The organism is Candidatus Nitrospira bockiana (assembly GCF_965152565.1).
In genome coordinates, this window is record NZ_OZ224215.1 from 603,494 (window position 1) to 661,164 (window position 57,671).

46 protein-coding genes and 2 tRNA genes (2 of these 48 running past the window's edge) are annotated in these 57,671 nt (G+C 63.9%); 41 read left to right on the plus strand and 7 right to left on the minus strand.

What is annotated here, in order from left to right; genetic code table 11:
- The 3 genes in view from ACWHYV_RS03280 to ACWHYV_RS03290 are tightly spaced (at most 4 nt apart) and all read left to right on the plus strand, a layout consistent with a single transcriptional unit that may run on beyond the window.
- Positions 1 to 2,483, plus strand: partial view of a proton-conducting transporter transmembrane domain-containing protein gene (locus tag ACWHYV_RS03280; RefSeq protein ID WP_447979230.1) — the 3' portion only. The gene continues 94 nt to the left of window position 1, outside the view; only the last 2,483 of its 2,577 coding nucleotides appear in the window; the start codon falls outside the window, past its left edge; it ends in the stop codon at positions 2,481 to 2,483.
- Positions 2,483 to 5,731 (plus strand): DUF2309 domain-containing protein, encoded by a 3,249-nt coding sequence (locus ACWHYV_RS03285; RefSeq protein ID WP_447979231.1) that lies wholly within the window; start codon positions 2,483 to 2,485, stop codon positions 5,729 to 5,731. The genes ACWHYV_RS03280 and ACWHYV_RS03285 overlap by 1 nt, the downstream gene beginning before the upstream one ends.
- A 4-nt stretch (positions 5,732 to 5,735) precedes the next feature.
- Positions 5,736 to 6,056: a P-II family nitrogen regulator gene (locus ACWHYV_RS03290; RefSeq protein WP_447979232.1), complete on the plus strand. Its 321-nt coding sequence runs from the start codon at positions 5,736 to 5,738 to the stop codon at positions 6,054 to 6,056.
- A gap of 21 nt (positions 6,057 to 6,077) precedes the next feature.
- Here ACWHYV_RS03290 and nhaR read toward each other — a convergent pair whose 3' ends face one another.
- Positions 6,078 to 6,977: a transcriptional activator NhaR gene (gene nhaR / locus ACWHYV_RS03295; protein ID WP_447979233.1), complete on the minus strand. Its 900-nt coding sequence runs from the start codon at positions 6,975 to 6,977 to the stop codon at positions 6,078 to 6,080.
- 182 nt (positions 6,978 to 7,159) lie between these two features.
- On the opposite strand from nhaR, the gene ACWHYV_RS03300 reads away from it, so the two are divergent.
- The 7 genes from ACWHYV_RS03300 to folE all read left to right on the plus strand — a co-directional run bounded on the left by ACWHYV_RS03300 (position 7,160) and on the right by folE (position 11,919).
- A complete protein-coding gene (locus ACWHYV_RS03300; RefSeq protein ID WP_447979234.1) occupies positions 7,160 to 8,173 on the plus strand; it encodes an isocitrate/isopropylmalate dehydrogenase family protein in 1,014 nt (337 codons plus the stop codon).
- A gap of 11 nt (positions 8,174 to 8,184) precedes the next feature.
- The gene (locus ACWHYV_RS03305) at positions 8,185 to 8,532 is read left to right on the plus strand and encodes an isocitrate dehydrogenase (RefSeq protein WP_447979235.1); all 348 of its coding nucleotides are present in this window, start codon (positions 8,185 to 8,187) and stop codon (positions 8,530 to 8,532) included.
- Positions 8,533 to 8,747: 215 nt separating this feature from the next.
- Positions 8,748 to 10,040 carry an NADH-quinone oxidoreductase subunit NuoF gene (nuoF, locus tag ACWHYV_RS03310; RefSeq protein ID WP_447979236.1) on the plus strand — a complete coding sequence of 431 codons (1,293 nt, stop codon included), beginning with the start codon at positions 8,748 to 8,750 and terminating at the stop codon, positions 10,038 to 10,040.
- A 38-nt stretch (positions 10,041 to 10,078) separates the two neighbouring features.
- Positions 10,079 to 10,456 carry a 2Fe-2S iron-sulfur cluster-binding protein gene (locus ACWHYV_RS03315; protein ID WP_447979237.1) on the plus strand — a complete coding sequence of 126 codons (378 nt, stop codon included), beginning with the start codon at positions 10,079 to 10,081 and terminating at the stop codon, positions 10,454 to 10,456.
- Positions 10,457 to 10,467: 11 nt separating this feature from the next.
- The gene (gene erpA / locus ACWHYV_RS03320) at positions 10,468 to 10,788 is read left to right on the plus strand and encodes an iron-sulfur cluster insertion protein ErpA (protein ID WP_447979238.1); all 321 of its coding nucleotides are present in this window, start codon (positions 10,468 to 10,470) and stop codon (positions 10,786 to 10,788) included.
- A gap of 73 nt (positions 10,789 to 10,861) precedes the next feature.
- Positions 10,862 to 11,299, plus strand: a complete 438-nt coding sequence (locus ACWHYV_RS03325; protein ID WP_447979239.1) for a 6-carboxytetrahydropterin synthase — start codon at positions 10,862 to 10,864, stop codon at positions 11,297 to 11,299.
- A gap of 77 nt (positions 11,300 to 11,376) precedes the next feature.
- The gene (gene folE, locus ACWHYV_RS03330; protein ID WP_447980680.1) at positions 11,377 to 11,919 is read left to right on the plus strand and encodes a GTP cyclohydrolase I FolE; all 543 of its coding nucleotides are present in this window, start codon (positions 11,377 to 11,379) and stop codon (positions 11,917 to 11,919) included.
- Positions 11,920 to 11,937: 18 nt separating this feature from the next.
- On the opposite strand, the gene ACWHYV_RS03335 is transcribed toward folE, so the two are convergent.
- Positions 11,938 to 12,729 (minus strand): alpha/beta fold hydrolase, encoded by a 792-nt coding sequence (locus ACWHYV_RS03335; protein WP_447979240.1) that lies wholly within the window; start codon positions 12,727 to 12,729, stop codon positions 11,938 to 11,940.
- A gap of 137 nt (positions 12,730 to 12,866) precedes the next feature.
- Here ACWHYV_RS03335 and ACWHYV_RS03340 point away from each other — a divergent pair, with 137 nt between their 5' ends.
- Both ACWHYV_RS03340 and ACWHYV_RS03345 read left to right on the plus strand, forming a co-directional pair.
- Complete coding sequence (locus tag ACWHYV_RS03340; protein ID WP_447979241.1) at positions 12,867 to 14,162, plus strand: replication-associated recombination protein A; 1,296 nt, start codon at positions 12,867 to 12,869, stop codon at positions 14,160 to 14,162.
- A gap of 295 nt (positions 14,163 to 14,457) precedes the next feature.
- Positions 14,458 to 14,826, plus strand: a complete 369-nt coding sequence (locus ACWHYV_RS03345) for a PilZ domain-containing protein (protein WP_447979242.1) — start codon at positions 14,458 to 14,460, stop codon at positions 14,824 to 14,826.
- 37 nt (positions 14,827 to 14,863) lie between these two features.
- On the opposite strand, the gene ACWHYV_RS03350 is transcribed toward ACWHYV_RS03345, so the two are convergent.
- Together ACWHYV_RS03350 and ACWHYV_RS03355 are read right to left on the minus strand one after the other, a co-directional pair.
- Entirely contained in the window at positions 14,864 to 16,720 is a 1,857-nt protein-coding gene (locus ACWHYV_RS03350; protein WP_447979243.1) for an ABC-F family ATP-binding cassette domain-containing protein, read from the minus strand.
- A gap of 166 nt (positions 16,721 to 16,886) precedes the next feature.
- Positions 16,887 to 16,962: transfer RNA gene (locus ACWHYV_RS03355), tRNA-Ala, on the minus strand.
- Positions 16,963 to 17,546: 584 nt separating this feature from the next.
- Here ACWHYV_RS03355 and ACWHYV_RS03360 point away from each other — a divergent pair.
- The 10 genes from ACWHYV_RS03360 (at position 17,547) to ACWHYV_RS03405 (ending at position 28,174) form a co-directional block, all read left to right on the plus strand.
- The gene (locus ACWHYV_RS03360) at positions 17,547 to 18,875 is read left to right on the plus strand and encodes an adenylosuccinate synthase (protein WP_447979244.1); all 1,329 of its coding nucleotides are present in this window, start codon (positions 17,547 to 17,549) and stop codon (positions 18,873 to 18,875) included.
- A 179-nt stretch (positions 18,876 to 19,054) separates the two neighbouring features.
- Positions 19,055 to 19,130: transfer RNA gene (locus ACWHYV_RS03365), tRNA-Lys, on the plus strand.
- A 294-nt stretch (positions 19,131 to 19,424) separates the two neighbouring features.
- On the plus strand, positions 19,425 to 22,250 hold the full coding sequence (locus ACWHYV_RS03370) for a type I restriction endonuclease subunit R (protein WP_447979245.1): 2,826 nt from the start codon (positions 19,425 to 19,427) through the stop codon (positions 22,248 to 22,250).
- A 14-nt stretch (positions 22,251 to 22,264) separates the two neighbouring features.
- A complete protein-coding gene (locus ACWHYV_RS03375; RefSeq protein ID WP_447979246.1) occupies positions 22,265 to 22,465 on the plus strand; it encodes a DUF2281 domain-containing protein in 201 nt (66 codons plus the stop codon).
- Positions 22,455 to 22,793: a type II toxin-antitoxin system PemK/MazF family toxin gene (locus ACWHYV_RS03380; RefSeq protein ID WP_447979247.1), complete on the plus strand. Its 339-nt coding sequence runs from the start codon at positions 22,455 to 22,457 to the stop codon at positions 22,791 to 22,793. Before ACWHYV_RS03375 ends, ACWHYV_RS03380 begins: the two co-directional genes overlap by 11 nt.
- Positions 22,794 to 22,844: 51 nt before the next feature.
- A complete protein-coding gene (locus ACWHYV_RS03385; protein ID WP_447980681.1) occupies positions 22,845 to 22,949 on the plus strand; it encodes a hypothetical protein in 105 nt (34 codons plus the stop codon).
- A 2-nt stretch (positions 22,950 to 22,951) separates the two neighbouring features.
- Complete coding sequence (locus ACWHYV_RS03390; protein ID WP_447979248.1) at positions 22,952 to 24,322, plus strand: restriction endonuclease subunit S; 1,371 nt, start codon at positions 22,952 to 22,954, stop codon at positions 24,320 to 24,322.
- A complete protein-coding gene (locus tag ACWHYV_RS03395; RefSeq protein ID WP_447979249.1) occupies positions 24,322 to 25,755 on the plus strand; it encodes a hypothetical protein in 1,434 nt (477 codons plus the stop codon). Before ACWHYV_RS03390 ends, ACWHYV_RS03395 begins: the two co-directional genes overlap by 1 nt.
- A gap of 12 nt (positions 25,756 to 25,767) precedes the next feature.
- Positions 25,768 to 27,273, plus strand: coding sequence for a type I restriction-modification system subunit M (locus ACWHYV_RS03400; RefSeq protein WP_447979250.1), 1,506 nt, complete (start codon positions 25,768 to 25,770; stop codon positions 27,271 to 27,273).
- Positions 27,274 to 27,568: 295 nt separating this feature from the next.
- Positions 27,569 to 28,174: a 2OG-Fe(II) oxygenase gene (locus tag ACWHYV_RS03405; protein WP_447979251.1), complete on the plus strand. Its 606-nt coding sequence runs from the start codon at positions 27,569 to 27,571 to the stop codon at positions 28,172 to 28,174.
- A 1,231-nt stretch (positions 28,175 to 29,405) separates the two neighbouring features.
- On the opposite strand, the gene ACWHYV_RS03410 is transcribed toward ACWHYV_RS03405, so the two are convergent.
- The 3 genes from ACWHYV_RS03410 to ACWHYV_RS03420 form a co-directional block, all read right to left on the minus strand.
- On the minus strand, positions 29,406 to 30,143 hold the full coding sequence (locus ACWHYV_RS03410; RefSeq protein ID WP_447979252.1) for a Tll0287-like domain-containing protein: 738 nt from the start codon (positions 30,141 to 30,143) through the stop codon (positions 29,406 to 29,408).
- A 229-nt stretch (positions 30,144 to 30,372) separates the two neighbouring features.
- Positions 30,373 to 31,131 (minus strand): CHRD domain-containing protein, encoded by a 759-nt coding sequence (locus ACWHYV_RS03415; RefSeq protein ID WP_447979253.1) that lies wholly within the window; start codon positions 31,129 to 31,131, stop codon positions 30,373 to 30,375.
- Between the two features lie 148 nt (positions 31,132 to 31,279).
- A complete protein-coding gene (locus tag ACWHYV_RS03420; RefSeq protein WP_447979254.1) occupies positions 31,280 to 32,998 on the minus strand; it encodes a PHP domain-containing protein in 1,719 nt (572 codons plus the stop codon).
- Between the two features lie 245 nt (positions 32,999 to 33,243).
- On the opposite strand from ACWHYV_RS03420, the gene ACWHYV_RS03425 reads away from it, so the two are divergent.
- From ACWHYV_RS03425 to ACWHYV_RS03515, 19 genes are all read left to right on the plus strand, one after another.
- Positions 33,244 to 34,641 (plus strand): sigma 54-interacting transcriptional regulator, encoded by a 1,398-nt coding sequence (locus ACWHYV_RS03425; protein ID WP_447979255.1) that lies wholly within the window; start codon positions 33,244 to 33,246, stop codon positions 34,639 to 34,641.
- Between the two features lie 297 nt (positions 34,642 to 34,938).
- Entirely contained in the window at positions 34,939 to 35,238 is a 300-nt protein-coding gene (locus ACWHYV_RS03430) for a hypothetical protein (RefSeq protein WP_447979256.1), read from the plus strand.
- Positions 35,239 to 35,273: 35 nt separating this feature from the next.
- Positions 35,274 to 36,884 (plus strand): phage tail sheath family protein, encoded by a 1,611-nt coding sequence (locus ACWHYV_RS03435; protein WP_447979257.1) that lies wholly within the window; start codon positions 35,274 to 35,276, stop codon positions 36,882 to 36,884.
- Between the two features lie 193 nt (positions 36,885 to 37,077).
- Positions 37,078 to 37,599, plus strand: coding sequence for a phage tail protein (locus tag ACWHYV_RS03440; protein WP_447979258.1), 522 nt, complete (start codon positions 37,078 to 37,080; stop codon positions 37,597 to 37,599).
- Between the two features lie 19 nt (positions 37,600 to 37,618).
- Entirely contained in the window at positions 37,619 to 38,371 is a 753-nt protein-coding gene (locus tag ACWHYV_RS03445) for a phage baseplate protein (RefSeq protein WP_447979259.1), read from the plus strand.
- A gap of 5 nt (positions 38,372 to 38,376) precedes the next feature.
- The gene (locus tag ACWHYV_RS03450) at positions 38,377 to 39,057 is read left to right on the plus strand and encodes a hypothetical protein (RefSeq protein WP_447979260.1); all 681 of its coding nucleotides are present in this window, start codon (positions 38,377 to 38,379) and stop codon (positions 39,055 to 39,057) included.
- Positions 39,054 to 40,418, plus strand: coding sequence for a DUF4255 domain-containing protein (locus tag ACWHYV_RS03455; protein ID WP_447979261.1), 1,365 nt, complete (start codon positions 39,054 to 39,056; stop codon positions 40,416 to 40,418). Before ACWHYV_RS03450 ends, ACWHYV_RS03455 begins: the two co-directional genes overlap by 4 nt.
- Positions 40,419 to 40,477: 59 nt before the next feature.
- Complete coding sequence (locus ACWHYV_RS03460) at positions 40,478 to 42,331, plus strand: ATP-binding protein (RefSeq protein ID WP_447979262.1); 1,854 nt, start codon at positions 40,478 to 40,480, stop codon at positions 42,329 to 42,331.
- Positions 42,331 to 42,594 (plus strand): hypothetical protein, encoded by a 264-nt coding sequence (locus tag ACWHYV_RS03465; protein ID WP_447979263.1) that lies wholly within the window; start codon positions 42,331 to 42,333, stop codon positions 42,592 to 42,594. Before ACWHYV_RS03460 ends, ACWHYV_RS03465 begins: the two co-directional genes overlap by 1 nt.
- Entirely contained in the window at positions 42,579 to 48,299 is a 5,721-nt protein-coding gene (locus tag ACWHYV_RS03470) for an eCIS core domain-containing protein (RefSeq protein ID WP_447979264.1), read from the plus strand. Before ACWHYV_RS03465 ends, ACWHYV_RS03470 begins: the two co-directional genes overlap by 16 nt.
- Positions 48,296 to 48,955, plus strand: a complete 660-nt coding sequence (locus tag ACWHYV_RS03475; protein ID WP_447979265.1) for a CIS tube protein — start codon at positions 48,296 to 48,298, stop codon at positions 48,953 to 48,955. The genes ACWHYV_RS03470 and ACWHYV_RS03475 overlap by 4 nt, the downstream gene beginning before the upstream one ends.
- Positions 48,952 to 49,308 carry a LysM domain-containing protein gene (locus ACWHYV_RS03480; protein WP_447979266.1) on the plus strand — a complete coding sequence of 119 codons (357 nt, stop codon included), beginning with the start codon at positions 48,952 to 48,954 and terminating at the stop codon, positions 49,306 to 49,308. Before ACWHYV_RS03475 ends, ACWHYV_RS03480 begins: the two co-directional genes overlap by 4 nt.
- A 42-nt stretch (positions 49,309 to 49,350) precedes the next feature.
- Complete coding sequence (locus tag ACWHYV_RS03485) at positions 49,351 to 50,481, plus strand: hypothetical protein (RefSeq protein WP_447979267.1); 1,131 nt, start codon at positions 49,351 to 49,353, stop codon at positions 50,479 to 50,481.
- The gene (locus ACWHYV_RS03490; protein WP_447979268.1) at positions 50,478 to 50,993 is read left to right on the plus strand and encodes a phage baseplate assembly protein V; all 516 of its coding nucleotides are present in this window, start codon (positions 50,478 to 50,480) and stop codon (positions 50,991 to 50,993) included. Before ACWHYV_RS03485 ends, ACWHYV_RS03490 begins: the two co-directional genes overlap by 4 nt.
- Before the next feature lie 15 nt (positions 50,994 to 51,008).
- Complete coding sequence (locus ACWHYV_RS03495; protein WP_447979269.1) at positions 51,009 to 51,329, plus strand: hypothetical protein; 321 nt, start codon at positions 51,009 to 51,011, stop codon at positions 51,327 to 51,329.
- Positions 51,330 to 51,346: 17 nt separating this feature from the next.
- Entirely contained in the window at positions 51,347 to 51,706 is a 360-nt protein-coding gene (locus ACWHYV_RS03500; RefSeq protein WP_447979270.1) for a GPW/gp25 family protein, read from the plus strand.
- The gene (locus ACWHYV_RS03505; RefSeq protein ID WP_447979271.1) at positions 51,703 to 54,111 is read left to right on the plus strand and encodes a putative baseplate assembly protein; all 2,409 of its coding nucleotides are present in this window, start codon (positions 51,703 to 51,705) and stop codon (positions 54,109 to 54,111) included. Before ACWHYV_RS03500 ends, ACWHYV_RS03505 begins: the two co-directional genes overlap by 4 nt.
- Positions 54,112 to 54,137: 26 nt before the next feature.
- Positions 54,138 to 57,107 (plus strand): putative baseplate assembly protein, encoded by a 2,970-nt coding sequence (locus ACWHYV_RS03510; RefSeq protein ID WP_447979272.1) that lies wholly within the window; start codon positions 54,138 to 54,140, stop codon positions 57,105 to 57,107.
- Positions 57,104 to 57,671, plus strand: the start of a protein-coding gene (locus tag ACWHYV_RS03515; RefSeq protein WP_447979273.1) for a hypothetical protein. The gene runs 1,487 nt beyond the window's last position; 568 of the gene's 2,055 nt are visible here — the first part of the coding sequence; its start codon is at positions 57,104 to 57,106; the stop codon falls past the right edge of the window. Before ACWHYV_RS03510 ends, ACWHYV_RS03515 begins: the two co-directional genes overlap by 4 nt.

The following is a 57,671-nucleotide window of genomic DNA, read 5'->3' on the forward strand; positions in this document are numbered from 1 at the left end:
AGATCGGCACCGTTGCCGTCGGGCTCGCCGGGGCCCTGTCGGTTTGGGCGCTTCAGCGGGTCATCGAGCAGGGGCCCGCCGAGCTCGTGGTCTGGCAATCGACCGGCTACGGACCCTGGGCCTTCTATCTGGACCGGCTGAGCGGCGTGATGCTGGTCCTGATCACGGCGGTCAGCGCCGTCGTCCATCTCTACTCCCGGCGATACCTGCAGGGCGATCCCGGGTATGCCCGCTTCTACGCGTTGCTTGCGCTGATGACGGTGGTGCTGATCTGTTTGGTGACCAGCGTCAACCTGCTCGTGCTGTTCGTGTTCTGGCAGCTTCTGAGCTGGCTCCTCTATCTGCTGCTCGTCTACAACTACGAACGCCGGGCCGCCTGCGACGCCGCGCTCAAGACGTTCCTGGTGCACCGCTTCGGCGACCTGGCGTTTCTCGCCGGCGTCGTGCTCGCGTACCGCGCGTACGGCACGCTGGACCTCCGTGAGCTGTTCACCCGGGCGTCGGACCTATCCCTGACGTGGACGCTGTGGCCGACGGATCTCGAGATGACGGCGGCGACCGCCGTCGCGCTGCTCGTCTTCGTGGGCGCGATGGCCAAGTCGGCTCAGTTCCCGCTGCATGTCTGGCTGCCCGATACCATGGACACTCCCACGCCGGTCTCGGCGCTCATGCACGCCGGCATCGTCAATGCCGGCGGCTTTCTCCTGAACCGGCTCGCCCCCCTCTATGCAGAGAGCCCGGTCGCCTTGCACGTCATTTTTGTGATCGGCGGGGTCACCGCCATCCTGGGCGCCAGCATGATGCTGACGCAGAACGACGTCAAGAAGACCCTGGGCTTTTCGACGATGGGGCAGATGGGCTACATGATCATGGAATGCGGCCTGGGCGCCTTTGCGCTCGCGATCTTCCATCTGATTGCGCACGGGCTGTTCAAGGCCACCTTGTTCTTGGGATCGGGCCGCGGCATTCAGGCGGTCCGCCGTGAAGGCCGGACCCCGTCGCACGGACCGGTGCCGGGACGGCGTTTCTCGCGGCTGACCTGGCTCACCGGCTTCAGCCTGACCCTGATCCTGCCGCTCCTGATCGTGCTCTTGGCGCACAACATGCTCGAAGTCCCGCTGCTCGAAGCGCACGGGAGCGTCATCTTCCTGTTCTTCAGTTGGGTGACCGCGTCGCAGGCGATCTTCAGCCTGTACAAGCTCGAGACGATCGCGTCGTGGAAGGTGGCGTCCGCGATGGTGGCCGTGCTGCTGCTGTTGGCCGTGACCTATCTCTGGGCGGGCGAGGCGTTCAGCCGCTTCCTCTACCCGGGCCCGGGCGAGGTCGCCGGGTATTTCGCCGCCGCCGCCTTGCCGGGATGGATTTTCGATGCGATCGTCGTCGGCGCCACGGTCCTGATCATCGGCGTCTGGGTCTTGCTCTATGCCGATGCGCGCGGGCAGCACCTCGTCGCTCCGGCCTGGGTGACGCACCTTCGCCGTCGCCTGTACGTGTGGCTGACGAGCCGGCTCTTCGTGGATCTCGTGTATCAGCGAGGCGCGCGCGCGATCCGCGGCGCCGGTCAGCGGTTGCTCGTCCGTGTGGGGGATCAGCGCCGTCTGCCCGACGCCGTCGTCTACGGAGTGATCGGGATCGGCCTCGCTGCGATCGGCCTGGCGGTTGTCTTGGACGATCCGCTTCGGGGGGCGCTGCTCATGCTCGGCTCGCTGATCGTCCTGCCGCTCGTGCCGTTTCACGTCGGCGTCGTCGAAGGCGCCGGTCGCCTCTCGGGGCTCGGGTCGGCGCTCGTCGCGATCCTGCTTCCGATCATCGGGTTCACGGCCGTGTCCCTCATGCCCGAGCCGTTTCCACGTGAGTTTCAGATCGTGGCCCAAGGTCTCAGCGCCGTCACGGCGGCGTACGGCTCGCTCGCGGCCGTGGCCGAGCGCCATGTCGCGCGGCGCCTCATGTACGGCTATCTCGCGCAGATTGCGCTCGTCTGGTGGTTTCTCGCCGGCCCCGATAGGCCGGTGGCTTCGCTGGGCGCCTATGTCGCCTCCCTTGCCTCGATCATGGGCGGGCTGCTCGCCGTCTGGGGGCTTGTTGAAAAGCGCGTGGGCGTGCAGCGGCTGGAGCAACTCGGGGGCCTCGCGGGCTCCATGCCCGGCTTGGCCGTCGCCTTCACGCTCTTCCTGGTGGCCGCGATGGGGCTGCCGCTCTTCGGGCCCTTTTACCCGCTATTGGATCTTGCGCTGACCATGCCCACCGGGATCCCGACCATCCTGCTCGTCGCCTCCGTCTGGATGGCCGCCGCCTGGCACTATGCGCAGCTCCTGCAAGAGCTGTGGTTCGGGCAGCCGAGGTTCCGGCTGCTGACGTGGGACCTGCGCCTCGCGGAGGCCCCGCTCCTTGTCCTCTTGTTCGCGGCCGCGGTGGTCGCGACCGTGGCTGGCGCCGAGAGCGGGTCCGTGCTGATCCTTCTGTCGGAGGCGTTGAACGGGTGATGGCAGCGGCACCTGAACGACGTCCACGGTACAGCGACGCGCAGCGCATGGAGCTGCGCTCGCTGGTGCACCTGGCCGGAGAGGCCGTCGCGCCGTTCTGGCCGATGCGCACGTTCATTCACCACAATCCGCTCCATGGCTTCGAGCATCTCGAGTTCAGCGAGGCGGTCCAACGAGGGGAGCATCTGTTCGGGGGGCGGGGCTATCTGCCGTCGGCGATGGTTCGGAAGCTGCTCTTCCGCGGGCGCATCGGCGAGCGCGAGCTGGATGCAGTCCTGCGCACCAGGGCGCGCGACGAGGTGGTGGAACTGGCGGGGAGAAAGCTCTCTCACCAGGACGTGTTGCACGTGCTCTTGGTCCACGGCCCGAGCGCACCCGATGTGCAACAGGCGGAGCAGGCGGCCACGCGTGCGGCCGACCGCGACCTGCTGGAATCGCTCGCGCGTCGGCTCGAGCCCATCATCGACGGGCGTGACCTCTCCCGTACGGTCCTCGCGGCCGCACACGGGGACACCGCGACGTTGGGTCAGCAGGTCAGCTTGAGCGCGTGGTGCGACGAGACGTTCGGGACGGACCTCAGGGATTTCATCAACCAGAGCATGATCCGGTGGTGCGCGGCGTTCCTCGACGAGGGACATGCCACCTGGACGATGCCGTTGCGCGAGAAGACCTTTTATGGAAGCTGGCGCACCCTGTCCGCCTACGATCGGACCGGCGAGCTCCTGGGCTACGGCGATCTGTCGCCCGCAATCGACCGGCTTCCGGAGAGACCGGAAGATGCGCTCCTCGAGAGTCTCGAACGGCTCGGTATCCCCAAAACCTGTTGGTCCGACTACCTGTCGCTGCATGCGGCCGCGCTCCCCGGCTGGACGGGATTCATCCGGTGGCGGGCCGGTCGGCCCGACTATCCCTGGCAGCACGCGTATCCGATCGACCTCGTCAAATACCTCGCCGTCCGGCTGTTCTATGAACGCGAGTCGGTCGCTCGAGCCTGCCGGCGGCACGCCGGCATCGAAGGAAGCTTCACGAGCATCGCCGACTGGGTACGAACGCACCCCGAGGAGTACTTCCTGCGACGCGAACAGATCGCCGGCCGCTTGCCCGATGCCATCGCGGCCGAGGTCGACTGGCTGATCCGGGTTCGATCGGACGGGTGGGCCGCGCTCGCGGACCGGTATCGCGCCGAGTGGGGAAGCCGGCTCGCCCGCGGTGAGCGGCTGATCAGCGCCTGGCGGATCTTAGGGGTGGCGCGTTCGATCGGCGTCGAGCCTGCTGCGTTCCTCGAGGCCGGGACGGACGCGCTCCGGCGGATCGTGCAGTGGATCCAGGAGTGCCCCGAGGCGGCGCACGGGCCCATATGGCTGGAGGCGCTCGAGCGCACGTACCAGACGTCGCTCGTCCGGTCGCTGTCCACAGCCCTCGGCTCGACGGCCTCGACGGAGCCGCCGGCCTCCTGCGTCCGCCCCTTTGCGCAGACGGTGTTTTGCATCGACGTTCGGTCGGAAGCGCTGCGCCGGCATCTCGAGCATCTGGGGCATCATGAGACCTTCGGGATCGCCGGGTTTTTCGCCGTTCCCATTCGGTACCAGCCGTTCGGCGAAGCGCCGCCGGTCGAGCTGTGTCCCGTGCTGGTCAAGCCGCGGCACGTCGTGCGGGAGATCCCGCGCGCGTATCAGGGGCAGGCGGCCCGTGAGCACCTCGCCATGCGCCGGTGGCTGCGGGCCGGGAAGGACCTCCTGCACGACTTGAAGGAGAACGTCATCACGCCGTACGTGATGGTCGAGACGGTCGGGTGGGCGTTCAGCCTGCCGTTTCTCGGGAAGACGGTCGTGCCGGTGTGGTACAGGCGCTTGCAAGAGTGGCTGACGCGGCGGCTGGTCGGGCCGGTCGCGACGACGATGACCGTCGACAAGCTGTCGCGTGAGGAGGCCCGGGAGATGGTCGCCATGGAGCAGCGGGCCGTGATCCGGCAGGTGCTGCGCGAGCGGCTCGGCCCGCATGGGCCGCCGATCCTGCCCGAGCTCGTGGAAAGCCTTCGCCGCGAAGCGGTGGACGAGCTCGATCCGGATCCGGGAGGCACGGCGCTGTGGGGGATGGCGCCGGCCGATCGCGCCGCCGTGGTGCACGCGCTCCGCACGCAGTACGGCATCGATCCGCGCAGCGCGGCCCAGCAGCTCGACCGGATCACGCAGACGGGGTTTACGACGGACGAGCAGGCCTTGTTCGTGGAAACCGCCCTGCGCCTGATCGGCCTGACGTCCAATTTCGCGCGCCTCGTGCTGTTCTGCGGCCACGGCAGCACGTCCGAGAACAATCCGTACGAGTCGGCCCTCGACTGCGGAGCCTGCGGGGGCAACCACGGCCATGCGAACGCACGGGTGCTGGCCGCGATGGCGAACAAGACCTCCGTGCGGACGCTGCTCGCACAACGCGGGATCGACATCCCGGCGGACACCCACTTCTGCGCCGGCGAGCACGACACCACCACGGATGAGATCCGTCTCTTCGATCTCGAGGACGTGCCGCCGACGCACCGCCATGACCTGACGCTGTTGCTCACCGACCTCCAGAAGGCCGCCGATCGGACCAGGCAGGAGCGGTGCCTCCGGCTTCCGGACATTGCGCAGCCCCTCTCGCCGTCCGAAGCGGCCCGGCAGGCGCTGAGACGAAGCGCCGATTGGACGCAGGTCCGCCCGGAGTGGGGATTGTCGCGGAATGCGGCGATCATCATCGGACGGCGCGGCCTGACCAAGGACATGGACCTGCAGACCCGGACCTTCCTCCACTCCTACGACTGGGCGCAGGACCCGCGCGGTAAGCTGCTGGAGATCATCATGACCGGCCCCCTGGTCGTCGCACAGTGGATCAACATGGAGCACTACTTTTCCACGGTCGACAACGAGGTCTATGGGAGCGGGAGCAAGGTGTACCACAACGTGGTCGGCAACGTCGGGGTCATGTACGGGACGCAGAGCGACCTCCGGATCGGGCTGTCGTGGCAGACGGTGATGGACGGCGACGTGCCGTACCACGAGCCGATGCGGCTCACGGCGGTGATCGAAGCGCCGCGCGATCGGATCACCGCGGTCATCAGGCGCAACGACCTGCTGCAACGGCTGTTCGATCTCCACTGGGTGCACCTGTGCGCGCTCGATCCGGAGACTCGAGAAGTCTACCGGTATCGTCCGGATCGGGGGTGGCACCCGTTCCTTGCCGGCGACGTGGACCGACTGGTCACAAAGGGGTGAGACGATGGACCGACTGACGCTTCATCCGATGAAGGAGATCAAGATCATCGTGCAGGGAGAGCACCAGTACTTCGTCACCGAGCTGCTCGACCGGGTGAAGGCTTCCGGCTACACGATTTTCAACAATGTGTCCGGAAAAGGGCACCACGGGTTTCATGAGGGGCACCTCATGTTCAACGACACCAGCAGCCAAGTCATGATCTTGACGGTGGTCCCGGAAGAAAAGTTGGAGCCGATTCTCGCCGGGCTGACCCCGCTCTTCAACAAGCATTCGGGCGTCATGTTCGTCCTCGACGTCGCCGTCTCGCGCCGCGAGCGCTTCTGAGGCGTGCCGAGCGCGGCTTCCTCAGCCGTGCAATCGTTTCCGGGCGGCTTCGAAGATCGCCACCACCGCCGGATGCTTGAGGCGGCGCTCGACCGTGATCGCGTAGAAGCGCTGCTTCAATGACGGGATGGTCCCCACCACCTCCACGCGATACTGCCGCCTGATCTCCTGCTCCATCACCTCGACCGCCGGAAAGATCCCCCAGCCCGCCTGACCGAACGCCTTCAAGGTCGCGCTATCGTCGAACTCCCCGCGGATCGTGGGCCGGATGCCTTGTGCGTGAAACCAATCGTCCATGGAGCGGCGCAGCGCCGCGTTCCCCGCCGGCAGGAGGAACGGGGCCGCGTCCAGGGACGCCGGGAAGTGCGTGCGGTAGACGCGGGCGATCGGCCGAGTGGCGAACAAGGACACCGACGATTCGCCAATCAGGTGATTGAAGGCCTGCACCTTCACGGTGGGCGGAACCGGGGTGTCGGCCAGCACCATGTCCAGGCCGTGAATCGCGAGCTCGGCCAGGAGCCGGTCCAACTTGTCTTCCCAGCAGACGAGCTGAAGGCGTTGGGGAAGGGAGAAGGCGGCCTCCAGGATCCGTGAGGTGAGCAATTTCGGGATCGCGTCGGAAACCCCCACCAGCAACTTGGCCGGCCGGCCGGTGTCCCTCCCGTGCAAGGCGCTCGTCAACTCGTGCCCCAGCGAGAAGATTTCCTCGGCGTAGCGGTAGACGATGCGCCCGACCTCGGTCAGCACGAGCCGCCGCCCCGACCGCACGAAGAGCTGCTCGCCGAGCGCGTGTTCCAACGCTCGAATCTGGCCGCTGATCGTCGGCTGGGCCAGCCGCAGCTCGGTGCAGGCCCGGGCCACGCTGCCGTGCTTGGCCACCGACCAGAAGTAGAAAAGGTGGTGATAATTCAGCCAGGACATGGCCATCTCGTTCGCATCATACATCGGTTTTCTCGATGATGAGCACAGAAATTATCTATTTGTCGATGGATCCCCGTAAGACGTATTTTGAACCGCTTCAGACACGCGGTGCGGGCCGGCGTCCGGTCGAGCGGGCGGGCCCCACCGTGATTTCACCCTTTGCTGCTGAAAGGGAGGTAGCCATGGCGGCATACACTGTGACGATGATCCCCGGGGAAGGGACGGGCCCGGAAATCTGCGAGGCCGTCCGGATGGTCATCGATGCATCCGGCGTCCAGATCAAGTGGGAGTATGAAGACATCGGACTCGATTGCCTGGAGAAATACGGCACCCTGCTGCCGGAGAAGACCATGCAGTCGATCGCCAAGAACAAGGTGGCCTTGAAGGGGCCGACGACGACGCCGATCGGAACGGGGCACAAGAGCGCGAATGTGACGCTGCGCAAGGTCTTCGACCTGTATGCGAACGTCAGGCCGGTGAAGCTGATCCCCGCCCTGAAGCGGCCCTGGGACAAGCTCGACATCATCAATTTCCGCGAGAACACCGAGGACTCGTACGCCGCGATCGAGCACATGGTGTCCGATGAAGTGGCGCAGTGCCTCAAGGTGATCACCTGGCCCGGCTCGTACCGCATCGCCGATTTCGCCTTCCGGTGGGCTCGGAGCAACGGGCGCAAGAAGGTGTATTGCGTGCACAAGGCGAACATCATGAAGATGACGGACGGCCTCTTTCTCGAGGCGTTCCGCGCAGCCGCCAAGAAGTATCCGGACATCGAAAGCGGGGACATCATCGTCGACAACTGCTCCATGCAGCTCGTCCGGAATCCCGGGCAGTTCGACTGCCTCGTCCTGCCGAACCTCTACGGCGACATCCTGACCGACCTGTGCGCCGGGCTGATGGGCGGGCTGGGCTTTGCGCCGGGGGCGAACATCGGCGACAACTGCGCAATCTTCGAGGCGGTCCACGGCTCGGCGCCCAAGTACGCCGGCATGAAGAAGGTCAATCCCTCGGCGGTGTTGATCTCCGGCGTCATGATGCTCCGGTGGTTCGGCGAGAAACAGGCGGCCGACCGCATCGAAAAGGCCATGTACGCCGTGCTCAACGAAGGCAAGACCGTCACCTATGACGTGGGCGGGACCGCCAAGACCGATGAATATGCCCAGGCGATCATCGACAAGATGCACGCGATGCGGTAAAGGAGGACCTCATGCCGACGATTACACAGGAAGCGATCGCGACGAAGAAGAAGAAAACCGTCAAGTTGGTAGGCGTGGACCTCTACGTCATCACCGAGAACGGGATTCCGCAGTTCGACGAATACGGGCCGTTCAAGTGCGAGTTCATTTCGAACCGAGGCACCAAAGTGTGGCCGGGCTTCGTGAGCCCGGACCTCCTCATGGTCAACTGGTACCGTTGCCGGTTCATGGCGACCCGCGACATCACGGACGCCGACGTCAATGCGTTCCTGACCGAGTTGAGCAAGAAGTGGTGGTGGTCGGCTGCGCAAAAGCTCTGGAATTACGACGGCGAGCCGGGATTCAGTAAAGCCTACTGAGCCGGTGCGGCGGGGCGCGGGATCCCGCGCCCCGCCGCCCAGCCTTCGCCCGCCGGCACGCCTCGACTTCTCCCAAAAGACCTATCTCTCCCCGCTCCATGCGGCGATAGCCCTAACCGCTTGAGAATAAGGCCCATTTGCACCGGCCCTGCTTGACGCTACATTCCAGCGTCCCTTATAGTAGGCACTTCTCGGACCTTTGACCCGGAGAGGGAATGCAGGCCAACGGCGTCCGGCTGCTGGAAAAACCTGAACCAGATCCTTGGAAGATCGAGACGTATCTCGGCCATGGCGGCTACGAGGCCTGGCGGAAGTGCCTCGACGGGATGGGCCGAGAGGAGGTCGTCAACGAGATCAAGCGATCGGGGCTGCGGGGTCGCGGCGGTGCGGGCTTTCCCACGGGCATCAAGTGGGAAAAGGTGCTCAATCATCGGGTGAAAGAGCGCTATTTCGTTTGTAATGCCGGCGAGCACGAGCCGGGCACGTTCAAGGACCGCTTTCTCCTCAAACATTATCCACACCAATTGCTCGAAGGCTGCCTCATCGCCTCCTATTCGGTCCAGGCCAAAGCCTCCTTCATTTATGTCAACCACGAGTATCAGGAGGAGGAGCAGAACCTCAGGAAAGCGATCGAGCAGGCGCGGGCGAAGGGGTTGCTCGGGAAGAACATCCTCGGCACAGGGATCGACTTGGACATCGAGGTCTTCTCCGGACACGGGAGCTACGTGGCGGGAGAAGAAACCGCCATGCTCGAATCGATGCAAGGCCGTCCGGCCATGCCCAGGCAGAAGCCGCCCTTCTATCCCACGGACTTCGGCCTGTATGGCAAACCCACTCTGGTCAACAACGTCGAGACGCTCTGCAACATCCCGCGCATCTTACGGAACGGCGCGGCCTGGTTCATGCAAACTGGGACCGAGAAATGCCCGGGGACCATGCTGTTCTCCTTGAGCGGCGCCGTGAACAAGCCCGGCGTCTATGAGCTTCCGATGGGCACGCCGGTCCGCCGGTTGATCGAAGAGTGCGGGGGCGGCGTCCCCGGCGGCCGCAAGGTCAAGGCGGTGTTCCCCGGGGGGCCGGCGTTCTCGATGATCACCGCCGATCAGCTCGATCTCCCCATGGACTTCGACTCGCTCAAGAAGGCCGGCACCGGGCTCGGCTCGGCCGGCGTCATCGTCGTGGACGACGCCACCTGCATGGTCGCGCAGACGCTCAAGTTCTCCAATTTCTTCAAGCACGAGAGCTGCGGGCAATGTCCTCCGTGCCGAATGGGGACGATCAACCTCGCCACGCTGATGACGAAGATCGAGCAGGGCGAGGGAACGACCAAGGACCTCGACAGCCTGCTTCAGCTCTGCGGGTTCGTGAAGGGGACCGGCTACTGCACCCTGGTGACCGGGGCGGCCGTGCTGGTCCAGAGCAGCCTGAAGTTGTTCCGTTCGGAGTTCGAGGAGCACATCGCGCTCAAGCGGTGCCCCTATCAACCCGCGGCCGCGGCGTGTTCGTGACATGACCCGGCGGTTTGACGAGACTGGTATAATGATCCATGCCGAAAGTGACGTTTCTCCATTCTCAGGGCAGGAGCGGCGAGGTCCCGGTGCAGACCACCTTGCTCGACGCCGCAAAGGCGCTGGGATTTCCGTTGAATCACGACTGCGGCGGTAACGCGTCCTGCACCACGTGCCGCGTCGAGGTTCAAGCAGGCGGCGAGAACCTGTCGGAGATCGATTTCGACGAGCAAGATCTCCTGGATCGCGAAGCGCTCACCGAGCCGTGGCACCGGTTGGGCTGTCAGGCGCGGGTGCTCGGCGACGTGATCGTGCGGGTACCCGAACAGAAGTGGGAGGCCCCGGGGACCGTCGATCAGGAGAAGGTGGAGGACCTCAAGCGGGTGTTGGCGGATTTGGGCAAACTCAACTCATAAAGGAGACGCACATGGTTACGATCACCGCGGTCGCGGAGCAGAAGATCAAGGAGCTGATGGCAGAGGAGAAGGATGCGGTGGGCCTGCGGATCTATGTTCGCGGCGGCGGCTGCCATGGCTACCAGTACGGGATGGCCTTCGAGACCAAGATCGGCGAAGACGACAGCATCGTCGAAAAGGGCGACATCAAGGTGATCCTGGACTCCCAGAGCGCCCCGCTGCTGAGCGGCGCCGAAGTCGATTATGTAGACAGCCTGCAGGGCTCGGGCTTCGCGATCAAGAATCCGCAGGCCAAGACGACCTGCGGTTGCGGCAGCTCGTTTGCGACGTAAAGGTCTCTGACGTCACGGGCCGGGACTTTCCGCATCGGAGGGTCCCGGCTCGTTCGTTTCTGGAGGGGCACGGATGAAGACGGGGCCTGGGCGGGAATTCGTGAGCATGACGCGCCAGTACCGGTTTGCCGCGGCCCATCGCCTTCATTCCGATCGGCTGTCGGCCGAGGACAACCGGCGCGTGTTCGGCAAGTGCAACAACCCCAACGGTCACGGACACAACTATGTCCTGTCCGTCACGGTGCGCGGCGCCATCGATCCCTCGACCGCCCGGGTGACGGACCCCGGCACACTGGACCGCATCGTGACCGAAACAGTTCTCGACCGTTTCGACCACCGGGACCTGAACCTCGATCCCGGCTTTGCCGGCCGCGTCACGACCGGGGAAAACCTCGTGCGGTTCATCTGGGATCTCCTGGTCACCAAGATCCCGGGCGGCGAATTGGAGAAGATCGGGCTGGTGGAGACGCGCGACAACTATTTCGAATACGCCGGGGAGCACGAGACGTGAAGACCGTGAAGTCGAGAAAGAGCCATCCGCGGGCGGTGGAGGTCGCAGGAAACGGCCGCCCCACCGAGCTCCATGACATGGTCGAGCGGATGCTCGTCATGTTGGGCGAAGACCCGAAACGAAACGGGCTGCTCAAGACGCCGGAGCGCGTGGCGAAGGCCCTGCAGTTCATGACGGCTGGCTACACGCAGAACATCGACCATCTGCTCAACGGGGCTCTGTTCCCCATCGAGTACGACGAGATGGTGATCGTGAAGGACATCGACTTCTTCAGCATGTGCGAGCACCATCTCCTGCCGTTCTTCGGGCGCTGCCATGTCGGCTACATGCCGAACAAGCGCGTCGTCGGGCTGAGCAAGATTCCCAGGCTGGTGGACGCGTTCTCGCGGCGCCTTCAAGTGCAGGAGCGGCTCACCGTCCAAATCGCCGAGACGCTCCAGTCCAAGCTGAACGCGCACGGGGTGGCCGTGGTCATGGAAGCCCGCCATCTCTGCATGATGATGCGCGGGGTCGAGAAGCAGAACACCATCGCCGTGACGAGCTCGATGCTCGGCGTCTTTCGGTCCCAGCTGCAGACGCGCGAAGAGTTCCTCAAGCTGATCCGGCCCAGTTCGGACTGATCCCGCCCGCCGCCTGCCTCAACCGATTTCTTGAAGAAAGCTCGCCACGGCGTCGTTGAACCGGTCCGGCGCCTCGACATTGGCGAGATGCGCGGCCTCGGGGATCGTCACGAGTCGGGCCCCTGGAATGCCGGCGGCCATCAGCCGGGCGTCCGAGGGCGGGGTCGCACGATCCTCTTCCCCGACGAGGACCAAAGTGGGGCAGGCAATCGTGGCGAGCATCGGCGTGGAGTCCGGGCGGGCGGCCATCGCCTTGAGGTCGGCGGCGATCGTTGCGACCGGGGTGCCGAGGATGATCGATCGAACGCGCGCCACCAGGTCCGGACGGCCGTCGCGCGTCTTGGGGCTCAGCAGTTTCGGCAGCATCTCTTCGGCAACCGCCTCCGGGCCCCTCGTCTCCGCCGCCTCGATCATCTTGAATCGCCCTTCGCGCCCCTCCGGCGTGTCGGCCTGCGCCCGTGTGTCGGCGAGGATCAACGCCTTGAGGCGAGCAGCATGGCGGCGGCAAAAGGCGAAGGCGACGTACCCTCCCATCGAAAGCCCGGCGAGCACGGCCTGTGGAATCGAGAGGTGGGCCAGGAGGCCGTTCACGTCGTCGGCGAGATCGTCCAACGTGAACGGGCCCGTGAGCGGGGCCGACTCGCCATGACCCCGGAGGTCCAGCGCGATCACCCGGCAGCGGCGGGACAGAGCAGCACGCTGCGGGTCCCACATCGCCCGGCTGAGCGGAAACGCGTGAAGGAACACGATCGGGATCCCCCGGCCCTCGTCCGTGTACGCGAGCTCCACCCCGTTGATCGTGGCGATCATCTGCCTCCGCCGGCTGGGATCAACCAGCCGCTTGCTACCATAGCGCGTGAAATCGCGTCAAGGTCGACGGACCGGTTTGCGGCGCCCGGCTGCTTCCGGATACAATTTCACTACGTGCCCACTACTTGGGAGCCGTGATGCCCCGCCGCCCCGCCAAGCCGCCCGCCCCCGGCCTGTTCGCCCCGCACGACCGGAGCAGCGATCCCGACGCGCCGCTGGCCGAGCGAATGCGGCCCAAGAGCTTCGAGGACTTCGTCGGGCAGGACGAGATCCTCGCCCCGAATCGGCCCCTCCGCCGGGCCATCGAGACCGACACCCTCTCCTCCGTCATCCTCTGGGGCCCTCCGGGGTCGGGGAAGACCACGTTGGCGACGATCATCGCCAACCATACCAAGGCCGAATTCATTCCCTTCTCCGCGGTGACGAGCGGGATCGCCGACCTTCGCGAAGTCATCAGGGGGGCCGAGGAGCGCCGGGCATTGTCCGGACGCCGGACCATGCTCTTTGTCGACGAGATCCACCGCTTCAACAAGGCCCAGCAGGACGCCTTTCTCCCGCATGTCGAGCGCGGGACCGTGATCCTGCTCGGCGCCACGACCGAAAACCCGTCCTTCGAGGTCATCGCCCCCCTGCTGTCCCGCTCGATCGTCGTCGTGCTGCGGCCCCTGGGCGACGAGGCGATGGCTCGGATCATCGATCGTGCGCTGACGAGTGAGACCGGGCTCGCTCCGTACCGCGTCCATCTCACGGAGGAGGCGAAGCGCCGCCTGATCGCCTTCGGGAACGGCGATGCTCGGCTGGTCCTGACCGCCCTGGAGTTCATCGTTCGGCAGACGCCTCGGGACGCCGAGGGGCGGGTGGCGGTGACCGAGGCGGCGCTCGATGCCGCCATGCTGAAGAAGGCCCTCCGGTACGACCGGGCCGGCGAGGAGCACTACACGCTCATCTCGGCGTATATCAAGAGCCTGCGGGATTCGGATCCCGACGCGGCGCTCTATTGGCTCGCCCGGATGCTCGAGGGAGGGGAGGACCCGATCTTCATTGCCCGGCGCATGCTGATCTTCGCCTCCGAGGACGTGGGCAATGCCGATCCCCAGGCGATCATGGTGGCGAGCGCGGTGTTTCAGGCTGTGGAGCGGGTCGGATTACCGGAGGCGCAGATCAACCTCGCGCAGGGCACCACCTACCTGGCCACCGCCCCCAAGGACAATGCCTCCTACGTCGGGCTGCTCGAGGCGGTCGCCGACGCCAAGGAATACGGGAATCTTCCCGTCCCGCTACACCTCCGCAATGCCGTGACGTCGCTCATGCGGGATCTCGGATATGGGAAAGGCTATCGCTACGTCCACGACGACCCAGGGGCCAAGACGGAACAGCTCCATCTGCCGGAGCCATTGAAAGGGAAGCGCTATTACCGTCCGAAGCCTACGTAGCGGCGGCTAGGCGAGCCGGAAAAGGCCCTAGTCCCGCATTATTTATGACGGTTCGTGACGAAACCGCCGAGACGCCAGGCGAGACGGGCGCGCGGAGCCCCGAGCGGCCGAGGCGTACTTGAAAACCGTACGGTGAGGTCGTGAGGGGCGAGCCCGCCCGCTGGGTGCGCCGCACCCCAGCTTGTCGCAGCCAGCGTATCGGCGGTTGCAGTAGAAGCGTTCATAAATAATGCGGGCTAGATCGCTATAGACAAAGGGGTCTAAAGCGTTATACTGTTTGAAGCGCGAGGCGGAGATGGCGGACAAGACCAAAACCGACGAGCGACGGCGTCACCGGCGGGTCACCCTTGTGGGGCCGGCGTTGATCAGTGCGCCCAGCCGGTCCGGACGGGCCCTGAGCGCCGTGCTCGATAATGCCAACCGGCTCGGTGCCGGGTTCCATGCCCGCGAGCAGCTTCAGGTGAATGAAACCGTCTCGGTGACGATCGCCTTTCTCGACCAAGAGGGGGACGAGCAACAGGAGAAGCTCTCGGGGCGGGTGGCCTGGGTGCGGCCATGGGAGAAGGGCTACTTGATCGGTATCGTCTGGGATCAGATGATCACGAAAGAGCAGAACCGCTGGCTGTACTCCTACCTCAACGAAACCCTCAAAGAAACGGCGTAGTCACCCCGCCAAGCGTCGTCCGATCCTTCGACCACCCTCAGGACTCGGCAGTCAGCACGGACAGTCGGCCCCTCACCTGTTCCAGTTCCTGCGAGAGATCCGTCCACTTTGCGGTCAGACGATCCAGTTCCTGCTTCCAGCGTGAATGCTCCAGATGCAGCTCGTGCCACCGGTCGTAGTCCTCGTAGAGCGCCGGATCGGCCAGCTCCTGATCGCGCTGCTTGATGCGCGACTCCAGGTCGGCGATTTCCCCTTCGGCGCGCGCCACCTGCTTTTCCAGCCGCGCCTGCGTCTTGTTCAACTCCCGGCGATCGGCCGCCGCCGACTTGCCGGCCGGGGCCTCTGACCTCGGCGCCTTTCCATTGCTCGACGCCTGGCGCTGCTTCTGCGTGGGAGCCACCTCCTCCTTCGCCCCTTTGATTGATTCGAGCTCCTGCGTGCGCTTCCACAGGTAGTACTCGTAGTCGCCGTAATAATCGCGCGCCTGGCCGTTCTCGATCTCGACGACGCGCGTCGAGACGCGGGCGAGGAACGTGGGATCGTGAGAGATGAAGACGAGGGTGCCCGGAAAGTCGGTCAAGGCATCGGTGAGGATGTCCACGGACGCGGGATCGAGGTGGTTGGTCGGCTCGTCCAGGAGCAAGGTGTTCGCCGGTTCGACGAGCATCCTCGCCAGCGCGACCCGGTTGCGCTCGCCCCCGCTCAAGGCCTTGATCGGTTTCTTCTGGTCCGGCCCGGAGAAGAGGAACGCGCCCGCAATGCCACGGAGGAAGTTCATCTCGGCTTGCTTCGACACCTCGGCCAGCGATTCGAGGATCGTGTGCTCGGGGTTCAGGGTTTCCGCCTGGTGCTGAGCGAAGTAATGGAGGGTCACGCCATGCCCGACCGTGCGGGTGCCGGCCTCGATGGGCAGCACTCCGGCGAGAATCTTGAGCAGCGTGCTCTTGCCCGCGCCGTTTTCGCCGACCAGGGCGACCCGCTGACCGCGCTCGACCGAAAAATCCAGGGCCCGGTAGACGACGTTGGGGCCGTAGCTTTTCGCGACCCCGCGCAACTCGAACACCTGACGCCCGCTTGCGGCGGGCACCGGAAACTTGAACCGCACGCGCTTGGCGTCACGCGTCAGCTCGATGCGTTTGATCTTCTCGAGCTGCTTCAGGCGTGATTGGACCTGGCTCGCCTTGTTGGCCTGATAGCGGAAGCGATCGACGAACTTCTGCACGCGGGCGATTTCCTTGTCCTGCCGCTTGGCGGCCGCTTCGAGCGCCGCATCCCGCGCCTTCCGCTGCTCGATGAAGCTCGTATAGTTCCCGCGGTACTCCTGAATCGTCCGGTCGCGGATCTCCCAGATGTGGGTGGCAATCCGATCCAAGAACGCCGTGTCGTGGCTGATCACCAGCACGGTCATCCTCGATTGCAGGAGGAACTGCTCGAACCACGCCTGGGTGGGCTTGTCCAAGTGATTCGTCGGCTCGTCGAGCATGAGGACGTCGGGGTCGGAGAGCAGGAGATGGGCGAGCGCCACCCGCATGCGATAGCCGCCGGACAGGACCTCGACCGGCCGAGCGAAATCATGCTCGGCGAACCCCAACCCGGACAGGATGCGCTTGGCCTCGTGCTCCGGATACTGGTCGCGATGGGCGGCATCGAGGACGGTCTTCCCGGTCAGCGTTTCCAATTCCTGGGGGAGGTAGCCGAGCCGGAGCCGTGGTCGCTTCCGAATCGTGCCGTCGTCCGGCGACTCCTCGCCCAGGATCATCCGGATCAGCGTCGTCTTGCCCACCCCGTTCGGGCCCACCAATCCCGTCCGGGTGCCCGGGCGCAGATGCGCCGACGCGCCCTTGAACAGGACGCGGGAGGCGTATTGCTTGCTGATGTCTTCTATCTGCAACATGGCAAACTACTGGATCAACGCCACGACGACCGCTGAACGATGGGCCTGAATAGGCTGAATAATAGAGGAAGGTGAGGCCAAATGAAAAACGATGACTGGATGGCTACGAGGTCCGGACGTCGTTCAGGTCAGCCCTACGCTCCTGCGCGTCGTGATGTCGTTGTGTTGGTGGAGCTGGCGGGGATTGAACCCGCGACCTCGTGAATGCCATTCACGCGCGCTCCCAGCTGCGCCACAGCCCCACCCGTTGTTGTGCTGAGTGCTGAGTTATGAGTGCTGAGCGGTCAGGATAAAACGTACGCAATCTATCATGCGCCTGGAGGCCAGTCAACACGCGGAAGAGCCGCGGGCCGCACCCGTTCACGACGGCGATGCTCTCCGCCAGCCTCTAGGCCCCCCTTCCCTCGTCTCCCAAGTCGGCACTCAACGCTCTGCGCCTCTCTTAAGATTCGTCATTTCCTGTTCCCCGAACCAAGCACTTAGCACTCAAACTCAGCTCTTCTCCTCAGACCGGTCCGGTCGTCTCCTCTTGCTTGAAACTCAGCACTCAGCACTCAAAACTCAGCACTTCCGTGGGTCTCCCTGCTTGACAAAGCCCGCCAGCGGTCCCTAGTATGATGTCCGGCGCGGCTCTGACTGTTCTGGTCAGGGCCTTTTTTACGCGTCGTAACACCTCGGGTTCGACCGAGTCGGTCCAATGTTCAGAAGCCAGCCGGCGATCGCTCCGAACAACGACCACGACCGTATGAAGGAATAGGACGTGTGACGTCGCCGGCCGGGCCAGGCCCGTGCTGGATCGACGAATCTGACTGGTAGAGGTGTAGCGATGCCGAACGTCGTCGTGGTCGGAACCCAGTGGGGAGACGAGGGCAAGGGCAAGATCGTCGACATCTTGGCCCGAGATGCCCACGTGGTCGTCCGTTTTCAGGGCGGCTCCAACGCCGGCCATACCGTCGTGAACGGGCCGGATACCTATGTCTTCCATTTGATTCCCTCGGGAGTCCTGTACCGGGGGACGCTCTGCGTCATCGGGAACGGTACCGTCGTGGACCCCGGCGCCTTGATCGAAGAGCTCGATCAGCTTCATGCGAAGGGCATTCGCGTCGGGAAGAACTTCGCGATCAGCCAGCGCGCCCATCTGATCCTCCCGTATCACAAGGCCATCGACAAGGCGAGCGAGCAGTCGAAGGGCTCCCGGCGGATCGGGACGACCGGCCGCGGGATCGGGCCCTCGTATGCCGACAAGATGGCCCGGGTGGGGATCCGCGTGGGGGACCTGCTCTATCCGGCGCTGTTCCGCCGGAAGCTCGAAGAAAACCTGGTGGAGATGAACGAGCTGCTGAAGCGGGTGTACCAGGTCGAGGGATTCGAGCTGGAGAAGGTCTTTCAACAGTACATGACCTATGCCGAGCGGTTGAAGGGCTACATCACCGAGACCTCGCTCGTGCTCAACAAAGCGGTGAAGAGCGGGAAGAACGTCCTGTTCGAAGGGGCGCAAGGGACCCATCTCGACGTGGACCTCGGCACGTATCCCTATGTCACCTCGTCCAGCGCGGCCGCCGGCGGGGCCTGCACGGGGACCGGGGTCGGGCCGACCAGGATCGATGAGGTCATGGGCGTGGCCAAGGCGTACACCACCCGCGTGGGGAGCGGCCCGTTCCCCAGCGAGCTGACCGACGCGGTGGGCGGCGGCCTGCAGGAGCGCGGCAAGGAGTTTGGCTCGACGACCGGCCGGCCTCGGCGGTGCGGCTGGTTCGACGCGGTCGTCGTCCGCTATGCCACCCAGGTGAACGGCCTGACGTCGCTCGCGGTGACGAAGCTCGACGTGCTCGACGGCTGCCGGGAGATCAAGCTGTGCACCGGGTATCGGCACGGCGGGAAGCTCTATCGCGACATGCCGGCGGATCTGGACGTCTTGATGGAATGCCAGCCGGTCTATCAAACGATGCCGGGCTGGACGGCCTCGACCACCGGCGTGACCAAGTACGCGAAGCTGCCGCAGGAGGCGAAGCGGTACCTGAGCCGGATAGAGGAGGTGGCCGAGTGCCGCATCGACATGATCTCCACCGGCTCCAAGCGCGACGAGACCATCATCCTCCGGAATCCGCTCAAGCCCGGCCGAGCCACACGCGCCCGCTCGACAAAGAGGGGTTGACACGCCGAGCCCGCCGGTGTCAGCATCCCATCTCGCATCGAGCGTCTTGGCAGTGCGTTCAAAATGGCCGGTGACAAGGCCGCAGCAAACGAGACTCCGAGGCGTACCCGCTGCGGTACGTCGCAGGAGGTGAGTGCCGCGAGAACGCAGTCAGCGGTCATTTTCAACGCACTGCACGTGAGCCGCTAGCTCAGTAGGTAGAGCATCGCCCTTTTAAGGCGAGGGCCCTGGGTTCGAGTCCCAGGCGGCTCACCATTCTTTTTCACTCACTCCGGACCACCAGCCCCCCGGCATTCCTAGAGACCCTTCGGGTTCGATCATCCTGCCACTACGTCAGCACCCCGAGAAGGTAGACCGGGCAACCTCTTCCAATGTTTCCTGATAGCGTAGTCCCATAATCGAGGCATGATGGAAACATAATTCCGGCCAAGGCCAAATGGCCCTAGCCTAGTAGATCCGCCGCGCCCATCTAGCACCTCCGCGCCTCAGTCCAGTAGCTTTGAATATTCGTTTTCGATACACTGCTCCCCGGTTTTCATTAGGGCGGCTATGCCAACGCCGGAAGAGAAGGCACGAGCGCATATCGATCAGCTCTTGACGAAGGCCGGCTGGTCGGTCCAGGACTTCAAGGACGCCAATCTCACCGCTTCACGAGGCATCGCACTCCGTAACTTCCCGCTCGATCGGCCGCACGGGTTCGCCGATTATCTGCTCTACATCGATGGCAAAGCCGCCGGCGTGATCGAGGCGAAGCGGGAAGGCGCGACGCTCACCGGGGTCGAAATCCAGGCAGGGAAATACAGCCAAGGCCTCCCCTCGGGCCTACCCTCGTACATCCGCCCCCTGCCGTTTCTCTATCAGAGTACCGGCATCGAAACGCGGTTCACCAATGGTGTCGATCCGGAGCCGCGCAGCCGGCACGTCTTCTCGTTCCACAAGCCGGCCACTCTCGCCGAATGGTTGAGCCAGGCTGGCCTAGACGAGGTGGCCCCACTTCAGCACAATGTGGCCGCTCTTCGCATGCCCCAATACCAACGGCTCTCGACGCTTCGCGGGCGACTCCAGCAAATGCCGCCGCTGATCACAACCGGTCTATGGCCGGCGCAAGTACAAGCCATCACCAATCTTGAAAAGTCCCTCGCCGAAGACCGCCCCAGAGCCCTTATTCAAATGGCGACCGGCAGCGGCAAGACCTTTACGGCCATCAACTTCATTTATCGGCTCATCAAGTTTGCAGGCGCGCGGCGTGTCCTCTTCCTCGTCGACCGCGGCAATCTCGGTGACCAGACACTAAAAGAATTACAGCAGTACGTCTCTCCCTACAACAACTTCAAGTTCACCGAAGAATTCGTCGTACAGCGCCTCACGAGCAATCAGCTCGACACCACGGCACGCGTGTGCATCGGGACGATCCAGCGCCTCTACTCCATGCTCAAGGGGCGGGAACTAGCGGAAGAAGACGAGGAGGCATCAGTCTCCGGCCTCGAGCGGCTGTTCAAGAAGCCGGATCCGATCGAATACAACCCGGCCATTCCCATCGAAACCTTCGACGTGATCGTCACCGACGAATGCCATCGCTCCATCTACAATCTGTGGGCGCAGGTGCTCGAATACTTCGACGCCTACCTCATCGGCCTCACCGCCACGCCGAACAAACAGACCTTCGGCTTCTTCAATCAGAACCTCGTCATGGAATACAACCACGAACAGGCCGTGGCCGATGGCGTGAACGTGAACTACGACGTGTACCGAATCCGTACGGCCATCACACAAGCCGGCTCCGCCGTCGAGGCGGGCTACTACCTCGAAAAGCGCGACCGCGAGACCCGCGCCACGCGCTGGGAGCAGCTCGACGACGACTTCGCCTATGATCCCGACCAGCTCGACCGCGACGTGGTCGCGCCGGACCAGATCCGCACCATCATCAAGACGTTCAAAGAGAAGCTCTTCACCGAGATCTTCCCCGGCCGCACTTGGGTGCCCAAGACCCTCATCTTCGCCAAGGACGACTCCCACGCCGAGGACATCGTCAAGATCGTGCGTGAGGAATTCGGCAAGGGGAACGACTTCGCGCAGAAGATCACCTATCGCACCACCGGCGCCGACCCGAAGGAACTCATCAAAGCCTTTCGCGTCTCTCCATTACCCCGCATCGCCGTCACTGTGGACATGATCGCTACCGGCACCGACATCAAGCCGGTTGAAATCGTCCTCTTCATGCGCGCCGTCAAGTCCCGCACCTTCTTCGAACAGATGAAAGGCCGCGGCGTCCGCGTCATCAAGCCGGACGACCTCAAGAGCGTCACCCCCGACGCGCCAAGCAAAGACCATTTCGTGATTGTGGATGCCGTCGGCGTTTGCGAGCAGGACAAGACCGACGCCAGGCCGATGGAGAAAAAGCCCAGCGTCTCGTTCGACAAGCTGTTGCAGGCCGTGGCCTTGGGAAGCACCGACGAAGACGTGCTCACCAGCATCGCCGGCCGGCTCGCTCGCATGGAGCACCGCATCGCGAAGGAAGACGACCAGGCCATCGTCCAATCCAGCGGCGGCCTCTCGCTCAAGGACCTGAGCCGCCGATTGGTCGAAGCGGTGAATCCCGATCGGCAGGAAGAGCGGGCCAAGCAACAGTTCGGCACCGAGAAACCGAGCGAGCAGGAGATTCAGCAGGCAGCGGCCGCGCTCTTGCAGGAAGCAACCAAGCCGTTCCAGGACCCGAAGCTCCGCGAGCTGCTCATCGACATCAAGAAGAAGAACGAGCTGACCATCGACCACGTGAGCCAGGACCAGGTCATCGAAGCAGGCTTCAGCGCCGACGCTCTAAACCGCGCCCGCACGATCGTGCAATCATTCGAGCAGTTCATCGCACAGCACAAGGATGAAATCACCGCCTTGCAGATTCTCTACAGCAGGCCCTACAAGCAGCGCCTCACCTTCGAAAGCATCAAGCAACTGGCCGAGGCCATCGAAAAGCCGCCGTACCTCTGGAACGAATCACAGCTTTGGCAGGCCTATGCGGCACTGGAGAAGTCGAAGGTCAAAGGCGCCAGCGGCAAGCGGATTCTGACAGATCTGGTGTCCCTCGTCCGCTTCGCCATCCACCAGGACAACGAGCTGGTTCCTTTCCCCGAACGAGTCAATGCCAACTTCAACGCCTGGCTGGGGGAACAGGAAAGCCGAGGCAGGCGGTTCACCGAAGAACAGCGCCGCTGGCTCGAAATGATCCGCGACCATGCCGCAGCGAACCTAAGCATAGGGCCGGATGACTTCGAATACGCGCCGTTTGCCCAGGAAGGCGGATTGGGCAAGGCCCATCGATTGTTTCCGGAAGGCCTTCAGACCATAATAGAAGCCATGAATGTGGCCCTCGTGGCCTAGAGAGGAAGGGCGTTATGTCGACAGCTGAACGAATTTTCAAGGAGGCACAGAAGCTTCCGGACACACTCGCGCAGGAGGTGTTGGATTTCATCGAGTACATTGAAATCAAGCACGGACTCCGCGATCGGCTCACCGAAGAACTGAAGCAGGCGCAGGAACCGGCGATGCGCCATGTATGGGATAACCGGGATGATGAGATCTGGAATGGCGTGTAAGCCCGGGGACCTTGTCCTCATTCCCTTTCCCTACTCGGATCTTCAGTCAAGCAAGAGACGCCCCGTGTTGGTGTTAACTCCCCCGGATCGACACGCCGACTTCATCGGGCTGGCCATCACCTCCGTCGAACAACAGAATGCCGCCCTACAACTCGGGCCGACTCACTTAGTTGAAGGGACACTTCCCAAACTCTGTTGGATCAGATTTGACAAAGTCTTTACCCTTTCCGAGAGCAGCATCGTCAAAACCTTCGGCGCAGTGTCACCACAGACCATACAAGCGGTGTTGCAAGGACTCTGCTCAGTCGTCGGTTATGTCCGCAAATGATCCGCGGCCACGTCGCAGGCGAATCTCGGCATCGAGAAGGACGACTTTGAGCTGGCGCCGTTTGATCGGGAAGGTGGGTTAGGAAAGGTGCATCAGATCTTCGGTACTGAGCTGAACGAGATGATTGAACAATTGAATGGGGCATTAGCAGCGTAGGTATGTTGGACGACACCAAAACTAGGTGGCCACTGAAGCCATTGTCTGAAGTCGTGGACCTCAATCCACGCCTGGATAAGTCTGGCTATCGAGACGACCTCGAAGTATCGTTCGTGCCGATGGCTGCTGTTGAGGCTGGTAGTGGACGGATCGAAGTGTCCCAGACAAAACGCTTCGCTACGGTCAAAAAGGGATATACACCGTTTCGTGAGGGCGATGTCCTCTTCGCCAAGATTACGCCCTGCATGGAGAACGGGAAAATGGCGGTTGTGCCGAAGCTGACGAATGGCGTGGGGTTTGGCTCCACCGAGTTTCACGTTTTGCGCCCACGTCCTGGCATCGAGCCTAGGTACGTTTATCACTTCGTATCCAACATGAGCTTTCGTCGAGAGGCAGCGCACCACATGACTGGCGCGGTCGGCCAAAAGCGCGTGCCAACATCTTTCCTCGAAGATGCTTCAATTCCAGTTCCACCCTTCGATCAGCAACAGCTCCTCGTCGCGGAGATCGAAAAGCAGTTCTCCCGTCTCGGCGAAGCCGTCGCCTCGCTCAAGCGCATCAAAGCCAACCTCAAGCGGTACAAAGCCGCCGTCCTCAAAGCCGCCGTCGAAGGGAGGTTAACCGAAGATTGGCGCAAGCGGCATCCGGATGTTGAACCGGCCAGCAAACTGCTCGAACGCATTCTTGCCGAACGACGGGCGAACTGGAATGGTACGGGAAAGTACAAGGAGCCCGATGCTCCCATTGCTAATGACCTGCCGTCACTTCCTGAGGGATGGGAATGGGCATCTGCAGTCCAGTGTTGTGATGCTGTAGTGGATTGTCATAACAAGACTGCCCCTTATACATCCGCAGGCATTCTGCTAGTACGCACGAGCAATATTCGAGATGGCAAGCTGATTCTAGAAGACGTGAGATATGTAGATCAGCCCACCTATACGTTTTGGTCGAGGCGGTGTCCGCCAGCACCTGGAGACGTGCTTTTTACCCGGGAAGCACCGATGGGTGAAGCCGCAATTATTCCGCCAGGTTTAAAGCTTTGTATGGGACAGCGGATGATGCTTATGCGCCCATCAGGAGCAATTACAGCACTGTTCCTCCTTTATGCCTTGATGTCACCAATCATAAAACGAATCACTGACAGGACATCAGTAGGCTCTGGAGTGAAACACCTTCGTGTGGGGGATGCAGAGATACTGCCGGTACCAGTTCCGCCGAAAATCGAACAAGAGCAGATTGTGGCCGAAGTCGAGCGCCGCCTGTCCGTCATCGAGGAACTCGAAGCCACCGTCGAGGCCAATCTCACCCGCGCCGATCACCTGCGGCAGTCGGTTTTGACTCAAGCCTTTTCCGGGTCACTTAGGACGAGCTAATGGGGAAAATAAAGCACCCGCTTCAGTTCTCCCATCACTTTGAAGTTAGTCCCGCTAGACTTAGCGCGTTGGACGTTTTAGACCCAACGCTTAATGTGGATGCGAAATTATTTATTGACCCGCTGTTATTCAAAGGCAGTAAGCATCTTGAAATGCGGCAGGCAGATAGAACCTATAAAAAGTTTTTTGCCGATGTAATCAAATTACTTGTGGCAGCCAAGGCTGAAAGCGATATCGCCTGGCGAGCTGCTTACAAGAAGCTGCTATTTAAGGAAATAAAAGGAACATGTCTTGGTTATGGTGCAGCCTCAATCCATGGACGCGGACCTGGCCCCAAGCTGGCAAGGAGGCTAACGGCTACTGCTAAGGAAATTGTTGACCTTGGAATTCGCGATCCAGATCTTTTTATTTCTCTCCCTCTTCTCGAAGAAGATGTCGGGCCAGATTTAATTAGTGACATGGCTACAAGTATCATCCTTCCGAATCTTGTTCGGTTTAATGAACGAGTGCAAGAAACGCTCAAGGTTCCAAGAGAGAAGTTTGAATTTAACGGTTTCGACGCAAGCCTCGCGGTGAACCCTCTCGCGACACCTAGAACGCCAGTTCTGTTAGTTCCTAAAGACGTACTTCGGGATCTTCCAATTGCAAACGACTGGGATGATGTTTGCAGAGCAGCTCAAGAAACAGCTGAGCTGCGAGGTAAAGTCAATAGACTTATTGGGGAAATCTGGAAGGCTAAGACCAGGAAGGACAAGAAAGTTATTAGAGAACACGCCTTGGCAAGCCATGAAGCATTTAACACTCTGCTACAGACGATCCATCAAACCGTACCGTCGTCATATGATTTTGATTCCGATCCGGAAGGGCTTCTCGTTTGGAGGCGCATCCACGAGACGGTCGCAAAGGAATTTCCATTATCACTGAAAGCGCCAAAGTCTCTCGATCTAAATCAAGCAGATGAAGTTGTCTCTCAAATCATTACACAATTCCAACACCTGATTGAAGAAAGGGGGTTGTCTAAGGAGCTTTGGCATGATGGAAAACGCCGTAACGAGAAATCAGTGCAAAGGCTATTCTTTGCAGTTGCGGACAGCTACTGCAAGGCAAATAATCTTGATATTAGTCCGGAAGTGGACACGGGCACGGGCGAAGTAGATTTCAAATTCTCGCACGGCTACGCCACCCGGATACTCGTGGAGATCAAGTTATCGGATAACCCAAAAGTTGTTGGGGGATATGAAAGGCAATTGGAGACTTATAAGAAGGCAGAGCACACAATGCGAGCAACCTATGTCGTGATTGACGTCGGGAAGATGGGGAGAAAGGACAAGGAAATACTAAAGCTCCATGGTACACGCAAGAAAGAAGGGCTTCCAGTTTCGGAAATCGTGTTCATTGACGGCTTTGTTAAAGCCTCAGCAAGTAAGCTCTAGAGAGCATAGGATATGACTTCTGCAGGCATCGTCCAAAAACTCTGGAACTACTGCAACGTCCTGCGCGACGACGGCATGAGCTACGGCGACTACGTCGAGCAGTTGACGTATTTGCTGTTCCTCAAGATGGCCGACGAGCGGACGAAGCTGCCGTACAACCAGCCCAGCCCGATTCCTGACAAATATAGTTGGCAGAGCCTGCTCAAGAAGGATGGCGACGAGCTGTTCGACCACTACCGCCATACCCTGGAAAAGCTCGGCAGTGAGAAGGGCTTGCTCGGGCTGATCTTCAACAAGTCCCAGAACAAATTCCAGGACCCCGCCAAGCTGCGCCGCCTGATCGTGGATCTGATCGACAAGGAAGACTGGTCGGCGATGAGCGCCGACGTAAAGGGCGACGCCTACGAGGGACTGCTCCAAAAGAACGCCGAAGACGTGAAGGGGGGAGCGGGCCAGTACTTCACCCCGCGTCCGCTGATTGCTGCGATTGTGGATTGCATCGCTCCGAAACCAGGGGAAACCATCTGCGATCCGGCCTGCGGGACTGGAGGCTTCCTCCTCGCTGCTCATGACTATGTGGTAAAGCACAATCCGAATCTCACGAAAGCGCAGAAGAAGGCGCTGAAGGAGCAGGCGCTCCGCGGCTGTGAATTGGTGTACGCTGTCGCGCGCCTCTGTGCCATGAACCTGCTGCTACATGGCATCGGCAGCCAGGATTACGAGCCGATCATCGTGGCCGACTCATTGGCCGGCGATCCCGGCGATCGCTTTGACGTCGTGCTCACAAATCCCCCATTCGGCAAGAAGAGCAGCTACACCGTTGTCGGACAGGAGGGGGAAGTTTCCAAAGAACGCGAGACTTACGAGCGCGACGACTTCTGGGCGACGACCTCCAACAAGCAACTGAACTTTGTCCAGCATGTGAAGACGATCCTCGCGGTCAATGGTCGCGCTGCTGTTGTCGTACCGGACAACGTCCTCTTCGAAGGCGGAGCAGGGGAGACCGTCAGGCGCAAGCTCCTCCACGACTGCGACGTCCACACGCTGCTGCGCCTCCCAACCGGACTCTTCTATGCCCAAGGCGTGAAGGCCAATGTGCTGTTCTTCGACAAGAAGCCCGCAAGCGAAACGCCGTGGACCAAGAAGCTCTGGATCTACGACCTCCGCACCAACCAACACTTCACGCTCAAGACCAACCCGCTCAAGCGCGAGGACTTGGACGAGTTCGTGAAGTGCTACAACCCGGCGAATCGCCACGAGCGTAGACAAACCTGGTCCGAGAAGAAACCAGACGGCCGCTGGCGCGCCTACGATTACGACGACCTCGTCGCCCGCGACAAAGCCAGCCTCGACATCTTCTGGCTCAAAGACGAATCCCTCGAAGCCTCCGACAACCTCCCCGATCCCGACGTCATCGCCCAAGAAATCATCGACGATCTCGAGGCCGCCCTCGAACAGTTTCGCCTGATTGCCAACGATTTGAACGGTGCGGACAAGAAGGACAGCGTGAATACATGAGAAGGCCCAAGTCTGCAGTCTAACCGGTGTTTCTAGTCCACCGACCCGGGGGTTTCCTCGACCCCGAAGGGGTTTGACCTCATCAAATATCGTTTCGGATACAGCTGCGTATCTCACTGAATACGCTGTTGGCCGCATCCTCTTCCTCCCCCATATATCCATTATCTTGAGGGCGCAAGCCTTTCCAGTGCAGATCTTAGAGCACAGATCTTGCTCCACGTTCTGGCTCAGATGGTAAGGGGCCACGGTTGCATCAACGGTTTCCAAAGAAACGTGACCGAATGAGGGTGGTGCCATGATTAGGGAAGACTTGGAGCTTGGCAAGGTGTTGGTGATTCATGATTTCCTGTCCGCCGAAGAATGCGTGGCGCTGATTCGGCGCAGCGAGGCCCTCATCTACGAACATGGAACGGTCGCCGACGTCGTTATCGAGGAGGTCCGGAACAACGAGCGTGTATTGGTCGATGATGTCACTCTGGCCTCAGACCTGTTCCACCGCGCTGAACCGTTCTTACCCGCTGACATTGAAGGCCAGAGGCTTGTCGGGTTCAATGAACGGTGGCGCTTTTACCGTTATCGTCCCGGACAGACCTTCAAGCCTCATCGCGATGGCTCGTATCTGCGGATGAAGAGCTGGGAGGAAAGTCAGATGACGTTCATGATCTATCTCAACGATGAGATGACGGGTGGGGAAACCCGATTCTTCGCGGACATGAAGCAAGTAGTCCAGAAACGTTCGTACCTCTCGGTCCAGCCGAGGAAAGGGATGGCACTCGCGTTCTTACACTCCATCTGGCACGAGGGTGCCGTCGTGCAGAGCGGACAGAAGTACGTGCTGCGCACCGATGTCATGTATAAGCCAGAGGAAACTTTCGGTATCCAGGAGGAGCGTACTTCCTAACCGATCAAGTACTATTGCTGGCCAACAGTTCACTCCGCCTAAATCGGACCCGACTCCGACCCCGACGTCATCGCCTAGCAAATGACCTGGCAAACAGCCATTCCGGAAAGGCCGGGCGTCCTACAGATTAGTCCCCCTATGGCCTTTTCCCAGGCGATCGTCCTCTGGACGGCGCAGGACAAGGCCCCGAAATGACTGCGGCTGTAGCGTGGCTCCGTCCCGCCGCCCACGAACCAACTCACTCAATCGCAGCCGATCGTTGCCGCTGTTCTCCAAGACGCGCTCGAGCCGCGCACGTCGGGCGGTGAGGGGGAGCGTCGTGAGATCTTGCGAGAGCGACAATCTCATCGTCGAGAACGACAGAGGGTTTCAGCTTGTTCCCAACCTGCTGGCAGGATGATGCGCTTATCGACCATCGGCACGTGGTTGGTCTCAGTCCATTTCACGCGGAGGATGCTACTCGATGTCCCACCCGGTGCTCACCCACGATCAACAGAAAGCGGCCGACGCGGCGTTTCGGGGGCTGCCCTCAATGCCAGTTGGTCGGCCAGTGCGCCAGCGCTGTATGCAGAGATTTTGAAGATTACGAACGGACGCGACATCGTCGCCGAGGCGCTCTCCAATTAAGTCGGCGCTTGCACGCGGGCGTGTGCTCCGCGGCTCCCTTGCTTCGATGTACAGCGCGGACGAACGAGCCCTGCAAGGCATTGAAGTGGCGGCGCTCTGAGAAGGCGGCTTACGCGACTCTCCGCATTGATTCGTGGTGATTCGTTCTTAGCTTCTGGAATGAAGGGAGGTGGGACCTGGGTAAGAGTTGGCCGCTGCTCTTATGCGGTGACAGACGGTCGGGGCGCCGCTCTTATCATCCGATGTGAAGTCCAAGGGACGCGTGCTGAGATCCGGTGCCAATAGGCACGGCCCAACCTTGGTGAGGCCCTTTGACCGGCACGCGGGGTCGCGAATCGAGTCGGTAGTGGTTGCGCGGCCGAACGGCGCATCGCAGCTCGGTAAGTCCGACGCCCCACATAAGAGCAGGGGTATAGTGGATGGCGAGGTGACATCAGGAACACCGCAGAAGCAGGAGGTCGGGAGTAGAGGATGGTGTGCAGGCGCCTAAAGTCCTCTCCGAAATCCCCAACAATGGTTATACGCCGCTCATGGTTCAGCCTGCCATCCGTGCTTGAAGCCTTGTTGCCATCTCGGATCATGGTGCTGTCGCAATTCCGTGGCATCATGGAATCTCCAGCTTGACACTGATCGCCCCGCCGAAGTCGCCCTCCTTTGCCCCTTCTTTCGGATAGCCGGTGATATCACGCTCGCCCTTTGGTTCACCGTGGCACGCCAAACAGGCCTTTTGATAGTACAAGGGCAATAACACTCGGACCGCCTTGCCGCCGTCCACCACCTCGCTCACGATGCCGTCCTTCTGGCGGGGAGAGGCGGGATTTGCGAGCCGTGTTAACACGCGACGCTCGAAGTCGTCGGGGCTATTGCGCGGGTTGCGCGGAGGATCCATCGTCTGCCGCAGGTAGACCTGGGTGTAACTGCGGAAGGTGCTGGCCACGATCGTTCCAAAGGTCGCCGGAATAAAGCCTTTGAAGCCGATGCCCTCGAGGTTGATGATGTGCTGGACATCACCCACGGCTTTCTTGCTCGCCACCACGAGCGAGGGGAGCAATTCCTTGGCCAGTTCCGGCACCGCACTCTGCTGCAGCGTGAAAAGATCCAGACCTGTTCGTTGTCGAAAATTCTCTGCTAATTCCTGCTCGAACACGGCGGGCGTATAGCCCTTGTTGCCCTTTTTCGGATCATTGAGTAGCGGCTGCTTGTTGGCAATCGTGACGCGACCGGCATCCAGTAAGAGAACCAGCAACCGGCCTGTCTCCACAATGTCCTCTGTGGTCGGCTGGGCCGCAGAGAACGGTTGAAGACCTAGGGCGAGTGCCAAGAAGATCGCGACCGTGAGCATCCTTCTGTTCATCATCACGATTCCCCGCAGAAGGCCGCGCGGAGCTCATTAGGATCAATAGGGGGAGGGTCATAGCACATTCCTCCCACTGGAAATATCGGGGAGAAGCCTACACAGATGACCAGCCATCAGTGCAGCAAAAGGAGCATGAAACTTACAGCAGATGACTCGCGGTCGACGCTACACGGGCCTAGCATGCCTACGGTGGCACAACACAGAGCACTGGCACCTAAAATGACGAGGACCGATATTGCCACCAGGCACAAAGATATCGTGACTGGAAGCCCGGCTTACCACATGGCCTGGCGCTCGAAGATGCCTTCAAGGATCTCAGTGAGCCGCAGTCGCGGCTCTCTCCCAGTCGGCGTGCCAGACCCAACGCCGCGAGTCCCGTCACGATCAGCAAGAGCGTTGACGGTTCCGGCACGATCGTCAGGGTTCCGCGAATCTCCCCGCCCGGGAACTGCGTCGTGTGGAAGTTGATATAGGATCGGCCTCCCAAGATATTCGGCACCTGGGCAGCCAGCGTCGTGTTGTTCCCTTCAACTGCATCCCACTTGCCGCTGATGGTGCCGCCCACGCCCGTCGCAAACGGGGTCACCGCCACATCGTTCGGATTGTTGTCATTGAACGGGGTGCCGAAGAATCCCCAGACGACCGGGGCATTGGTGGTCGGCGTCACGGTTGGGCTGGCATGAATGTGGGCGGCCACCAAGTTGTCGTTGGGGTCGGTCGTTTGGGACCCGGTCACGTCGATATTGACGATGGTGGAGGAGAAGCTCAGCGCGGTTCTCGCGTCATTGAGGATGAAGCTCGCGGTGCCAAATGAGGCCGGTCTTGAAGCGCCGGTGGCGGTGGTCGTCGGTAACGCCGGGGGATTCTCCTGAGCATTGGTCATGTTCGCAAAGAGGATCGTATCCGCATCAACCTGCGGTGCAGCCAAGAGCACAACCAGGAGACAGGTGAAGCGCAGAAGAGGTCGTTGCATGGCAGCGCTCCTTTCGCAAGAGAGGGATGCTGCCAAGGATGGCTCCACCGTGAATGCGCGTCAATTCACAGATCTCCGTACGGGCCATGCAGCAGCTCGGTCGCTGCAAGCGCACTCCATCCTCGTCGAAGAAGCTTCCGTGGCGGTGTCAGGGGCGCGTCGAACGGAGCGCCTCCTTCATCTCTTCAAGGGAGGAGGTGTTGGCAACGTCTTCACGGCAGAGGCCGCCTTTCCGTGCCACATTGACCCCGAGGTCTACGTTCACGACCTCGTTCGCCGCATGGGCATCGGGGTTCACGCACAGCTTGATGCCCCGACTCTTCGCGAGCTGGGCCCAGCGCCAGTCGAGGTCGAGGCGGTGCCGGCTGCCATTGATTTCGATCATCTTCCCGTGCCTCGCCGCCACGTCGAGCACCTGCGGGAGATTCACCCGATAGCCTGCGCGCGACAGAAGCAACCGGCCCGTCGGATGACCCAGCATGGTCACGTAGGGGTTGGTCAGGGCTCGGCAGATGCGCCGTGTTTGGTCGTCTTCAGACAGATTGAACCGACTGTGGACCGAGGCGATGACGAAGTCGAACTGCGCGAGCAGCTCATCGGGATAGTCCATGGTGCCATCGGGCAGAATGTCGGCTTCAATCCCCCTGAAGAGATGAATGTCCGGATGGCGATCCTGCACGGCTGCGATCTCAGCCCACTGCGCTCGAATGCGATCTTCTTTGAGCCCGCTGACGTAGTGGGCCGACTGGCTGTGATCGGAGAGGCCCACGTAACGGTAGCCGCGGGCGCGTGCCGCGAGGACCATCTCCTCGAGCGTATTCGCACCGTCGGTATAGACCGTATGGGTGTGAAAGAAGCCGTGAATGTCCGCCGGCTCGATCAGCGCGGGGAGCCTGCCCGTGCGAGCCCAGGTCAGTTCGTCGCGCCCCTCCCTCAGCTCCGGCGGAATGTAAGGGAGGCCCGCGGCCTGATAGACCGCCTCCTCCGTCTTCATTGCCGATCCGAACCGGGCGCGCACCGCATGCCAATCCGCCAAGCCCTCGTCACGAAACTGCTCCTGGACGCGATCGACGTGTTCGGGGCTTCCGGTTGCCAGCCACAGGGTCAACCCGTACGGCTCGGCGGGACTCCAGTCGATCGTGACCGGCAGGCCGAGGGGTGAGCGGGTGGTGACCGTGTGATCGACGACCCGCGTTTCCGTGAGATTCGGGATCGCCGCGATCTGCGTCGCGAGGTCGGTCCCGCGCATCGCAGGCGCGGTCATCAGCACGACGTGAAGATCGTTGACCACCTCCGCTTTGCGCCGGAGGGCGCCGGCCAGGGCGGCCCCGTGGACACCGGGAAGGCGTTCGAGCGCCGCCAAGAGCTGATGTGCCTCATCGAGCACGTCGGCGTAGAGGCGATAGCCTCGCCCTCGCTGGTACTGCCCGAGCGCGGCTTGAATCCGCTCGTGTGCCTTTGGCCAGAGCCCCGGGATCGTCAGCAGGCGGTTCTCGGCGGACGCCGCTTGCAAGTCGGCGAGCGAACCAATCCGGGCGCGTTCATACAGTCGGCGGATTTGCGAGGGGCTCAACCCTGGGAGCTCGGCGAGCTCCGCGAGCGACGGAGGATACTCCCCGCGCGCCTCGCGCTGAAGGGTGGAGGAGCCGGTGCGGACGAGCTCGATGATGACCGAGGCGGTGGACGGACCAATCCCTTTCACCCGGGGCAAGCCCCCTTGCTCCACCAGCGTCGTCAGGTCCTCGGGACAGGCGAGTAGCGCGGAGGCTGCGTGCTGGTACGCCCGGGCCTTGTAGGGGTTCTCGCCCTTGAGTAACAGGAAAAAGGCGATCTCCTTGAGCGCCTGAGCAATCTCGTGTTTGGTCATGTCTCATTTCATCACATCACCTGGGGCATCGGCCAGCCGCTGGCTCCGCCTTCGTCCGCAGGAGTCAAGCCGACAGCAAGTACGGACCATGTAGTCCACACCGCTCCTCCTGGCCTTAGCAGAATCACGCAAGACTGGTCCAAAAAGCCCTTGCGTTTTTTTCTCCACGGACTATAACGGGCGCATCACGTCGTTCACTCGCGGAATACCGAAGATTCGAAATTCTGACCTGAGGATGAGAGGCGATGCGGGACCGTCATATCCTGATTCTTGATCTCGGCAACCAGGGCTGTCGCGGCAGCCGCCACGATTCATTGACCACGCTCGTTCGATACTGTCTGTCTCCGCGCGACGTCCAGGTGCATCGAGCCGAGGCGCTCGTGCTCCACGACCGAATCCCGAGGCCCGACTGCGTGTTGCTCAGGCCGTCGCCCTCGACCCCCGTCTCGGATGTCGTCCTGTCCGTGAAGCGGCGTTGGGTTCGCGTTCCGATCCTCGGGCTCTTGTGCGGGGAGCAGAATCCGGCCTCGGTCTCCGGCGCCCTCCACGAAGGGCTGGATGACTTTCTCCTCTGTCCCTTTCGGGATATCGAGTTGGCGCCGCGCCTCGATCGATTGCTGGCCGACGAGCCGATCGAGAGCTCCTCGGCAGGAGACCCGGCGCGGCACGTCACCGGGTTCCGCCTGGACTGTCTCGTGGGACGGGCCGAGTGCTTCGTGCGCGAACTCGAAAAGATTCCGTTGTTCGCGGAGGCGGAGGCGACGGTGCTGATCGCCGGCGAGACCGGGACCGGCAAGGAGCTGTTCGCCCGCGCGATTCACTATCACAGCGCGCGAAAAGCGAAGCCCTTCGTGCCGGTGAACTGCGGCGCGTTGCCCGATCAGTTGTTCGAGAACGAAATGTTCGGGCACGTGCGCGGCGCGTTCACCAACGCCTTCTCGCACCAGCAGGGACTGGTGGCGGAGGCGGACGGTGGGACGCTCTTCCTCGATGAGATCGATGCCCTCAGTCTCTCTGCGCAGACGAAGCTCCTCCGGTTCTTGCAAGACCGACAGTACCGGCCATTGGGATCTTCGAAGGGGGCCGTCGCGGACGTCCGGATCATCGCCGCGACGAACACCGACCTGAGGCGTCAGGTCGAGACCCGGCGGTTCCGCGAAGATCTGTACTACCGGTTGAACATCCTCTCACTGTCCATCCCTCCGCTCCGCGAGCGGCCCGAGGACATCCCGGGCCTGGTCGCGCATTTCATGCATCGCTATGCCGGCAAGACGACTCGCGGAGCGGTCACGATCTCGCCGGAGGCGCTTCAAAAACTTCTTGTCCATGCCTGGCCGGGAAACGTGCGCGAGCTGGAGGGCATCATCCAGCGGGCGATGGTGCTCACCACCTCGTCGGCGCTCGAGCCGGATCACCTCGATCTGCCGCCGTCGCCCGGACGGCCGCCGGCCGCCGCGTCGTCCCTGCGCGAGGCCAAGGCTTCCGCCATCCGCCAGTTCGAACGGGCCTATCTGACGAAGCTGCTGAGCGCGTGGCAGGGCAACGTGAGCCGCGCCGCCAGGGCGGCAGGCAAAGAACGCCGTGCCTTTCAGCGCCTGCTCGACAAGTACGGCTTGGACCGTCGAGCGTTTCAAGAACGCTAGCACGGCCTGCTGACTTCACTCGGCTCCCCCCGATCGACGTCCTCGTCCCGCCGCAACCGACGTTCGCCGCCGCTGCGGCCTTCTGGCCGCAGCGGCGTGGGCAGATGAGCCGCACCGTGATCGGCCGATCGTGGGCGGCTCACCAACTGAGCCCCCTCTCCGGCCTTCGGCGTGGAAGCCGCACCCGGCCGAAGGCCGGCCCCCTGCCCCCTTGCAACATCAAGCACTTGCCCGCCCGCCCGTGTGGTACTCGCTTTGCGTAGCGTGACGACCACGATCTCGCAGAAAGGCCCTTCTTTGACTGCTGATGAGCCTGGTCACCGGGGTCCGGTCATCGAGGAGATCCTTCGCTATGTCGTCGAGCATCCGGAAGCCAAAGATACGATCGAGGGCATCGCGCGGTGGTGGGTGCGCGCGGACGACCGACGATGGCCGCGTGAGCTCGTGCACGAGGCCGTCGAAGAGCTCGTGGCCCGCGGCTGGATCGTGCGCCGGGAGACGACCGCCTCCCATGTCGTCTACGGATTGAACAAGCCGCACCTGGAGACGATCGTCCACGCCTTGAAGCGACGGCCGGGCGACGAGACGGATCGCTGACCCGGCCATCGGACTGAACGGAGAAAGGAGAGCCCATGCCCGTCACACCGAGCTACCCCGGCGTCTACGTCGAAGAGATTCCCAGCGGGGTGCGCACCATCACCGGGGTCGCGACCTCCATCACCGCGTTTCTCGGGAAAGCGTTGCGGGGTCCCGTGAACCAGGCGGTGACGATCACGAGCTTCAGCGACTTCGAGCGGCTCTACGGCGGCCTCGATCGCAACATGATGCTCGGCTACGCGGTCCGGGACTTTTTCCTCAACGGCGGCAGCCAGGCGATCATCGTGCGCTTGTACAAGCAGCCCTCGGGCGGCGCCTCGAAGGCCACGTACGAGGTGCCGAACCTGACCCTGCAGGCGAGCTCCGAAGGGGCGTGGGGCATGCAGGTCCGTGTCCGCGTGGATAAGAAGCCGACGACCGATCCGAACCTCCAGGCCGTGGCGCAGCGATTGGGGGTGCAGCCCGCCGATCTCTTCGATCTGACCATCCGGGACGGAGGGACCGGCTCCATCGAGACCTTCCTGAACCTGACGACGAAAGAAAGCGCACGGCGCGTCGACCGGGTGCTGGCGGCCGAGTCGAAGCTGGTCGTGGTGGCCGGGAGCGTCACGCTGCCCTCGAACACCGGGCCGGCCGCGCATGCCGGCGCGTTGACCGACGCGGACGTCTGGACGAGCAACAGCAAGTCGACGCCCGCCAAGAACGCGCCGGCCACCGACGTCGCGGCCGACAGCGACACGCTCGGATCCGCGGATTTCAAGGGGAGCGCCTCCGCGAAGACGGGGCTCTATGCGCTCGAGCACGCCGATCTCTTCAATCTGCTCGCGATCCCGCCGGACGCGCGAGGCGGGGACGTGCCCGACGACGTCTATCAGGAAGCGCTGGCGTATTGCGCGAAGCGCCGCGCCCTGTTGATCGTGGATCCGAAGAACGCCTGGACCACGGTCTCCGCAGCCCAGAGCGGGGTCGGCGGCATGAACCTCACCGGCGACGCGGCGCGGAATGCGGCCATCTATTTCCCGCGCATCGTACAAGCCGATCCGAAGCTCGACGGGCAGTTGGACGTGTTCGTCCCGTCCGGGGTCGTGGCCGGCGTCATCGCCCGCACCGATTCGCAGCGCGGCGTCTGGAAGGCTCCGGCCGGCATCGACGCGGCGCTGAACGGCGTCGCCGGCCTGAAGGTCGAGATGACGGACCCGGAGAACGGGATCCTCAATCCCCTCGGGATCAACGCGCTGCGCACGTTTCCCATCTACGGCCGCGTCGTGTGGGGATCGCGGACGATGCGCGGGGCGGACGCGGCGGCGGACGAGTACAAGTACGTGCCGGTGCGGCGCACCGCGCTCTTCATCGAGGAAAGCCTGTACCGCGGGTTGAAGTGGGTCGTCTTCGAGCCCAACGATGAGCCGCTGTGGGCGCAGATCCGCCTTAACGTCGGCGCCTTCATGCACAACCTCTTCCGGCAGGGGGCGTTTCAGGGCACGACGCCGCGCGACGCCTACTTCGTGAAGTGCGACAAGGAGACGACGACGCAGAACGACGTGAACCTGGGCATCGTGAACATCGTCGTCGGGTTCGCACCGCTCAAGCCGGCCGAGTTCGTCATCATCAAGCTGCAACAGATGGCGGGACAGATTCAGACGTAGGCGTGCCGCACCAGGATGTTCAAAACGGCCATCATCTTACCCGCCCACCCCAGGCATGCCAAAACACGCCCTATCCCGGGCGCGGCCGCAGCGAGCGAAGGGCCGAGGCGTACCCTTTGCGGTACGTTGAGGCCCTGAGCGACGCGAGAACAAAGCTGGGGGCCGTTTTCAACATCCTGTTAGAGGAGGGGAGATGGCTCAGTTCACGGTCAACGCGCAGCGATTCGATCCGTACAAGAACTTCAAGTTCCGGGTGAAATGGGACGGCCGGTACGTCGCGGGGGTGAGCAAGGTCAGCGCGCTCAAGCGCACGACCGAGGTCGTGAAGCACCGCGAGGGCGGCGATCCGAGCAGCAGCCGCAAATCGCCGGGCCGGACCGAGTACGAGCCCATCACGCTCGAGCGGGGCGTCACCCACGATCCGGAGTTCGAGAAGTGGGCGAACAAGATCTGGAGCGTCGGCTCCGGCCTGGGCGCGGAGGCCTCGCTCAAGGACTTCCGCAAGGACATCATCATCGAGCTGTACAACGAAGCGGGACAGCTCGCCCTGGCCTACAAGGTCTATCGCTGCTGGGTCTCCGAGTATCAGTCGCTCCCCGATCTCGATGCCAACGCCAACGCCGTGGCCATCCAGCATCTCAAGCTGGAGCATGAGGGGTTCGAGCGCGACGTGGAGGTCCCGGAGCCGAGCGAGCCGAGCTTCAGCGGCGCCTGAGCCCCGGGGGTGAATCGACATGCGCGCGGGGTCATCGGCCGTGCACGTGCCATCGGCGGGCGAGCTGCTCGACGTCTGGGAGGCGGGGCAGTCGCTGCCGCCGGTCCAGCGCGCGCTGGCGCTGTTGATGCTGGCGAGGCCCGACGTCCCGCACGAGAGACTCGCCGAGCGGACGATCGGCCGGCGCGACGCCGATCTCTTGTCCTTGCGGGAGTATCTGTTTGGTCCTCTCATCGTGGCGCTCGCGCACTGTCCCGGCTGCCTGGAGCGCTTCGAGTGGCGTTTCACGACCGATGACATTCGGATGAGCGAGCCTGAGGACGAGGTCTTCCACGTGCAGGCCGACCGCTACGTCGTTCGAGCCCGGGCGGCGAACAGTCTGGATCTCTTGAGCGCCGACACGGCCTGCGTCAGCGCGCCCGATCGGGCCGTCATCGTCCAGTGCATCCTCGAGGCGCGGCGGGACGATGCGCCGGTCGCACCCGAGGAGTTGCCGGACGCCGTCGTGAACGTGGTGGCGGACCGGATGAGCGAGGCCGATCCTCAGGCCGAGGTATCCATCGCCATGCGTTGTCCGGCGTGCGCGCACGAATGGCAGGCCCTGTTCGACGTGGCCGCCTTCCTGTGGCGCGAGCTCGGCGTGTGGGCGACGCGTGCGCTCGACGAGGTGCATACGATCGCGTCCGCCTACGGGTGGACCGAGCACGAGATCCTGGCGATGAGCGCCGCGCGGCGGCAACGGTACGTGTCGATGATCGAACAGAGCCGATGAATTTCGTGGCGAGATTGATCGAGCGGCACCGACCCGAGGCGCCGTCCGTTCTTCCGGTGCTCGAGCCCCGTGTGCCGTCACGCTTCGAGCCGGTGCGTCCCGGCGACGGCCTCGGCGGGCTGGAACGCGACGGGGAGCTCGTCACGTTCCGCTCAGGCCAGCCGGCGCCCCCGGAGGAATCGCCCGCCCCCTTGCGGCCTCGCCCCTGGCGGGAACAGCGAGAACGGGACGATCCCCAGCCGAGCCCCGATCCGCGCGTGAAGGCCGTCACCGCGGCGCTCGAGGCGGCGCGCTCCACGATTCGGAGCATGCACATTCAACCGGCTGACCCGTCCTCAGGGACCCAGGCGGATGCCACCGCGCGAAAGGTGCCGGAGCACCGTTCGTCCCTAGAGGCTGACGGATCGAGAGAGAGCCGGTCGACGGAGCACCGGGTTGCAGCGGCCGCGCCTCCGCCGTCACGGCTGCTGGTCCCTGCGGACGGTCGGGTGGGATCGAGCGATCGTGAGGCGGTGGCGAAACGAGACGACCAACGCGCCGATCCTGATCCGACGATCCGAGTCACGATCGGCCGCATCGACGTTCGTGCCATTCTGCCGACCGCGCCGACCCCGCGTCCGGCGGCGAAGGCCGAGAACCTCTCGCTCGCGGACTACCTGCACGGCCGGCATCGAGGGCGTCGATGAGCAACGCGTTGGCGATCGGGGCGGTGACGGCGGTGCTCCGCGATCTCCTCAACAACGGCCTCATCGACCAGGATGTGACCGGGGCCATCGGTGGGAACGTGACGGTGACGGCGCTGCCGCCGGATCGCATCGAGGTCGGCGACAGCAAGGAGAAGAGCCAGCTCAATCTCTTCTTGTTCCAGGTCACTCCGAACCAAGGCTGGCGGAACGTCGGGTTGCCGTCTCGCGATGCGCGGGGCGACCGGCTCACCAACCCCCCGCTCGCGCTCGATCTCCACTACCTGCTCACCGCGTACGGCGAGCAGGAGTTCCACGGGGAGATTCTCTTGGGCTACGCGATGCAGACGCTCCATGAGACCCCGGTGCTGGCCCGCGAGGCGATCCGCGTCGCGCTCGGAGCGCCCCCGCCGGTTACCGGCAGCGTGCTGCCGCCGGCCCAGCAATCGCTCGTGGCCGCGGAGCTGGCCGATCAGATCGAGCAGATCAAGCTCTCTCCGCAGAGCCTCTCGACCGAGGAGATGTCGCGCTTGTGGACGGCCTTGCAGGCGCACTATCGGCCGTCGGCCGTCTACCAGGCGTCGGTCGTGCTGATCGAGAGCAAACGCAGCACGAAGAGCGCGTTGCCGGTTCGGTCGCGCAACCTCACGGTGCTGACATGGCGCCAGCCGGTGATCGAGGCGATCGAGGCCAAGACCGGCGCCGACGACTGGATCGTGGAAGGCAGCGCGGTGGTGATGCGCGGCTCTCAATTCCGCGGGGACGTGACCCGCGTTCGCCTCGGTGCGATCGAGCTGACACCGGCCGCGGATGATGTCGCCGACCATGCGATCACTGTCACGATTCCCGCAGGGCTACAGGCCGGCGTGCAGAGCGCACAGGTGGTCCATCGGCTCGATCTCGGGACGGCCTCGCCCGACGAGCCGCATCGAGGGTTCGAATCGAACGTGGCGGCGTTCGTCCTGCATCCGACGATTACCCCGCCGGCGGTGACGGCGCCCTCGGTTGCCAACGTGACCCCGACGCTCAAGAACGGTGCTCCAGTCGTCGTGGATGGGATAACCCTGCAATCGGCCGATGTCACCGTCCAGTTCGCGCCGCGGGTGGGCCGCCGTCAACGTGTCATCCTCTTGTTGAACGAGCTGAACCCGCCCGCCGCACGGCCCGCGCGCTCCTCTAGCTTCCCGGCTCCCCAGGATAACGGGATCGTGGCGCCGACTCAGCCCGACACCGGCTCGATCGTCTTTCCGATCAGTTTTGTCGCCCCGGGCACGTACCTGCTTCGCGTGCAGGTGGACGGAGCGGAAAGCGCTCTGGGCGTGGATGGAACCGGCAAGTACGTGTCCCCAGCCATCACGATATGACGACAGAGAGGCCACACAGTCCACGCAGCGAGTGGTTGGAAGCCAATCAGTGCGGCTTGATGACAGAGACGGCCCGCGTGCGCCGTCTGCTCGGCGATGAGACGGATGCGGAGGAGGCATCATCGGGCCGCGCGATGGCGCTGGACCACTTGTGCACGGTGTTCGGCCTCTCGTCGTTCGAGCGGGACGTGTTGCTGATGTGTGCCGGCGCGGAGGTGGACAGCGGCTTCGCGGAGAGGTTCGGACCGCCGACCTGGGCGTTGGCGTTGGCGAAGCTTCCAGATGCCCATTGGAGCGCGGTCTCGCCGGCCGCGCCGTTGCGCTATTGGCGGTTGATCGAGCTTCAGCCGGCCGGCGCGCTGGTCAAGGCCGGGCTTCGGCTCGATGAGCGGGTGTTGCATTATCTCTTGGGCATCCAGGAGCTGGATGCACGGGTGGCGGGCGTGCTGATCCGCGTGAAAGACGAGGAGGTCGTCACGCCGTCCCATCGCCGTCTCGCGGCACACATCGAGCAGGTGTGGCGCCGCGCCGGCGATGCGGCGAAGCTGCCCGTGGTCAAGATGGCCGGTCCCTCGCGCGCGGATCGGCGCGGGATCGCCGCGGCGGCGTGCGCACGCCTTGGCCTGCGCTTGTATGTCCTCTCCGCGGCCGACCTGCCGGCGACGGCCGAATGGGCGACGTGGCTGCAGCTCTGTGAGCGAGAGACGGCGCTCATGCACGCGGCGCTGCTGCTCGAATGCGACGACGTGGAGGGGGAGCGCGGGCCGGTGCGGAGGTTTGTGGAGCGTGCGCGGTGCGCGATGATCGTCTCGAGCCGCGATGCGCTCGGCGAGCTGTCCCGCGCCTCCGTCATGGTGAGCGTGCAGAAGCCGAAGCCGGATGAGCAGCGAGCGGTGTGGCGGCAGGCGCTGGGCGATCGGGCCGGGTCACTCAACGGCAGCGTGGACGCGCTCGTGGCGCAGTTCGACTTGAGCGCGCGGACGATCCGCGCGATCGCCGCGGCGCAGGAAGTGCTCGAGCCGTCCGGGCCGTCGGCTGATCCGCAGCCTTCGGCGGCGGATCTATGGACTGCCGCTCGCGCGCTTTCGCGCGGGCGGCTCGACGGCCTGGCGCAGCGCATCGAGCCATCGGCGATCTGGGACGACCTCGTGTTGCCGCAGGCGCAGATGCGCACGCTGCGGGAGATCGCCGCGCAGGTGCGGCACCGGGCCACGGTGTACGAGACCTGGGGGGTGGGGCGCCAGGGCCGCCGTGGGTTGGGGATCAGCGCGCTGTTTGCCGGCGCCAGCGGGACGGGGAAGACCATGGCGGCCGAAGTGCTCGCGAACGACCTCCAGCTCGATCTCTATCGCGTCGACCTGAGCCAGGTGGTCAGCAAATACATCGGCGAGACGGAGAAGAACCTGCGGCAGGTCTTCGATGCGGCCGAAGACGGCGGTGCGATCCTGCTCTTCGACGAGGCCGACGCGCTGTTCGGCAAGCGCAGCGAGGTGAAGGACAGCCACGACCGCTATGCGAACATCGAGGTGAGCTATCTCTTGCAACGCATGGAAGCCTACCGGGGTCTCGCCATCCTGACGACCAACATGAAGCACGCGCTCGACCCCGGGTTTCTGCGCCGCATTCGGTTCATTGTGCCGTTTCCATTTCCCGATGCGGCGCAGCGCGCGCAGATCTGGCGGCAAGTGTTCCCGCCGGCGATGCCGACCGCGGGGATCGAGATCGACAAGCTCGCCCGGCTCGCGATGCCGGGCGGCCACATCCGCAACATCGCGGTCAATGCCGCGTTTCTCGCCGCCGACACCAACGAGCCGGTGCAGATGAAACACCTGCTCGAGTCGACGAGAACCGAATACGCGAAACTGGACAAGCCGTTGAGCGAAGCCGAGGTCGCCGGCTGGGTGGTGGCCTGATGAACATCGAGGTGCACATCGAGGAGGTCGTGCTGCACGGGTTTTCGCCCGGTGATCGCTCTCGCATCGCCGAGGCGCTGCAGTCGAGCCTCTCCGGACTATTGATCGAGAGCGGCGTACCGCCCGCCTTGACGCACGGGGGGGCCGTGGACCGGATCGAGGCCCCGTCCTTCACGATGGAGACAGCGGTGAGACCGGAGACGACGGGACGACAGATCGCGCAGGCCGTGTACGGAGAGTGGAGCGCATGGGCCAACGAATGAGCGCAGGGTCCAAGAGCCGTGCGTCGGCCGTCTCGCCGGTGTCGTCCCGCCCGGCCAAGACGACGGTCGGCGAACCGGGTGACGCGTTCGAGCGCGAGGCGGATCGCGCGGCGGATGCCGTCGTCAACCGATCGGCGCCTCCGCCGGCCTTCAATCTCGGTAGGGTTCCGCTCCTCCAGCGCGAGGAGAAGCCCGGGCAGCAGAGCGACGAGGAAAAATACAAAGCAGCGGCCAAGAAGGCCGGCGAGGCGTTCCTCGAAACAGCGCCGGGGAAGGAGATCAAGGAGAAAGCCGAGCAGTTCGGCGACGCCTTCCTCTCGACCTTGCCCGGCAAGGTGATCACCGGCGCCGCGGTCGCGGGCGCGGTGGCCACGCTCGCCGCGACGCACCGCGAATTGCCGGTTGGGATCCCGGAGATTTCCCTCGACGCGATCAAGCCCGGCCTCAAGATGAAGATCACGTACGAGGGGCCGGTGGACAAGCCGACCAAGGTGATGGCGACGTTCAGTTGGACGGTGGGCGGTGCTGGCCCGGTCGGCAAGAAGTCGCGGATGACGGAGCAGGAGAAGTCTCGTGCCGAGACGGCCAAGCTCGCGCGGGAGCTGGAGGCCTTCCGCGAAGGGCTCAAGACGCCCGAGGAGCGGGAGCGCGAGCGTCGAATGATGGAGGCGTGGATGGCCTCCCGGACCGGGACGCCGGGCGCTCCCCCGCTGTCGTTCGGTCCTGGGGGCATTCCCGTTGGCCGGCTCCCGCTCACCGGGCGGAAAGATCTTCCCGGCGTCCCGCCCGAACCGTTCACGCTCACGGGCGAAACCGAGCAGAAGCCGCCTGAGGATCAGGCCAAGAAGAAGGAAGAGAAGCCGGTGCAGCGCAAGGCGCTGAGCGGCTCGCACGTGAGCGAGGCGCCACTCGTGAGCGAGACGCTGCAGACGAACGGGCACCCGTTGGATCCCGGGACGCGCGCGGCGATGGAAGCGCGGTTCGGGGTCGACTTCAGCCGCGTGCGTCTCCACACCGATGTCCAGGCGGCCCGCAGCGCGGAGGCGCTCCATGCGCTGGCCTACACGGTCGGGGAGGACATCGTCTTCGCCTCCGGCGAATACTCGCCCCGGACGCCGGAAGGCGAGCGCCTGATCGCGCACGAGCTGGCACACGTCGTCCAGCAACATGGAGGCGCGAAAGGGATGGCGCTGTCGCCTGTCCCGCGCGGTGTCGCCCGCAAGAAGAACGCCGACACGCCGGAACCCGACGCGTTGGACGTGGCTCTCCATGGGGATGACGACGCCGTGCGCGCGTTGACGACCCGGACGGATTGGGAACTCAAGGTCATCCGACCGGAGGAAGCGGCGACCTTGCTCATCCATCTGCTGGACGGCGCCACGCTGGATGATGATGAGCAAGCCGGCTTGACGATCCTCCGCAAGCTCATCCGGCAGCTCATGCTCGATGACGGCCTGCTCGCCCTGGACAAGCGCGGCCGCTTCGAACAACTGCTCGACGATTACCACGGCGCCGAGTATCGGGAGCTGCTGGACCTGCTCTCGAGCAACATCGAGAAGAAGGGCCTCAAGGCGCTGTATCTCGATGCGTTCATCGCCATGTGGTGGGTCCGCGAGCATGAAGAAAAGGCCATCGTGGTCCTGCTCGAGCGCACGACCAAGGCGGACCAGTTCGATTTGTTGAAGGAGAAGGACCGCCTCGGCGAATTGCGGGACGCGATCGACAGCGACGATCCCCGCCGGCGCTACGAGAAGATCGTGGCCGGGGTGAACGAGGAACACGGCGACCGGCTCGAGGTGCGCGTGAGCGCGATTTTCGAGATCGAGGCGAAGGCGAGCGTGGGCAAAGGCCAGCGAACGCAACAGGAGGTGAAAGGCCTGCTCGATCGCGCCGCGCGGGATCTGGCCGCCGAGCTGCTCGAGTATCACCAGCGCCTCGCCGAGGCCCTGAAAGATCCGAAGGTCGATCCGGAGAAGATCACCAAGATCAACGAGGAATTCGAAAAGCGACTCAAGGGTCTGATCGAGCAGAAGAAGGCGGAGTTCGGCTTCGAATTGCGCTACAACCTCGAATTCAATCGGCTGCTGAACGATGCCTACGGCCGGCCCTGGACCAAGGAAGACCTCGACACGTTCGAGGTGATCCTCCAGAAGATCCCGCCTGACATTCTGCGGGCCAATCCGCAGTTCCACGCGTTCCTGCGCGGAGCCGAGCACCCGAAGGTAGGGGGCCGGTCGTCGCCCTCCGGCCGCATCACCCTGTTCGGCACGCTGAGCCTCGGCACGACGCTGCACGAGCTCGGCCACAACATCCATCACGGCGACGATGCGCTGTATCGGACGTTCCGCGCCCTTTCCGGATGGCAGTGGCTCACCCGCGACGAGCTCGTGAAGGACATCGGCGATCCCAAGAAAGCGCAGGAGCTGCTCGACGATCTGGACGACGACCGCAAGGACGAGCGCGAATACAAGAGCCGTCGACACGGCGACCACATGTACCGCTACGACCGGTACGGCGCCGGCTATCTGCGCTACGACAGAACGGCCTGTTTCATCTCGGCCTATGCCGAAACCGATCCGGCCGACGACTTTGCGGACTCGTTCGAAGCGTACATGCTGTGGCCCGAGCACCTGCAGAAGAAGTGTCCGGACAAGTACAAGTTCATGCACGTCGACGTGCTCGTGAACTATCGCCTCAGGCAGCAGGCCACCCGAGTCCTGAAGCAGTTCGACGAGCAGGTGCAGCAGAGCCGGCTGGCCGTCGTCTCCAATGAATTTGCGCAGGCGTTGAGGACCAGGTACACGGATCCGCTCCGCCGGGACCTCGAGAGAGATCTCAACGGGCAGCGCGCGGCGAAGATCCGCGAGGCCGAAGCGACCGTCGGCGACAAGCCCAAGTCCATTCCTCAACGGGCGGAGGCCGAAGATCTCGCCAAGCCCTCTCTCGAGAAGCTCGGGAAGGTGCTCGCCGTGCTCGATCGGGTCGCGATCGTCGCCCATAGCCTCGACGGCACGCTGGACGTGCAACGGATCTTCGACATCGATCCCAGCCTCGACGCGGCGCACGGTGAGCTGGGCGACACGCTCAAGGCCCTCTATCGGGACGATCTGCTCAAGCTGGTCGATGCGCCGGCGAAGCGCGCGCTGACGGGGCAGGTCGTGAACGTCGCCGCCTGGCCGGAGTTGGACGCGCTGAAGGCGAAGTACAAAAAGGCGATCGACATCATCCCGCCGTATCTCCCGTTGTTCGACAAGGCGCAGCGGATCGACGGGCTGGTGATCGCCTTCGGGTACGAGCTGAACCGGAAATACAAGGCCAACAAGAAACGCCAGGACATCATCAAGCACGTGCTGGACGAGCGCAAGAACGCCGTTCAGCCGCAGGTCGAGGCGTGGAAGACGAAGGTTGCGCAACGGATTCGAGACGGGCTGCCGTTCGATCCCAAGCAGGTGAAGGATCCGATGACGATCTTCAAGCGTTACGAAACCAAGTGGAAGGCCGACGCCAAGAAGATCGCCGCGCGGCGCCGGGCCATCGGTGATGCGGCGCCGGCCAATGATGAAGAGGCGATTCGCGAGGGGCGGGAGTCGCTAGGCCAGCCGTTGGATGACACGACGCGCGCGTTCATGGAGGAACGGTTCGGCGCGGATTTCACCCGCGTGCGGATCCACACGGGCAGCGGGGCGGCCGAGAGCGCCAACGCGCTCAATGCACAGGCCTTTACGATCGGCCAGGATATCGTGTTCGGGGAAGGGGAATTTCGGCCGGACACAGAAGGCGGGCAAGCCCTGCTGGCGCACGAGCTCACGCACGTCGTGCAGCAGGAGGGGATGACGCCGTCGATCGAAGAGTCCCGTGAACGAACGCTGCCGCCGGTGTCGTTCGACGAGATCGATCTGCCGCAGACCGAACAGCCAAACGAAGACGCGGATCAGGCGATCGCGCCCGTCGCGTCGGCGCTCGAGGGCGAGCCAGCGGAAGCGCCGGCCGGCGAGCCGATCGATGCCGAGCCGCCGAAAGGGGAGAACCAGGTGGCGGCCGCCCCGGCGGAGCCAGCCGGCGCCTCCCCGTTGGTGGTGCCGCCTTCGCATCCTTCGGAGCAGGAAGCCGAACGCGTGAGCCGGGCCGTCATCAGGCCGGACCCCGCCCGATGGCCCGTGAATGCGCCGGGCTTGCAGCGATTGCGTCGGGTCGGTCTCCAGCGGAAAGCGGGCCCCAAGGCGGAGGAGCCGGGCAAGGACATCGTCTTCATCATGGGCGTGGACAAGAATCCGAAGAAGAACCCCTTCTATCGGGAGGCGGCAAAGTACTTCAAGGCCATGCTGCCGAACGCGACGCTCGTCAACGACAATGCCCATCGCAGCTTGGAGAGCGTGTTCGAGTACCTCCGCGAGAAGGGCGAGCGCGTGGCGAACCTGTATCTGGTCTCGCACGCGAACGAGGACGGCACGCTGTCGTTCAAGCTCCGCAAGAGCGACAAGGCCGGCGATCCGCACGTGCAGTACGGGGAGCTGAATCGGGCACTGAGCGAGGAGCCGGCGCTGTTCGACCTGCCGAAAGGCATCATCGACGAGCAGACGCGGATCTACATCAAGGGTTGCAACATCGGCCGCAGCACCAGCATGCTCGACGCGCTGGACAAGGCGTTCGGCGGCGAGGGCAAGGTGATCGCGCCGACCCATAAGCAGGTGTTTGGGACCAAGACCGTCGGCAAGGGCAAGGCCAGGACGGTCGAGCACTACGAAGCCCTCGATGTCTATTACATCGAATACAAGGGCAACCAGAAGATTCCGCCCGCGGAGCAGCAAGCGGCGTTCATCGAGAAGTATTCCGAATTGCCGGCGGACCAATGGAAGAAGTGGGTGCCGGTCAACAAGAAGGGCAAGGGCGGGGCGGCGCGGCAACTGATCTCGATCGCGTACACCTACAAGTACACGGTCAACGTGAAGAACAAGGAGACCAAGCGCATGGCCGAGGAGGACGCGTTGGCCAAGGCCATCGCCTGGGGCGAGACCAACATCGGCCGTCCCGAGCTGTTCGAGTGGCGGGTCGCCTCGACGACGAAGACCGGGTACGGCTGGTTCGTCAAGGCGGTCGCCGAGAAGACGAACTACGTCGTGGACCGGATGCTGGTGGACGCGGCAGGCAAACGGCTGGCTCCGCCCGAGACGGACCCGAAATACTTCGGCACCTCCACGTTCGGCGACGACGCCAAGAAGGCGGCTCAGCAGGCGGCGGCGAGCGGCGAGGGCGACACCGCGGCGCTGATGGCGGAGTTGATCGCGATTCGCAAAGCGCTCGCGGATCTGCCGGAAGGCGACGAACGGAATGAAAAGCTCGCCCGCCTGCGCGAGATCGACGCCGTGCTGAAGCAGCGCAACGCGCTGGTCGATGTCGAGGTCCTCAAGACCGAGGACTGGCTGGGGGCTGACGAGGTCTACGTCAAGGTGAGCGGCGGGAATCAGGGCTTCACGTCGCCGGTGAAGAAGCTGAACGACGGGCAGCAGCACACGTTCACGGTCCCGCTGACCGCGCTGACGCCGTTCGAACGTCCCGTGCGGCTCGAGGTGTTCGACGAGGACCTCGGATGGTTTTTCGATCGGGACGATCTGATCGTCAAGATGGAGTGGGCGCCGCCGTTCGAGGAGGCGACCAACAAGGAATCGTTGGATGAAGCGGACTATCGCGTGAAGGTGCGGCTATGAGCGGCGTGCCCCATGCCCCGCGTCTGGTGAAGGGCGGCCTCGTGCTGATCGACCCGGGGTCGTCGGCCGTGCAGCGTGTGATCACGCTGCAATACAACCCCGACACGCTGAGCCGGACGTTGCAGACGCAAAGCTTCAGCACGGGCAGTGAAGGGGGGAACCGGTCCGAGGCGCTCCGCCTGAAAGGGCCCCCGGTCGAGACGATCAAGCTCGACGCCGAGATCGACGCGACCGATCAGATGGAGCTGGGCGACGGCCAAACCGCAGAGAGCGGCATCTCTCCGCAACTCAGCGCCTTGGAGACCATCGTCTACCCCTCGAGCGAGCAACTGCTGGCGAACCACGCGCTCGCGCGGGGCGGCACCTTGGAGATCGCGCCGATGCAGGCCGCGCTGGTCCTGTTCGTCTGGAGCAAGAGCCGGATTCTGCCCGTGCGGATCACGGACTTCAGCATCACCGAAGAAGCGTTCGACCCGAACCTGAACCCAATCCGCGCGAAGGTGAGCCTGAGCCTGCGCGTGCTCAGCGTGGACGATCTGGGCTTCGACACCAAGGGCGGGAGCCTGTTCATGATCTATCAGCAGCAGAAGGAGCAACTGGCCCGGCAGAGCCGCGCCGGCGGGCTGAACGCGCTGGGCATCGGAGGTCTTCCATGATCGATCCCATGGCGCAGCTCCAGAGCTTGCTGCAGGGCAACGACGGCTCGGCGAATCTGTTCCCGCCGAACAGTCGCTACCACGGCATCCCGACGGCGATCCTCCAGACGCCCGACGGCCGCGCGATCGTCTATCTCCGGCGCCGCTTCGTTCCCGCGCCGGACCGCTTCGTCACGGTCCAGGAGCACACCGTCGTCCAAGGCGACCGGCTCGACAATCTGGCCGCGCAGTACGTGGGCGATGCCGAGCTGTTCTGGCGCCTGTGTGACGCGAACGTGGCGATGCGGCCGGAGGAGTTGACCGAGGTCATCGCGCGGCGGATTCGGATCACGTTGCCGGAGGGGTTGGGATAGCTCGCGCTCGTTGACCAGGCGGACAGCGGATCGGATGGCATCATGCTGAAAGGGATCAACCTCACTCTGATGATCGGGCCGGCCGTGCCCGTGCCCGTGTCGCCGGCTCTGCTCGACGCGCTCACCGGGGTCCAAGTGATGGTCACGTCCGGCGAGACGACGAGCGGGTTCGAGCTGACGTTCGCGCTCGACAAGAACTCCCCGCTGCACACGCTGTTCTTCCTGACCGGCGGCGCGATGATTCCCGTCCTACGCGTCGTCATCGTCGTGACGGTCAACGGCACGCCGGAGGTCTTGATGGACGGCGTGATGACGCACCACGAGATCGCGCACGGCAACCGCGAGGGGATGAGCACGCTCACGGTGAAAGGGAAGGACCTCACGGCGCTGATGGGGCTGATCGACTTCAGCGGCATTCCGTATCCGGCCATGCCCGATTTCGCCCGCGTCGCGCTCGTGCTCGCCAAATACGCGGTGCTGGGCATCATTCCGAAGGTCGTGCCGAGCGTGCTGATCGACGTGCCGATCCCGACCGACCGCATCCCGACGCACAAGGGCAAGGACCTCGGCTACATCAAGGAGCTGGCCGACGACGTGGGCTACTCGTTCTATCTCGAACCGGGTCCCCAGCCGGGGATCAGCTTTGCCTACTGGGGGCCGGAGCTTCGCATCGGCGAGCCGCAGCCGGCCTTGAATGCCAATATGGACGCACACTCCAACATCGACTCCATCGACTTCACATTCGACACCGAGAGCAAGACGCTGCCGATCGTGCTGATCCAGAACCAACTCACGAAGGTGCCGATCCCCATTCCGATTCCCGACATCACGCCGCTGAGCCCACCGCTGGGCGCGATCCCGCCGATCCCGAAGAACGTCGAGATCCTCAACGAATCCGCGAAGTACTCGCCGGTCCAGGCGGCGCTGATCGGACTCGCCAAGGCCGCGAAGACGGCCGATGCGGTGACCGCGACCGGAACGCTCGACGTGACGCGCTATGGGCGCACGTTGAAGGCGCGGCGGCTCGTCGGCCTGCGGGGCGTCGGGACGGCATTCGACGGCCTCTATTACGTGAAGAGCATCACGCACACGATCAAGCGCGGGGAGTACAAACAGAACTTCACGCTGGTCCGCAATGGCTTGATCTCGACGGTGGGAAGCGTGCCGGCATGAGCGAAACCAAACGGTACTTCGGCAAATACCGCGGCACGGTGGTCAACAACGTGGACCCGATGCAGATGGCTCGGCTGCAGGTCATGGTACCGGACGTCTCCGGGCTCATCCCCGGCACCTGGGCCATGCCGTGCTTTCCGATCGCGGGCAAGCAGATGGGTGCCTATTTCATCCCGCAGATCGGTTCGGGTGTCTGGGTGGAATTCGAGCAGGGGAATCCGGATTATCCAATCTGGACCGGCTGCTACTACGGTTCGGCGGCCGAGGTGCCGGCCCTGGCGTTGGCGGGGAACCCGGCCAGTCCCAACATCGTGCTGCAGACGACGGCGCAGAACACGTTGGTGATCAGCGATCTGCCCGGGCCGACCGGCGGGATCATGCTGAAGAGCACGACGGGGGCGACGCTCATCGTCAACGACACGGGGATCTACATCCAGAACGGCAAGGGGGCGAGCCTCGTTTTAGCGGGACCCACAGTAACCATCAATAACGGCGCCTTAGTCATCGTATAGAGAAGGAGAAGGACCATGCCGGGATTTTTGCTGCACGTGGGCGCGACCGTGCTCTGCGCCCACGGCGGGCAAGCGCAGCCGACGGCGCCGAATCCCCGTGTGCTGGTGAACGGCCAGCCGACGGTGGTGATGACCGCTCCCTACGTGATCGCCGGGTGCCCGTTCGCGCCGGGCGGCGTGCCGACGCCGTGCGTGACCGGGCAATGGATGACAGCGGCCACGCGCGTGAGCAGCAACGGGCAGCCGCTGCTGCTCCTCGACAGTCAGGCCGTCTGCGTGCCGAACGGCACGCCCTTGATGATCGTGGCGACCCAGACACGGGTCACCGGGATATAACGAGACGGACGAGCCGGATGGAGATCGACTTTCCCTTTCACATCGACGATCGCAAGCGGTCGGCCTCGACCACCGACGAGGAGCATGTGCGCGACCTGATCGAGCAGCTCATCTTCACCGCGCCCGGAGAGCGCGTGAATCGCCCCGCGTTCGGCAGCGGGCTCCAGCAACTGGTGTTTGCGCCGAACAGTCCCGAGCTGGCGGCCACGCTTCAGTTCCTCGTCCAAGGCGCGCTCCAGCAGTATCTGGCCGAGGTGATCCAGGTGGAATCGGTCCGAGTCGAGACGGTGGACTCGACTCTGCGGGTCCAGGTCGATTACGTGATCAAGCGGACGCAGCAGCGGCAGACCGCCCAGTTCAGTACCGAGGGAGCATGACGACGCAGTACGTGTGCCGCAATCTCCGACGCCGCGACCTGGTTCGTGCGGCGACCGACGAGAATGGCCACCCGTTCCTGAACGGCATCGACTTCCTCGAAGTCTCGCCGACCGACCATCAGACGTTGATCGTACACTTCATCCACAACCTGCCCGGACAGCCCAACGGGGTCCCCTCAGGGCCGGTTCTGACCGCCGACAACTTCCGCATCGAGGGCGGCGTCCGGCTCACCGACGTGCGGGTCGACACGGTCGCCGCCACGTCGGGCCACGTCATCACGCTCACGCCCAACCACGCCGGCGACTTTTCCACCTACACCTTGCGCCTGGTCAGCTCGCCCGTCATCGAGGATCCGCCGGTCGGGTTCGATCCGATGCTCGCCGAGGTCGAGTTCTCGTTCAAGATCCACTGCGACAGCGACTTCGATTGCGCGCCGCGAGACGAGTGCCCCGAGCGGCCCCTCGCCGCGCCCTACCTCCACTACCTCGCCAAAGACTATGCGAGCTTTCGCCGGCTGATCCTGGATCGCCTCGCCGTCGTCATGCCGGATTGGCGCGAGCGAAATCCCGCCGACCTCGGCATCGCGCTCGTCGAGGTCCTGGCCTACGTCGGCGATCACTTGAGCTACTTTCAGGATGCAGTGGCGACCGAGGCGTATCTCGGCACGGCGCGCCGGCGCGTGTCCGTGCGTCGCCATGCGCGCTTGGTGGACTATGCCATGCACGAGGGGGTGAATGCGCGCGCGTGGCTGGTCTTCGAGACCCAGGCGGATCGAGGAAGCGCGCTCTCGCCGGCGGTCCCGACATCGGCCCGCGTCATCGCCGCGTCGAGCCCGGCGACGACCGACGGCGGGGCGATCGTGTTCGAGACGTTGCACGAGGTGACGACCCTCAAGGTGGCCCGCAACGCCATCGCGTTCTATACCTGGGGCGATACGAAGTGCTGCCTGCCGAAGGGCGCCACGCGCGCCACGCTCGACGGCGCCAAGGCCGTGCTCGACCTGAACACGGGCGATGTGCTGATCGTCGAAGAGGTGCTCGGGGCGGAGAGCGGCTTGCCCGAGGACGCCGACCGCACGCATCGCCATGCCGTGCGCCTGATCGACGAGCCCGTCGAGCGCATCGATCCCCTGACGAAGAGGGTCGTCCTCGACATCGCCTGGCACGCCGACGATGCGCTGCCCTTCCCCCTGTGCCTTCACGAGTTCGACGATGGCGCCGGCGGCGTCATCCGCGCCGCGGTGGCGCGCGGCAACGTCGCACTGGCCGATCAAGGCTTGACGTTCACGGCCACATCGGCGGGCGAGAGTCTCGTGCCGCCGACCGTGCCGGAGGGCCGGCCCTATCGGCCGTTACTGGCGCGGCGAGGCTTGACGCACGCGGCGCCCTACGACCATGCGGATGCCCGGCGGCGGCCGGCGGCCGTTTCCCTGCGCGTGGACGTGCGTGATGTCCTGCCCGCGGTCCTGCTGCGTGGCGAAGGCGAGATCTGGCGACCGCGGCGTGATCTGCTCGGCAGCGACCGGTTCGCGCCGGACTTCGTCGTCGAGATGGAGGAGGATGGCGCGGCGTCTCTGCGGTTCGGCGACGATGTCCTGGGGCGCCGACCCTCGGCCGGCACGGCGTTCAAGGCGACCTATCGTCTCGGCAACGGAAAGGCCGGCAATGTGGGTGCGGAGGCGCTCACGCGGCTCGTGCCGCCGATCGACGGGGTGAAGGTGCGGAACCCGATGGCGGCCGTCGGCGGCGTCGATCCCGAGCCGATTCGAGAGGTCAAGCTGTACGCGCCGCAGGCCTTCCGGACCCAGGAGCGAGCGGTCACCGAAGCCGATTACGCCGTCGCCGCGCAGCGCCATCCGGAGGTCCAGCGGGCGGCTGCGACGCGGCGGTGGACCGGAAGCTGGTACACGATGTTCGTGACGGTGGACCGGCGGGGCGGGCGACCGGTGGACGCCACGTTCGAGCAGGCGCTGCGTGACTTTCTCGAACCGTTTCGGATGGCGGGCTACGACCTGGAGATCGACGCCCCGCGCTACGTTCCGCTCGACCTCGCGCTCTCCCTCTGCGTCGTGCCGCATACCTACAAGGCGGTCGTGAAGCAGGCGCTGCTCGACGCGTTCAGCAACCGCGACCTGCCCGACGGCTCCCGCGGCTTTTTCCACCCGGACCACTTCACGTTCGGCCAGCCGGTCTATCTCAGCCAGATCATCGCGCGGGCGATGGCGGTGCCCGGCGTGCGGAGCGTGATCGGCGTGGATCGATTTCAGCGGTACGGACAGGATCCTCATGGAGAGATCGACGAGGGCTTCATTCCCATGCATCGACTGGAGATCGCCCGGTTGGACAACGATCGGAACGCACAGGAGAACGGCCGCCTGGAGCTCGTCCTGCTCGGCGGGCTCTGACGCGGCCCGGAACATTGGCAGCAGACATGAGTAAGAACGAGTTAGATTCCTGCGGCTGCTGCGATCCGAACCTCCCGGCGCCGCTCGTTCACAACCCGCCGGGCCTGCCGTCGCTGGCGTATCGCATCGGCACACAGCCCGCCTTCCTGCGCCGCATGCTGAGCCGGTTGCCGCACGAAGGGATCGAAGACGCGCCGAACCAAATCCGGTATCCGCTCGCCCGGCTCGCGACGCGGGCGAGCGATGACCCGGCGATCGCGCTGTTGGACGCCTGGGCGACGATCGGCGACGTGCTCACGTTCTACCAAGAGCGGATCGCGAACGAAGGCTTCTTGCGGACGGCGACCGAACGCCGCTCGATCCTCGAGCTGGCGCGGCTGATCGGCTACGAGCTGAGGCCCGGGGTCGCCGCGAGCGCCTACCTGGCCTTTGCGATGGAGACCGCGGAGGGAGCCCCCGCGAGCACCGTGGTCCCCAAAGGGACGAAGGTCCAGAGCGTGCCGGGTCAGGGCGAGCTGCCGCAGACCTTCGAGACCGACGAGGATCTCACGGCACGGATCGAATGGAATGAGCTCAAACCGCGGCAGATGCGTCCGCAGGAGCTGGCCATCAACAACGGCAAGCTCTACCTGCTGGGTGTGAGCATCGGGTTCGCCGGCGGCGCGACGTCGCTCGATGCGGCGCAGACCCATCCTTTGGACGGCGGCGCCCCGCTGCCGAGCACCGGCACCGTCCAGGGGCTGGAGGTGAACGTCCTCTACGTGGCCGGCACGAGCACGAATCTGAAGAGCGGCGACGTCGTCCTGCTCGTGGGACGCCGGGCCAACGGCACGACGACCCACACCGTCGTCAAGACCGTCCTCCGGGTCACCGAGGAAAACGAGCTGAACCGCACCAAGGTCGAGTTCGACGTCGCCGCGCCGTCGTCCGCGGGCTTGACGCTCGGGGGGCAGATGAAGGCGCAGGCGAATCTGCAACAGATGACGCTCGACTCGCAGTCGGTCGATCAGCAGATCGTCGGGCAGACGTGGAAGAACAACGAGCTGACGGCGTGGTTGACCGTGCAGGGGTGGAGCGCACAATCCGCGCTGGGCTACATCTACGGCGCCTACAACTACCCGAAGCCGAAGACGCAACTGCCCCCCGGGGCGCCGGGAGCTTTCGCCATGCGGGCCAGGCTGGGCTTCTTCGGCCACAATGCCCCCGCCTATGCGAGCCTGACCAGCACGGTTCAAGCCGCCTTCTATCCCTGGGACACCGGAAGCGGGCTGTCGATCTGGAAGAGCTCGCTCAAGCCGTCGACCTCGCCGCCGTCCACGGCCCCCTACTACGTGGATGCCGACTGCTTCCTCGAGCGTTCGGTTCCCGGGATCACGAACAACAGTTGGGCCGTGCTCGAGTTGCCGACCAAGCAGTTCACCGTCTTTCGCGTCACGGCGGCCGCCGAAGCCTCGGTAGCGGGCTTTAGTCTCAGCACCAAGGCGACCGGCTTGACGCTCGCCACCGGCGAGACCGGTGCCGACCTTGGGGATACGACGAGCGACAAGAGCGAAAGCTTCACGGTTCGCAAGACGACCGCGCACGTCCTGGGCGATCGGCTGGTGCTGGTCCAATTACCGGTCGAGGAGCCGATCGGCAAGGGGACGCCCGAGCAACACCACCTGATGCTCGACCGCATGGTGCTGAACTTGAAAGAGGGCCAGCCGGTCGCGGTGAGCGGCGAGCGGGACGACCTGCCCGGCGTACGCGTGAGCGAAGTCGTGATTCTCGACACCATCGAGCACAGCGGAGGCTTTACCACCGTGTTCTTCAAGTCGCCCGGTCTCCGGTTCACCTATGTGCGCAAGACCGTGACGATCAACGCGAACGTGGTGCTCGGGACGCACGGCGAGACGGGCACCGAGGTGCTCGGGAGTGGAGATGCGACGCAGCCCAACCAGCGCTTCGTGCTGAAGAGATCGCCGCTCACCTATACGGCCTCCTCCGACCCCTCCGGCGCGGAGAGCTCGCTCGATGTTCGCGTGAACGGCATCCTGTGGGAGGAGGTCCCGCACCTGTTCGGCCTCGACGCCAAGAGCGAGGGCTACGTGATTCGCCTCGACGACGACGCGAAGGCCATGGTGCTCTTCGGCGACGGCGTGCACGGCGCGCGATTGCCGACCGGGGCCGGCAACGTCACGGCCACGTATCGGAGCGGCATCGGGCTCGCGGGCATGGTGGGGGGCGGCAAGCTCACGCTGCTGATGACGCGCCCGCTCGGCATTCGCGGCGTGACGAATCCGTTGCCGGCCTCGGGGGCGGCGGACCCCGAAAGCCGCGACGCGGCCCGGACGAATGCGCCGCTGACGGTCTTGGCCATGGGCCGCATTGTCTCCCTGCAAGACGCGGAGGACTTTGCCAGGGCCTTTGCCGGCGTCGGCAAGGCGCAGGCGATCCCCTTGTGGCGTCACGACGTGCAGTGGATCCATCTGACCGTCGCGTCCGATGCGCCGGTGCCGAGCGAGGACGGCACCGTGACGGCGCTGTCAGATCACCGGATCGAGGCGACCTCGCCGCTCAAGCTCCATCTCGTGGAGGCCATCGAGCGATCCAAAGAGCCGTCATTGCACCTCCGCGTGGACACCTATCAGCCGGCCTTTTTCAACCTCAGCGCGAAGGTCCTGATCGATTCCCGGTCTCTCTGGGCCGACGTGGAGGCGGCGATCAAGGCCGCGCTCACCGAGGCGTTCGGGTTCGAGCGGCGAGCGTTCGCGCAGCCGGTGACCAAGGCCGAAGTCGTCCGTACCATGCAGGCCGTGGCGGGGGTCGTCTTCGTGGACGTCGATGCCTTGCATCGGTTCGATCAACCGCCGTCCCCGCTGACCACCGGCGTGCTGCCGGCCGACGGGGTCGTCTGGGAAGACGAGCAGCCGGAGCCGACGAGTCTCACGCAATTGCTGGTCATCAATCCGCTCGGCATCGTGCTCACCCCCGTCGCACCGGAGGCGGCCCAATGAGCCGTCTGTTCCAGCTCCTGCCGGCGGTCTATCGCTTGCGGGATCATGCGCAAGGAGACCCCCTTCGTGCGTTGCTGGCCGTGATCGAGCGCGAGGTGGACCTCGTCGAAGGGGACATCGCCCGGCTGTACGACAACTGGTTCATCGAGACGTGCGAGGAATGGGTGGTCCCGTACATCGGCGACCTGCTGGGCGTCCGTGGCCTCTTGCCGACGAAGGACGGGACGTTCAGCCAGCGCGGGTACGTGGCGAATACGTTGGCCTATCGGCGGCGGAAAGGCACCGCCGCCGTGCTCGAGCAACTCGCGCGCGATCTCACCGGCTGGCCCGCACGCGCCGTCGAATTCTTCGCGCGTCTCGTGACGACCCAGTACGTCAACCACGTCCGCCTCGCGGCGCCGGCCACGATCGATGTCCGCAGCGCCTATGCGATGCAGTTCGTGAGCACGCCATTCGAGCAGGCGACCCATACCGCCGAGGTCCGGCATATCGACAATGGGCGCGGCACCTACAACATCCCCCATGTCGGGCTGTTTCTCTGGCGGTTGCAGAGCTCTCTGCTGA

Coding starts and splice junctions, on each gene's coding strand:
- ACWHYV_RS03285 (WP_447979231.1), top strand. CDS start 2,483: ATGGCAGCGGCACCTGAACGACGTCCACGGTACAGCGACGCGCAGCGC.
- ACWHYV_RS03290 (WP_447979232.1), top strand. CDS start 5,736: ATGGACCGACTGACGCTTCATCCGATGAAGGAGATCAAGATCATCGTG.
- nhaR (WP_447979233.1), bottom strand. CDS start 6,977: ATGTCCTGGCTGAATTATCACCACCTTTTCTACTTCTGGTCGGTGGCC.
- ACWHYV_RS03300 (WP_447979234.1), top strand. CDS start 7,160: ATGGCGGCATACACTGTGACGATGATCCCCGGGGAAGGGACGGGCCCG.
- ACWHYV_RS03305 (WP_447979235.1), top strand. CDS start 8,185: ATGCCGACGATTACACAGGAAGCGATCGCGACGAAGAAGAAGAAAACC.
- nuoF (WP_447979236.1), top strand. CDS start 8,748: ATGCAGGCCAACGGCGTCCGGCTGCTGGAAAAACCTGAACCAGATCCT.
- ACWHYV_RS03315 (WP_447979237.1), top strand. CDS start 10,079: ATGCCGAAAGTGACGTTTCTCCATTCTCAGGGCAGGAGCGGCGAGGTC.
- erpA (WP_447979238.1), top strand. CDS start 10,468: ATGGTTACGATCACCGCGGTCGCGGAGCAGAAGATCAAGGAGCTGATG.
- ACWHYV_RS03325 (WP_447979239.1), top strand. CDS start 10,862: ATGAAGACGGGGCCTGGGCGGGAATTCGTGAGCATGACGCGCCAGTAC.
- folE (WP_447980680.1), top strand. CDS start 11,377: ATGGTCGAGCGGATGCTCGTCATGTTGGGCGAAGACCCGAAACGAAAC.
- ACWHYV_RS03335 (WP_447979240.1), bottom strand. CDS start 12,729: ATGATCGCCACGATCAACGGGGTGGAGCTCGCGTACACGGACGAGGGC.
- ACWHYV_RS03340 (WP_447979241.1), top strand. CDS start 12,867: ATGCCCCGCCGCCCCGCCAAGCCGCCCGCCCCCGGCCTGTTCGCCCCG.
- ACWHYV_RS03345 (WP_447979242.1), top strand. CDS start 14,458: ATGGCGGACAAGACCAAAACCGACGAGCGACGGCGTCACCGGCGGGTC.
- ACWHYV_RS03350 (WP_447979243.1), bottom strand. CDS start 16,720: ATGTTGCAGATAGAAGACATCAGCAAGCAATACGCCTCCCGCGTCCTG.
- ACWHYV_RS03360 (WP_447979244.1), top strand. CDS start 17,547: ATGCCGAACGTCGTCGTGGTCGGAACCCAGTGGGGAGACGAGGGCAAG.
- ACWHYV_RS03370 (WP_447979245.1), top strand. CDS start 19,425: ATGCCAACGCCGGAAGAGAAGGCACGAGCGCATATCGATCAGCTCTTG.
- ACWHYV_RS03375 (WP_447979246.1), top strand. CDS start 22,265: ATGTCGACAGCTGAACGAATTTTCAAGGAGGCACAGAAGCTTCCGGAC.
- ACWHYV_RS03380 (WP_447979247.1), top strand. CDS start 22,455: ATGGCGTGTAAGCCCGGGGACCTTGTCCTCATTCCCTTTCCCTACTCG.
- ACWHYV_RS03390 (WP_447979248.1), top strand. CDS start 22,952: ATGTTGGACGACACCAAAACTAGGTGGCCACTGAAGCCATTGTCTGAA.
- ACWHYV_RS03395 (WP_447979249.1), top strand. CDS start 24,322: ATGGGGAAAATAAAGCACCCGCTTCAGTTCTCCCATCACTTTGAAGTT.
- ACWHYV_RS03400 (WP_447979250.1), top strand. CDS start 25,768: ATGACTTCTGCAGGCATCGTCCAAAAACTCTGGAACTACTGCAACGTC.
- ACWHYV_RS03405 (WP_447979251.1), top strand. CDS start 27,569: ATGATTAGGGAAGACTTGGAGCTTGGCAAGGTGTTGGTGATTCATGAT.
- ACWHYV_RS03410 (WP_447979252.1), bottom strand. CDS start 30,143: ATGCTCACGGTCGCGATCTTCTTGGCACTCGCCCTAGGTCTTCAACCG.
- ACWHYV_RS03415 (WP_447979253.1), bottom strand. CDS start 31,131: ATGCAACGACCTCTTCTGCGCTTCACCTGTCTCCTGGTTGTGCTCTTG.
- ACWHYV_RS03420 (WP_447979254.1), bottom strand. CDS start 32,998: ATGACCAAACACGAGATTGCTCAGGCGCTCAAGGAGATCGCCTTTTTC.
- ACWHYV_RS03425 (WP_447979255.1), top strand. CDS start 33,244: ATGCGGGACCGTCATATCCTGATTCTTGATCTCGGCAACCAGGGCTGT.
- ACWHYV_RS03435 (WP_447979257.1), top strand. CDS start 35,274: ATGCCCGTCACACCGAGCTACCCCGGCGTCTACGTCGAAGAGATTCCC.
- ACWHYV_RS03440 (WP_447979258.1), top strand. CDS start 37,078: ATGGCTCAGTTCACGGTCAACGCGCAGCGATTCGATCCGTACAAGAAC.
- ACWHYV_RS03445 (WP_447979259.1), top strand. CDS start 37,619: ATGCGCGCGGGGTCATCGGCCGTGCACGTGCCATCGGCGGGCGAGCTG.
- ACWHYV_RS03455 (WP_447979261.1), top strand. CDS start 39,054: ATGAGCAACGCGTTGGCGATCGGGGCGGTGACGGCGGTGCTCCGCGAT.
- ACWHYV_RS03460 (WP_447979262.1), top strand. CDS start 40,478: ATGACAGAGACGGCCCGCGTGCGCCGTCTGCTCGGCGATGAGACGGAT.
- ACWHYV_RS03465 (WP_447979263.1), top strand. CDS start 42,331: ATGAACATCGAGGTGCACATCGAGGAGGTCGTGCTGCACGGGTTTTCG.
- ACWHYV_RS03470 (WP_447979264.1), top strand. CDS start 42,579: ATGGGCCAACGAATGAGCGCAGGGTCCAAGAGCCGTGCGTCGGCCGTC.
- ACWHYV_RS03475 (WP_447979265.1), top strand. CDS start 48,296: ATGAGCGGCGTGCCCCATGCCCCGCGTCTGGTGAAGGGCGGCCTCGTG.
- ACWHYV_RS03480 (WP_447979266.1), top strand. CDS start 48,952: ATGATCGATCCCATGGCGCAGCTCCAGAGCTTGCTGCAGGGCAACGAC.
- ACWHYV_RS03485 (WP_447979267.1), top strand. CDS start 49,351: ATGCTGAAAGGGATCAACCTCACTCTGATGATCGGGCCGGCCGTGCCC.
- ACWHYV_RS03490 (WP_447979268.1), top strand. CDS start 50,478: ATGAGCGAAACCAAACGGTACTTCGGCAAATACCGCGGCACGGTGGTC.
- ACWHYV_RS03495 (WP_447979269.1), top strand. CDS start 51,009: ATGCCGGGATTTTTGCTGCACGTGGGCGCGACCGTGCTCTGCGCCCAC.
- ACWHYV_RS03500 (WP_447979270.1), top strand. CDS start 51,347: ATGGAGATCGACTTTCCCTTTCACATCGACGATCGCAAGCGGTCGGCC.
- ACWHYV_RS03505 (WP_447979271.1), top strand. CDS start 51,703: ATGACGACGCAGTACGTGTGCCGCAATCTCCGACGCCGCGACCTGGTT.
- ACWHYV_RS03510 (WP_447979272.1), top strand. CDS start 54,138: ATGAGTAAGAACGAGTTAGATTCCTGCGGCTGCTGCGATCCGAACCTC.